The sequence below is a fragment of the Mesoflavibacter zeaxanthinifaciens subsp. sabulilitoris genome (assembly GCF_014191595.1).
GTDB lineage: Bacteria > Bacteroidota > Bacteroidia > Flavobacteriales > Flavobacteriaceae > Mesoflavibacter > Mesoflavibacter zeaxanthinifaciens.
On the sequence record NZ_JACHWV010000002.1, the window covers coordinates 115344 to 173014 of the forward strand.

61 protein-coding genes (2 of these 61 cut by a window edge) are annotated in these 57671 nt (G+C 29.8%); 54 read left to right on the forward strand and 7 right to left on the reverse strand.

Annotation, left to right across the window (positions count from 1 at the left end; translation table 11 throughout):
• The 25 genes from FHS04_RS03300 to FHS04_RS03420 form a co-directional block, all read left to right on the forward strand.
• Positions 1–408: the 3' portion of a DUF2061 domain-containing protein gene (locus FHS04_RS03300; protein WP_106680757.1), read on the forward strand. The gene continues 18 nt to the left of window position 1, outside the view; 408 of the gene's 426 nt are visible here — the last part of the coding sequence; the start codon falls outside the window, past its left edge; the stop codon is at positions 406–408.
• Between the two features lie 7 nt (positions 409–415).
• Complete coding sequence (gene cysC, locus FHS04_RS03305; RefSeq protein ID WP_027879317.1) at positions 416–1018, forward strand: adenylyl-sulfate kinase; 603 nt, start codon at positions 416–418, stop codon at positions 1016–1018.
• Positions 1011–1916, forward strand: a complete 906-nt coding sequence (gene cysD, locus FHS04_RS03310; RefSeq protein WP_027879316.1) for a sulfate adenylyltransferase subunit CysD — start codon at positions 1011–1013, stop codon at positions 1914–1916. The genes cysC and cysD overlap by 8 nt, the downstream gene beginning before the upstream one ends.
• A 70-nt stretch (positions 1917–1986) precedes the next feature.
• Entirely contained in the window at positions 1987–2340 is a 354-nt protein-coding gene (locus FHS04_RS03315) for a four helix bundle protein (protein ID WP_106680754.1), read from the forward strand.
• Positions 2341–2364: 24 nt separating this feature from the next.
• Complete coding sequence (gene cysN, locus FHS04_RS03320) at positions 2365–3618, forward strand: sulfate adenylyltransferase subunit CysN (protein ID WP_106680752.1); 1254 nt, start codon at positions 2365–2367, stop codon at positions 3616–3618.
• A gap of 15 nt (positions 3619–3633) precedes the next feature.
• Positions 3634–4917 (forward strand): nucleotide sugar dehydrogenase, encoded by a 1284-nt coding sequence (locus FHS04_RS03325; protein ID WP_106680749.1) that lies wholly within the window; start codon positions 3634–3636, stop codon positions 4915–4917.
• 721 nt (positions 4918–5638) lie between these two features.
• Positions 5639–6256, forward strand: coding sequence for an O-antigen ligase family protein (locus FHS04_RS14420; protein ID WP_396652493.1), 618 nt, complete (start codon positions 5639–5641; stop codon positions 6254–6256).
• Between the two features lie 15 nt (positions 6257–6271).
• Positions 6272–7429, forward strand: a complete 1158-nt coding sequence (locus tag FHS04_RS03335) for a hypothetical protein (protein ID WP_146131324.1) — start codon at positions 6272–6274, stop codon at positions 7427–7429.
• A gap of 205 nt (positions 7430–7634) precedes the next feature.
• On the forward strand, positions 7635–8873 hold the full coding sequence (locus tag FHS04_RS03340; protein ID WP_183408362.1) for a lipopolysaccharide biosynthesis protein: 1239 nt from the start codon (positions 7635–7637) through the stop codon (positions 8871–8873).
• The gene (locus tag FHS04_RS03345; RefSeq protein WP_106680740.1) at positions 8864–9832 is read left to right on the forward strand and encodes a glycosyltransferase; all 969 of its coding nucleotides are present in this window, start codon (positions 8864–8866) and stop codon (positions 9830–9832) included. Before FHS04_RS03340 ends, FHS04_RS03345 begins: the two co-directional genes overlap by 10 nt.
• Positions 9832–11199 (forward strand): phenylacetate--CoA ligase family protein, encoded by a 1368-nt coding sequence (locus FHS04_RS03350; protein ID WP_106680737.1) that lies wholly within the window; start codon positions 9832–9834, stop codon positions 11197–11199. The genes FHS04_RS03345 and FHS04_RS03350 overlap by 1 nt, the downstream gene beginning before the upstream one ends.
• A 54-nt stretch (positions 11200–11253) precedes the next feature.
• Positions 11254–11757: a hypothetical protein gene (locus FHS04_RS03355; protein WP_106680735.1), complete on the forward strand. Its 504-nt coding sequence runs from the start codon at positions 11254–11256 to the stop codon at positions 11755–11757.
• 1109 nt (positions 11758–12866) lie between these two features.
• Positions 12867–14021: a glycosyltransferase family 4 protein gene (locus FHS04_RS03360; protein ID WP_106680730.1), complete on the forward strand. Its 1155-nt coding sequence runs from the start codon at positions 12867–12869 to the stop codon at positions 14019–14021.
• On the forward strand, positions 14014–14619 hold the full coding sequence (locus FHS04_RS03365) for a sugar transferase (RefSeq protein ID WP_106680728.1): 606 nt from the start codon (positions 14014–14016) through the stop codon (positions 14617–14619). Before FHS04_RS03360 ends, FHS04_RS03365 begins: the two co-directional genes overlap by 8 nt.
• Positions 14620–14623: 4 nt before the next feature.
• A complete protein-coding gene (locus tag FHS04_RS03370) occupies positions 14624–15631 on the forward strand; it encodes a ketoacyl-ACP synthase III (RefSeq protein WP_106680726.1) in 1008 nt (335 codons plus the stop codon).
• A 2-nt stretch (positions 15632–15633) separates the two neighbouring features.
• A complete protein-coding gene (locus FHS04_RS03375) occupies positions 15634–15864 on the forward strand; it encodes an acyl carrier protein (protein WP_106680724.1) in 231 nt (76 codons plus the stop codon).
• A 1-nt stretch (position 15865) separates the two neighbouring features.
• The gene (locus FHS04_RS03380) at positions 15866–16888 is read left to right on the forward strand and encodes a 3-oxoacyl-ACP synthase III family protein (protein WP_106680722.1); all 1023 of its coding nucleotides are present in this window, start codon (positions 15866–15868) and stop codon (positions 16886–16888) included.
• 21 nt (positions 16889–16909) lie between these two features.
• Complete coding sequence (locus FHS04_RS03385; RefSeq protein WP_106680720.1) at positions 16910–17647, forward strand: SDR family NAD(P)-dependent oxidoreductase; 738 nt, start codon at positions 16910–16912, stop codon at positions 17645–17647.
• Entirely contained in the window at positions 17625–18275 is a 651-nt protein-coding gene (locus FHS04_RS03390; protein WP_106680718.1) for an acetyltransferase, read from the forward strand. Before FHS04_RS03385 ends, FHS04_RS03390 begins: the two co-directional genes overlap by 23 nt.
• Positions 18276–19412, forward strand: coding sequence for a DegT/DnrJ/EryC1/StrS family aminotransferase (locus FHS04_RS03395; RefSeq protein ID WP_106680716.1), 1137 nt, complete (start codon positions 18276–18278; stop codon positions 19410–19412).
• An 88-nt stretch (positions 19413–19500) separates the two neighbouring features.
• Positions 19501–21462: a nucleoside-diphosphate sugar epimerase/dehydratase gene (locus FHS04_RS03400; RefSeq protein WP_106680714.1), complete on the forward strand. Its 1962-nt coding sequence runs from the start codon at positions 19501–19503 to the stop codon at positions 21460–21462.
• Between the two features lie 6 nt (positions 21463–21468).
• Complete coding sequence (locus FHS04_RS03405; protein WP_106680711.1) at positions 21469–22767, forward strand: UDP-glucose dehydrogenase family protein; 1299 nt, start codon at positions 21469–21471, stop codon at positions 22765–22767.
• Positions 22768–23757, forward strand: coding sequence for a UDP-glucuronic acid decarboxylase family protein (locus FHS04_RS03410; protein ID WP_106680708.1), 990 nt, complete (start codon positions 22768–22770; stop codon positions 23755–23757). It begins immediately after the preceding gene.
• Between the two features lie 7 nt (positions 23758–23764).
• Positions 23765–25177, forward strand: coding sequence for an exopolysaccharide biosynthesis polyprenyl glycosylphosphotransferase (locus FHS04_RS03415; protein ID WP_027879297.1), 1413 nt, complete (start codon positions 23765–23767; stop codon positions 25175–25177).
• Positions 25177–25956 carry a glycosyltransferase family 2 protein gene (locus tag FHS04_RS03420; protein ID WP_106680706.1) on the forward strand — a complete coding sequence of 260 codons (780 nt, stop codon included), beginning with the start codon at positions 25177–25179 and terminating at the stop codon, positions 25954–25956. Before FHS04_RS03415 ends, FHS04_RS03420 begins: the two co-directional genes overlap by 1 nt.
• On the opposite strand, the gene FHS04_RS03425 is transcribed toward FHS04_RS03420, so the two are convergent.
• Positions 25940–27247 carry a phenylacetate--CoA ligase family protein gene (locus FHS04_RS03425; protein ID WP_106680704.1) on the reverse strand — a complete coding sequence of 436 codons (1308 nt, stop codon included), beginning with the start codon at positions 27245–27247 and terminating at the stop codon, positions 25940–25942. The two genes, FHS04_RS03420 and FHS04_RS03425, sit on opposite strands and share 17 nt — an antisense overlap.
• A 287-nt stretch (positions 27248–27534) precedes the next feature.
• On the opposite strand from FHS04_RS03425, the gene purD reads away from it, so the two are divergent.
• On the forward strand, positions 27535–28809 hold the full coding sequence (gene purD, locus FHS04_RS03430; RefSeq protein WP_106680702.1) for a phosphoribosylamine--glycine ligase: 1275 nt from the start codon (positions 27535–27537) through the stop codon (positions 28807–28809).
• On the opposite strand, the gene FHS04_RS03435 is transcribed toward purD, so the two are convergent.
• Complete coding sequence (locus FHS04_RS03435) at positions 28804–29031, reverse strand: DUF6341 family protein (protein WP_027879293.1); 228 nt, start codon at positions 29029–29031, stop codon at positions 28804–28806. The genes purD and FHS04_RS03435 overlap by 6 nt on opposite strands.
• A gap of 38 nt (positions 29032–29069) precedes the next feature.
• Between FHS04_RS03435 and FHS04_RS03440 the strand changes: the two genes are divergently transcribed.
• Positions 29070–29993, forward strand: coding sequence for a DUF6427 family protein (locus FHS04_RS03440; RefSeq protein ID WP_146131322.1), 924 nt, complete (start codon positions 29070–29072; stop codon positions 29991–29993).
• On the opposite strand, the gene upp is transcribed toward FHS04_RS03440, so the two are convergent.
• The gene (upp, locus tag FHS04_RS03445; RefSeq protein ID WP_106680698.1) at positions 29982–30641 is read right to left on the reverse strand and encodes a uracil phosphoribosyltransferase; all 660 of its coding nucleotides are present in this window, start codon (positions 30639–30641) and stop codon (positions 29982–29984) included. The two genes, FHS04_RS03440 and upp, sit on opposite strands and share 12 nt — an antisense overlap.
• 111 nt (positions 30642–30752) lie before the next feature.
• On the opposite strand from upp, the gene FHS04_RS03450 reads away from it, so the two are divergent.
• Together FHS04_RS03450 and FHS04_RS03455 are read left to right on the forward strand one after the other, a co-directional pair.
• On the forward strand, positions 30753–31361 hold the full coding sequence (locus FHS04_RS03450) for a DUF4254 domain-containing protein (RefSeq protein WP_027879290.1): 609 nt from the start codon (positions 30753–30755) through the stop codon (positions 31359–31361).
• Positions 31362–31384: 23 nt separating this feature from the next.
• Positions 31385–32401 carry a glycosyltransferase family 9 protein gene (locus FHS04_RS03455; protein WP_244906300.1) on the forward strand — a complete coding sequence of 339 codons (1017 nt, stop codon included), beginning with the start codon at positions 31385–31387 and terminating at the stop codon, positions 32399–32401.
• A gap of 187 nt (positions 32402–32588) precedes the next feature.
• On the opposite strand, the gene FHS04_RS03460 is transcribed toward FHS04_RS03455, so the two are convergent.
• Positions 32589–33647: a ferredoxin--NADP reductase gene (locus tag FHS04_RS03460; RefSeq protein ID WP_106680695.1), complete on the reverse strand. Its 1059-nt coding sequence runs from the start codon at positions 33645–33647 to the stop codon at positions 32589–32591.
• Positions 33648–33758: 111 nt separating this feature from the next.
• Between FHS04_RS03460 and FHS04_RS03465 the strand changes: the two genes are divergently transcribed.
• From FHS04_RS03465 to FHS04_RS03580, 24 genes are all read left to right on the forward strand, one after another.
• Positions 33759–34097, forward strand: coding sequence for a PadR family transcriptional regulator (locus tag FHS04_RS03465; RefSeq protein ID WP_027879287.1), 339 nt, complete (start codon positions 33759–33761; stop codon positions 34095–34097).
• Complete coding sequence (locus FHS04_RS03470) at positions 34097–34819, forward strand: hypothetical protein (RefSeq protein ID WP_106680693.1); 723 nt, start codon at positions 34097–34099, stop codon at positions 34817–34819. Before FHS04_RS03465 ends, FHS04_RS03470 begins: the two co-directional genes overlap by 1 nt.
• 3 nt (positions 34820–34822) lie before the next feature.
• Positions 34823–35512 carry a hypothetical protein gene (locus FHS04_RS03475; RefSeq protein WP_106680691.1) on the forward strand — a complete coding sequence of 230 codons (690 nt, stop codon included), beginning with the start codon at positions 34823–34825 and terminating at the stop codon, positions 35510–35512.
• Positions 35513–35566: 54 nt separating this feature from the next.
• Positions 35567–37042: a DUF5687 family protein gene (locus FHS04_RS03480; RefSeq protein ID WP_106680689.1), complete on the forward strand. Its 1476-nt coding sequence runs from the start codon at positions 35567–35569 to the stop codon at positions 37040–37042.
• 20 nt (positions 37043–37062) lie between these two features.
• Positions 37063–37770 carry an ABC transporter ATP-binding protein gene (locus tag FHS04_RS03485; protein WP_106680686.1) on the forward strand — a complete coding sequence of 236 codons (708 nt, stop codon included), beginning with the start codon at positions 37063–37065 and terminating at the stop codon, positions 37768–37770.
• Between the two features lie 137 nt (positions 37771–37907).
• Positions 37908–40460, forward strand: a complete 2553-nt coding sequence (gene porW, locus FHS04_RS03490) for a type IX secretion system periplasmic lipoprotein PorW/SprE (RefSeq protein ID WP_221184954.1) — start codon at positions 37908–37910, stop codon at positions 40458–40460.
• A gap of 12 nt (positions 40461–40472) precedes the next feature.
• Positions 40473–40862, forward strand: coding sequence for a bactofilin family protein (locus FHS04_RS03495; RefSeq protein ID WP_106680684.1), 390 nt, complete (start codon positions 40473–40475; stop codon positions 40860–40862).
• A complete protein-coding gene (locus FHS04_RS03500) occupies positions 40831–41058 on the forward strand; it encodes an AtpZ/AtpI family protein (protein WP_027879280.1) in 228 nt (75 codons plus the stop codon). The genes FHS04_RS03495 and FHS04_RS03500 overlap by 32 nt, the downstream gene beginning before the upstream one ends.
• Complete coding sequence (locus FHS04_RS03505) at positions 41058–41429, forward strand: DUF6168 family protein (RefSeq protein WP_106680681.1); 372 nt, start codon at positions 41058–41060, stop codon at positions 41427–41429. Before FHS04_RS03500 ends, FHS04_RS03505 begins: the two co-directional genes overlap by 1 nt.
• A gap of 129 nt (positions 41430–41558) precedes the next feature.
• Positions 41559–42683, forward strand: coding sequence for a F0F1 ATP synthase subunit A (gene atpB, locus FHS04_RS03510; protein WP_106680679.1), 1125 nt, complete (start codon positions 41559–41561; stop codon positions 42681–42683).
• Between the two features lie 37 nt (positions 42684–42720).
• Positions 42721–42909, forward strand: a complete 189-nt coding sequence (atpE, locus tag FHS04_RS03515; protein ID WP_004569351.1) for an ATP synthase F0 subunit C — start codon at positions 42721–42723, stop codon at positions 42907–42909.
• An 88-nt stretch (positions 42910–42997) separates the two neighbouring features.
• On the forward strand, positions 42998–43498 hold the full coding sequence (locus tag FHS04_RS03520) for a F0F1 ATP synthase subunit B (protein WP_027879277.1): 501 nt from the start codon (positions 42998–43000) through the stop codon (positions 43496–43498).
• A 7-nt stretch (positions 43499–43505) separates the two neighbouring features.
• Positions 43506–44042, forward strand: a complete 537-nt coding sequence (gene atpH, locus FHS04_RS03525) for an ATP synthase F1 subunit delta (protein ID WP_106680677.1) — start codon at positions 43506–43508, stop codon at positions 44040–44042.
• Between the two features lie 41 nt (positions 44043–44083).
• Positions 44084–45664 (forward strand): F0F1 ATP synthase subunit alpha, encoded by a 1581-nt coding sequence (atpA, locus tag FHS04_RS03530; RefSeq protein ID WP_027879275.1) that lies wholly within the window; start codon positions 44084–44086, stop codon positions 45662–45664.
• A 74-nt stretch (positions 45665–45738) separates the two neighbouring features.
• Complete coding sequence (atpG, locus tag FHS04_RS03535) at positions 45739–46599, forward strand: ATP synthase F1 subunit gamma (RefSeq protein WP_027879274.1); 861 nt, start codon at positions 45739–45741, stop codon at positions 46597–46599.
• A gap of 107 nt (positions 46600–46706) precedes the next feature.
• Positions 46707–47177: a hypothetical protein gene (locus FHS04_RS03540; RefSeq protein ID WP_106680674.1), complete on the forward strand. Its 471-nt coding sequence runs from the start codon at positions 46707–46709 to the stop codon at positions 47175–47177.
• Between the two features lie 19 nt (positions 47178–47196).
• On the forward strand, positions 47197–47655 hold the full coding sequence (locus tag FHS04_RS03545; protein WP_106680672.1) for a hypothetical protein: 459 nt from the start codon (positions 47197–47199) through the stop codon (positions 47653–47655).
• Between the two features lie 53 nt (positions 47656–47708).
• Positions 47709–49163: an oligosaccharide flippase family protein gene (locus FHS04_RS03550; RefSeq protein WP_106680670.1), complete on the forward strand. Its 1455-nt coding sequence runs from the start codon at positions 47709–47711 to the stop codon at positions 49161–49163.
• 6 nt (positions 49164–49169) lie between these two features.
• A complete protein-coding gene (gene dut / locus FHS04_RS03555) occupies positions 49170–49604 on the forward strand; it encodes a dUTP diphosphatase (protein WP_106680668.1) in 435 nt (144 codons plus the stop codon).
• Between the two features lie 60 nt (positions 49605–49664).
• Entirely contained in the window at positions 49665–49955 is a 291-nt protein-coding gene (locus tag FHS04_RS03560; protein WP_106680666.1) for a GIY-YIG nuclease family protein, read from the forward strand.
• Between the two features lie 77 nt (positions 49956–50032).
• Positions 50033–51052 (forward strand): sugar phosphate nucleotidyltransferase, encoded by a 1020-nt coding sequence (locus tag FHS04_RS03565; RefSeq protein ID WP_106680664.1) that lies wholly within the window; start codon positions 50033–50035, stop codon positions 51050–51052.
• 56 nt (positions 51053–51108) lie between these two features.
• A complete protein-coding gene (locus FHS04_RS03570; RefSeq protein WP_106680662.1) occupies positions 51109–52473 on the forward strand; it encodes a tetratricopeptide repeat protein in 1365 nt (454 codons plus the stop codon).
• Positions 52473–53246: a DUF4292 domain-containing protein gene (locus FHS04_RS03575; RefSeq protein ID WP_106680659.1), complete on the forward strand. Its 774-nt coding sequence runs from the start codon at positions 52473–52475 to the stop codon at positions 53244–53246. The genes FHS04_RS03570 and FHS04_RS03575 overlap by 1 nt, the downstream gene beginning before the upstream one ends.
• Before the next feature lie 2 nt (positions 53247–53248).
• Positions 53249–54472, forward strand: coding sequence for a murein hydrolase activator EnvC family protein (locus tag FHS04_RS03580; RefSeq protein WP_106680656.1), 1224 nt, complete (start codon positions 53249–53251; stop codon positions 54470–54472).
• On the opposite strand, the gene FHS04_RS03585 is transcribed toward FHS04_RS03580, so the two are convergent.
• Positions 54473–54982, reverse strand: a complete 510-nt coding sequence (locus FHS04_RS03585; protein WP_106680653.1) for an acyl-CoA thioesterase — start codon at positions 54980–54982, stop codon at positions 54473–54475.
• 126 nt (positions 54983–55108) lie between these two features.
• Positions 55109–56047: an HU domain-containing protein gene (locus tag FHS04_RS03590; RefSeq protein WP_106680650.1), complete on the reverse strand. Its 939-nt coding sequence runs from the start codon at positions 56045–56047 to the stop codon at positions 55109–55111.
• A 106-nt stretch (positions 56048–56153) separates the two neighbouring features.
• Between FHS04_RS03590 and dprA the strand changes: the two genes are divergently transcribed.
• A complete protein-coding gene (gene dprA, locus FHS04_RS03595; RefSeq protein WP_106680647.1) occupies positions 56154–57257 on the forward strand; it encodes a DNA-processing protein DprA in 1104 nt (367 codons plus the stop codon).
• Here the strand turns inward: dprA and trpS are convergent, their stop codons facing one another.
• A protein-coding gene (gene trpS, locus FHS04_RS03600; RefSeq protein WP_106680644.1) for a tryptophan--tRNA ligase crosses the window boundary here: on the reverse strand, positions 57258–57671 show its 3' end. The gene runs 555 nt beyond the window's last position; 414 of the gene's 969 nt are visible here — the last part of the coding sequence; its start codon lies beyond the right edge, outside the window; it ends in the stop codon at positions 57258–57260.

Sequence of the window (57671 nt, forward strand, 5' to 3'; positions counted from 1 at the left end):
AAGAGGCACCTTGCCAAAACCATTACTTGGCGTATTGTTGGTACAATAGATACCATTGTACTATCATGTATCATATCTGGTAATCCATTTACAGGATTAAAAATTGGATTTTCAGAAGTGATTACAAAAATGGTTTTGTATTACCTTCATGAAAGAACATGGTTTAAAATTAACTTATCAAAAGATGGTAAAGTTTTAGAAAGCAAAAAAAGACACATAGCAAAAACATTAACTTGGCGATTTATAGGCACTTTAGACACAATAATCTTAGCGTGGATTATATCTGGTGACCCATTAACAGGACTTAAAATAGGTTTTGCAGAAGTAATTACAAAAATGCTGTTATACTATTTACATGAAAGAACGTGGTATAAAATAAATTATGGATTAGATGAAAGAAGGAAATAAATTAGATATAAGTAAAAATATTATACAACACGATTATCAAGTAAGTCGTGAGGACAGAAAGTCTAAAAATAATCACAATTCATTTTTGATTTGGTTTACGGGTCTATCAGGATCTGGAAAATCGACAATAGCAAACCTTGTAGAACAGCAACTTTTTGAAAAAGGAATAAAAACCTACACACTTGATGGTGATAATATTAGAAAAGGAATTAATAATGATTTAACATTTTCACCTGAAGATAGAACTGAAAACATAAGAAGAATAGCCGAGATCTCTAACTTAATGATTGATGCAGGTTTAGTTGTCTTAGCTGCATTTGTTTCACCTTATAAAAAAGATAGAGAAAACGTCAAGAATATCGTTAAAAACAGTAATTTTGTCGAGGTTTTTATCAATACTAGTGTTGAAGAATGTGAACGTAGAGACGTAAAAGGGCTTTACAAAAAAGCACGTGCAGGAGAGATAAAAAACATGACAGGTATATCGGCGCCTTACGAAGCACCAGAACAACCTGATATAGAAATAAAAACAGAAGAAGTATCTGTAAAAGAGGCGGTTAATAAAATTATTGACCACATAACACCAAAATTAAAACTGGACAATGAGTAAGTATTACTTAAACTATTTAGATGAATTAGAAAGTGAAGCAATATTTGTTTTGCGAGAAGTTTGGGCACAGTTTGAAAATCCAGTCATTCTTTTCTCTGGTGGTAAAGATTCAATAGTCGTTACACATTTAGCTAGAAAAGCGTTTTACCCAAGCAAAATACCATTTTCTTTAATGCATGTAGATACAGGACATAATTTCCCTGAAACTATTCAATTTAGAGATAATTTAATTAAAGAATTAGGCGCTAATTTAATTGTTGGATCTGTTCAAGAGTCTATTGACCAAGGTAGAGTTGCTGAAGAAAAAGGAAAAAATGCAACTCGTAATGCACTTCAAATTACAACACTTTTAGATGCTATTGAAGCTAATAAAATAGATTGTGCGATTGGTGGAGGAAGACGTGATGAAGAAAAAGCAAGAGCAAAAGAACGTTTTTTCTCACATCGAGACGATTTTGGACAATGGGATCCAAAAAATCAACGACCAGAATTATGGAACATCTTTAACGGAAAGCATTTTGAGGGCGAGCACTTTAGAGCATTCCCTATAAGTAACTGGACAGAAATGGATGTGTGGAATTATATTAAAAGAGAAAACATCTCAATTCCATCACTATACTTTGCTCACGAAAGAGAAGTGGTTTGGAGAAGTAACTCTTGGATCCCAAAATCTGAATTTTTAATTTTAGATGAAGGTGAAGAAGTAGTAACTAAAAAAATACGTTTTAGGACTTTAGGAGACATTACAATAACAGGAGGAATAGAATCTGATGCAGATACTGTAGAGAAGATAGCTACAGAAGTAGCAGCAATGAGACAAACCGAAAGAGGTAACAGAAGTGACGATAAGCGTTCAGAATCTGCAATGGAAGATAGAAAAAGAGAAGGATATTTTTAGAGTTGAGATAATAGGAGATAGGCTATAAGCTTTAGGCGATAGGCTTTATGCGAAAAATAAATATTTAAATTTGAGAGATTTTAAAAAATATGAAGTGTGGCGATTAAGTCATAAGCTTACCTTAGAAGTTTATGACCTAACAAAATCATTTCCAACAAACGAAAAATATCAAATCATTTCTCAAATGCAAAGAGCAGCATATAGTTTACCTTCAAATTTTAGTGAAGGTTGTGGCAGGAAGTCAGATAAAGAGTTTTCACGATTTATCCAGATTTGCTTAGGATCAGCACACGAATTAGAATATTTTTTCATTTTATCAAAAGATTTAAACTATATATCAGAAGAAGTTTCGGATGAAATGAGTCAAAAAATAAATATCATAAAACGAAAACTATTTACTTTAGACAAACGGCTTAAAGCTTAGTACCTAAAGCCTAAAGCATAAATTATGTTAGACAATAATCAATTATTAAGATTTACAACAGCAGGAAGTGTAGACGACGGAAAAAGTACACTAATTGGTCGATTATTATACGATTCAAAATCTATTTTTGAAGATCAATTAGAAGCGATAGAAAGCACAAGTAAGAAAAAAGGACATGATGGTGTAGACTTAGCGTTATTTACAGATGGATTAAGAGATGAAAGAGAGCAAGGGATAACCATAGATGTGGCTTACAGGTATTTTACAACACCAAAACGTAAGTTTATCATAGCAGATACACCAGGACATATTCAATATACACGTAATATGGTTACAGGCGCATCAACAGCAAATGTGGCTATAATTTTAGTAGACGCAAGACATGGTGTTATTGAACAGACTAAAAGACACGCTTTTATAGCTTCGTTACTACAAATTCCACATATTATCGTATGTATCAATAAGATGGATTTAGTAGATTTTTCAGAAGATGCTTATAATAACATTGTTTCTCAGTTTGAGAGTATTTCATCTAAAATGCTAGTTAAGGATGTAAGGTTTATACCAATTTCAGCATTATTAGGAGATAATGTAGTTAACCGTTCAGAACATATGTCTTGGTATCAAGGTGCACCATTATTACATACTTTAGAGACGATGCATATTAGTAGCGATGTAAATAAAGTAGATGCACGTTTTCCTGTGCAAACCGTTTTAAGACCACAAAGTGAAGATTTTAGAGATTATCGTGGTTATGCAGGTCGTGTTGCTAGTGGTATTTTTAGAAAAGATGATGAGGTTACAGTAATGCCTTCTGGATTTACTTCAAAAATAAAAAGTATAGACACCTTTGAAGGAGAAGTTAGTGAAGCCTACGCACCAATGTCTGTATCAATAACATTAGAAGATGATATTGATATTAGCCGAGGTGATATGATTGTACGTTCTAACAACAAACCAGAAGCATCTCAAGATATCGAGGTGATGCTATGTTGGTTAAATAATAGTCCAGCAAAGCCTAGAGCAAAATATACTATAAAACATACGTCTAATGATCAAAAAGCAATGATCAAAGAAGTGGTTTATAAAATAGATATTAATACTTTAGAGCGTAATAGCGAGGATAAAGACTTAAAGATGAACGACATCTCTAAAGTAAAAATAAGAACAACAAAACCATTAATGATAGACTCATACAGAGAAAACAGGACAACAGGAAGTATTATCTTGGTAGATGATACTACTAATGAGACTGTAGCTGCTGGTATGGTTGTATAATTTAAAGCGAATAAAATGATTGAAAACAAAAACTATTCAATTGCAATAATAGGTTTAGGCTATGTTGGTTTACCTCTAGCAGTAGAGTTTGCAAAAAAACATAAAGTTACAGGCTTTGATATTAACACTTCTCGTGTAGATAAGTTAAACAGCGGTCATGACGATACTTTAGAAGTTAGTGACGAAAATTTAAAAGCTGTTTTAAATCAGAATGAAAATAAAGGTTTAAAACTAACAGATAAAGCTCAAGATATTTCTTCATGTAACGTTTACATAGTTACAGTTCCAACACCGGTAGATAAAAATAATAGACCTATTTTAACACCGCTTATCAAAGCTTCAGAAACTATAGGTAAAGTACTTAAACAAGGAGATATTGTTATTTACGAATCAACGGTTTACCCTGGAGTAACAGAAGACGAATGCGTTCCTGTTTTAGAGAAAACAAGTGGTTTAAAATTTAATCAAGATTTTTATTGTGGTTATTCTCCAGAACGTATTAATCCTGGTGATAAACAACATACAGTAGCTAATATTTTAAAAGTTACTTCAGGGTCTACACCAGAAATAGGGGAAGAAATAAATAATTTATACGCATCTATTATTACAGCAGGAACACATTTAGCACCAACTATTAAAGTTGCAGAAGCTGCAAAAGTAATAGAAAATGCGCAACGCGATATAAATATTGCTTTTGTAAATGAATTAGCTAAAATCTTCAATAAATTAGATATAGATACACATGCGGTGCTAGAAGCAGCTGCCACTAAATGGAATTTTTTACCATTTAAACCAGGTTTAGTAGGCGGACATTGCATAGGCGTAGATCCTTTTTATTTGGCACAAAAAGCACAAGAAGTAGGCTATCATCCCGAAATAATTTTAGCAGGAAGACGTTTAAATGATAGTATGGGAGAATATGTAGCAACTGAAGTCTTAAAATTAATGGTAAAAAACGACATTACTATTAAGGATGCTAAAGTGTTAATGTTAGGTATTACCTTTAAAGAAAACTGTCCAGATATTAGAAACACAAAAGCTATAGATGTTTATAAAGCACTAAAAGGCTTTAATATGGATGTGGATGTTTATGATCCTTGGGCAGATCAAGAAGAGGTTAAAGAAGAATATAACATTTCAACAATTCAAAAACTAGGAACAAACTATGATGCAATTGTACACGTTGTATCACATAAAGAATTTTTAGATTTAGATTTAAAAAAATTAAAATCTAATAAAGGAATTGTTTATGATGTTAAAGGGAATTTAGCAATAGATTTAATAGATAAAAGATTGTAAGAAATAAATAGAGCTTCTTTAATAGAAAATGAATATATTTTTATCTGTAAATAGACATTTAGTCATAAGTAATGGTTTATTAGTTTTATTAGTTCTTTTTCCTATTTTACCTTTTGCATTTAGTTCTATAATATCTGTTATTTTTGTTTTATCTGTAATAGTTCTAAATCATGGCGAATTAACAGCTAATTTTAGTAGTAATAAAAAGTCATTCTTAGTACACATATTATTTTATCTTTGTATGATTTTTTCTATAGTTTATACAGATAATTTATCTAAAGGTTTAGAAGAAGTTAAACGAGGTCTCCCTTTATTATTATTCCCTTTTGTTTTCTATTTTAATAAATGCCTTTTTAAGAAGTGGTTTTTATCTGTTTTAAAGGCTTTTGTTTTTGCTAACTTTATATATATAATTTACTTGTATAATTTTATTGTAGATAAGTTATCTCCTTATAAAGATTTTGGTTTTAGGCATGAAATATATCCTATAAAGTTTGTAAAGTCTTTTACAATTTCCTTTAATCAGATTTTACAAAAAGCAATACACGTTCAATACAAACCACCGTACCTTATGTTTCATAAAGCGTACTTATCAATGTTTGTTTTGTTTTCAATTTTTATTTTGATTTTTCTTGTTTCCAGAACTGAGAAAAGGTTTGCAAAAGTTTTATATATACTTATAGCTCTATTTTTTTGTTTTGTTTTATTTCATTGGTTTTCTATGCCTAATATTGCAGTGCTTTTAATCGCTTTACTTTTTCTTATAATTAAAAGATTAAGAAAATTTAAATTAAGACTGATTTTTTTGCTTTTCATTATTGTTTCTAGTTTTTTTTTAGCAAACAATTCTTTTGTGAAAAGCAAAATAGAATCTAATATCTTAATTAATTTAAATTATAAACAAGTTTCTAACTTTTTTAAAAACAGTTTAAACAACAACACTTTAAACATTAGCGGAAGAGCTGCAATAAATAATTGTAGTTTAATTTTAATTAAAGAACATCCTTTTTTTGGTTATGGAATAGGCTCTGTTAGCAATAAATTATTAGAATGCTATAAAGAAAACAATTATTTAAATGAGTATAATAATAAGTTAAATTCTCACAATAATTTTACACATATCTATTTATCTTCTGGGATAATTGCTTTTTTGTCTATACTCTATTTTTTCTTTTATTTTTTTAAGTTTTCTATAAAAAATAAAGATTATTTATACTTGTCATTTTTAGCGATAGTATTAGTTAACATGTTATTTGAGACAATTTTATACCGATCTCATGGTATTTTATTTTTTTCAATTTTTAGCCCGTTGTTATATGTTAATTCGCAAAAAAGCTAAATAATCTAAAGAGGTATGGAGTTAATATTAGATGGTTATAATTTTTTATTTCAGTTAGTTTTAATAACTACTATTTTTATATATGGATATAGAAATAAAAAACAATACTCTATCAGCAATATTAATTATCTATTCCTCTTTTTATTACATTTTTTTTGCTGTATAGTGAGTTGGTTTTTGTCAAAAGAATCTAGTGATGCTTTTACTTATTACACAGTGGTTAGCAATACTTCTAATTGGTTTAGTTTATTTGGTTTTGGTGCAGGTTTTATAAAATTTATAATATACCCATTAATTAATTACTTTAAATTAAACTTTTTATCACTATTTATAATATTTTCTTCTTTTTCGTTTTTTGGTTTTCTTATTTTAAATAAGTTATTTTCAAGATTAAATGGGGATGATCCAATGCAAATATTTAAATTAAATATTTCTACGATAATCTTATTTCTACCAGGTTTTCATCTTTGGGTTTCACCTATGGGTAAAGACAGCTTAATTTTTTATCTAACCATGGTAGTTTTTTACAGACTAATTTTTTATGATAATAAAAAACTACTTAGATTAATTTTCTTTTTAGTTTTAATATTATTCATTAGATTTTATGTGATTATTTATTTGTTATTAGGATTGGCGCTATATCATGCAGTACATTTATTATCAAAATTGAAGCATTTTTTATGGTTTACTTCTTTTATAATTATAAGCTTTGCAACATACTATATAGCAAAAGTTAAATTTAACTTTGAGTTGTTTATTTTTTTAGAAGAAAAACTATCATACATATCTGTTTACGCTACAAGAAAATTAGAAATGGGTTCCTATATCGATCCAAAAACACATAATCTTCCACAAAAGGTATTTATTTATTTATTCGGACCAGATATATTTACGGCTCAAAGTTATATGCAAAAATATGTAGCAATTGAGAATATAATCTTATTTATTGTTATTTTAAAAGGCCTTTTTACGTTTTCATTTAATAGAGTCTTTAAAAGTAAAATTATAAGTGTTTTATTTTTTTATAGCCTTATATTCTTAATTATAAATGCCTACTATATGTATAATTTAGGGCTTGCAAATAGACAAAAATATATGATAATACCAGCGTTATTAATTGTGATATTTTATTCTTATCATAAATCTCAGACAAACCAATCAAATGAGTTCTAATCAAGATACTATAAGTGATATTAATACTAAAACTAAAAGTGGTTTTTTGTGGATATTAGTAATTAATATTTTAGCAGCTCCTGTTCAATTTTTAATTAGTTTAACACTTGGTAGAATATCGCCTGAACTTTTAGGTAAATATGGTTTTTTAGAAATTCTTCTAAACCTTGTAATTACTATTGGGATGTTTGGTGGCCCTAATCTAATGATTAAATACATACCATCTTTAAAGGTAAAAGAAATCCCTTTTTTTATATCTAAATACATTAAGCAATCCTTATTATTATTATTAGGAGTTTTTTCTATAATTTGGTTTCTAGATGTATTTAAGTTGATTGACTTAGGTGGATTACTTGGGGATAATACTCCTCCTGTAAGTATGTATAAATGGATTGTTTTGTGGTCCGTTTTATACCTAACTTATTATATATTAAATAGTAGTCAAAGCGCAATATTACAGCTTAAAGATTTTGCGATTGCTTCCAAGTTATATTTTTTTCTATTATTTTTTTTCCTAATTATTTTTTATTATTTAGGAGTTAAAAGCTGGCATTTAATATTCTATAGTTCTACGGTAGCAATAGTTTTCTGTATTATATTTATTCTTAGTAAGAATTTTAAAAGTTTTTTAATTTTTAACACTAAAGAGTACAGTTTTCCTAGTGGTTTTTGGAGGTACTCGATAACAATGTATTTGTCAACCTTTCTAACTTTTTTGTATGAAAAATTAGATCAAATAATAATATTAATGGTTTTTGATTTAAAGTTTTTAGGGATTTACTTTGGTATAATGAAGGTGGCTTTTATTTCTAAGTTAATACCTCAAATTATCAATAGAGGATTAATTTCAAGTTTATCAAACCTAATTCATTTAAATGCAATTGATGAAATAAGAGTGTATTACAGAAAAATTATTAGTGCCAATTATTTAATTTGTACATTAATATCAATAGTATTAATAGTGTTTAGTAACTTTATTTTAGAGCTTTTCGGATCAGTATTTGCGGACTATAAATTAATCTTATTGTTATTTATTATTACAGCTTTTATCGACTTTTATGAAACTTTAAATACAAACATTTTAATTTTAAAAGGAGAAGATAAAAAGGTATTTATTAATACTGTTTTTAAAAATATTAGCTTTTTAGTAAGTGCTTATTTCTTATTACCAATATTTAATTTAGAAGGGTTAGTATTATCTAGAATTATTTCATTAATTATAGGTGTAATATATACAAGATATAATTTAAATAAAGTTAGTTATCACTTTAATTATTCAATTAAAACGCTTGTTTTAATAGTATTAATTATACTTTTATATATGATTAGTTCTTATTCAGTGACTTACAAAATAATTTTTTCTTTAACTTCTATAATAATAGTCACTTTGATGAATAAAAAAGATATAGTTAACATTTTAAAAAATATACCGATTTGGAAATAAGTGTTGTAATAATTGGACGTAATAGCGAGCATCTTTTAAGAAAAAATTATCTTGAAAGGCCTTACCCAGAATTGTCTTTTGCGAAAGAAATAATTTATGTGGATTCTGATTCTACAGACAACACACAAAAAATAGTAAATAAATTAGGTTGGAAATATATTGGTTTATCAAGTAAAGGAAGGTTATCTGCAGCAGCAGGAAGACACATTGGCACAATTGAAGCTAAAGGAAAATATATCCTTTATATGGATTCTGATATGGTCTTAAATTTACTGAATAACCAAACCGTAGAACAGTTAATAGCTAAGCATATAAAGGAAAACACTATAGGTATAAGTGGTTTAACTCTAGATGTTTTTGAAAATGGAAAAGAACGAATGCGATTAAAGAGGAACAAGGATGGTGATAAAACAGATACGTTTGGCGGTTTCGTATTGTTAAATAGAAAAAAAGTGCTTGAAGTTGGCAATTGGAATCCTAATGTAATAGCCAATGAAGAAAATGAACTATATTCTAGAATCATTAAAAATAAAGGTAAAGTTGTATTATCAAAAGAAATGCTAAATAAACATCATACAGATAACCCTAAATTATCCATACAACTATTAAATCTTTATCTTCCATTATCTCCAAAAGCAAAGCGGTTTTATGGGGCACCAGGTATGGGTTTAAAATCTTCAGTTAAACATGGTTCTGTATTTCAATATTTATATTATTTTAATAGTGAGACAATTTTAAGTTTTATTTTTTTTGTATTGTCAATTTTAACACTTTTGTCATCATTATCTGTTTGGTTTAAAGTTTTGACAATAGTATTGTTGTTAAGTTTTTTAATTTATTGGACATTAAGAAAAAGAAGTATTTTCTTTCTCTTACTATGTCCAGCATATTTTTTACAGTTAATAATAGGTTTTTTTAAATATGAAGAGAAAAAAGTAATCTATAAAACAATTAATTAATGGAAAAACTATTCTTTAAATCCCCTTTATTTTTACAAAATCTAATTATTTCTCTTTTTAATACATACTTATACAGTAAAAGATATGGAAGAAAATATAAAAAATATAAAAAACTATTTAAGAGTCAAGACGATTTAAGCTTCAATGAGCTTAAGAATATTCAAAATGAGAAATTCATAAAATTTATTAATGAAGCAAAATTTAAATCAACTTTTTATAAAAAGTTTTATAAAAATATAGATTTAAGTACTATAAAATCAATTTCAGATATACATAAACTTCCAATATTAAAAAAAGAAGATCTAAGAAAAAATATAAATGAAGTACATACTATAAAACCTAAAGATGGAATTATATCAAAAACAGGAGGAACAACAGGAAAACCATTAAAAGTCGTTTTTACGATTGATGATACTAATCGAAGATATGCATATTTAGACAATTTTAGAGGTCAATATGGTTATAAATTAGGAAAAAAAACAGCTTGGTTTAGTGGTAAAAATTTACTTTCAAAAAAAGACATAAAAAATAATAGGTTTTGGAAGTATGATTTTATAAATAAAGTGAGATATTATTCTACATTTCATATTAATGAAAATTATTTAAAATATTATTTAAACGACTTAATAAACTTCAAACCAGAATTTATTGTTGGTTTTCCATCGACATTGTTAGAAATTGCAAATTATGGTAAAAGAAACGGCATAGTATTTCCAAAAAACACTATAAAAGCAATATTTCCTACAGCAGAGACTGTATCTAAAGAAGTTAGACAAATTCTTTCAATATATTATAACACGATAGTAATTGATCAATATGCATCATCAGAAGGAGCTCCTTTTATTTTCCAATGTAAGGAAGGTAATTATCATTTAGATATAAGAACAGGTGTTTTTGAAGTTTTAGATCATGATAATAGAGAAGTAAATCAAGGAAGGTTAGTTGTAACATCTTTTACGACACATGGTACTCCTTTAATCAGATATGATATTGGAGATATGATAAAGAAATCTGATTCTCCAAAATGTAGTTGCAACAACGAAAACCCAAAGATAGATAAGGTAATCGGTAGATTAAATGATTATATTTTTTCTAAAGAAACAGGTAAAATCAATTTAGGTAATGTGTCAAATACTTTAAAAGGAGTAGAAGGTATTATAAAATTTCAGGTTGTACAAAAAAGTATAGAAGAAATTACAATTTTGATAGTAACAGACGAAACATTTGATAAAAAAAATGAAAAAATTTTCTTAAAAAACTGGAGAGATAGAGTTGGTCAAATAATGAAAATACATGTTAGGCGTGTAGATAAAATATTAGTAGAAAAGAGTGGTAAATTTAGAATAGTAAAAAATTTAATAAGTTAAATTACAAGTGTATTGACGCTCAACTTTTAATTATTATATTTGAAAAAAAACAGAATGAAAAAAATCATCTTAAGTCTATTAGTTTTAATTGTTTTTAATTGCAAAGACAAAAAAGAAGAACCTAAAAAAGTTAAACAAGAGGTTAATTATGACTTTATAGTCACCGCATCAATAAAAACAGATCAAGCAGACACCTTTCAATTTGTTTTAAAAGATATTGATAACGAGACTACAATAGATAAAACAGTTATACAAGTTTCAGAAAACTTTAAAGAAGTACAAGGAAAAGTTAAAGCAAGATATGATTTTGAATATCCAACAGTTCTTTACTTAGGACTAGGATATGTTAAACCTAAAAAAGTAATTATAGAACATTTTAAAATATCATATAAAGGCAAAGAACATGTATTTACTCCAAAAGATTTTAAAGAATATTTTACTGTAAATAGATTTGTGGAATTTGGAGAACAAGAAGGCGAATTAATCACAAAAAAAATCGACAATCAACATGTGCCAATTTTAGGGTTAAGTAGAAAGGGTATAGACTTGATAAAATAATTTCAGATATATTTTTTCAAAATAGTGTATGAATATAGTTTTTTGTCTATTAATTTTATCTATAGTAATTTATTTATTTATAAAAGAAACAAGTTTATTTGTCCGTTTAATTTACATCTATCATTATATTTTCTTTTATTTTAATTACAAATTAAATCTTATAGCAAAACAAGATAGTTATATCTTTTTTGAAAGAGCTAAAGAATCATCAGATATTATTGCTTTACTTAAACCAGGTAATTCTTTTATGTCCTTTTTGATATATCCGCTTACATCAATTAATATTAATTTTTTTACTCTATCTTTTTTGTTTTCAACAATAAGTTTAATTGGTTTTGTAATATTCTTTAGAGAGTTAAAATTTAAAAGTCTTCAATCTATTTTTTTTGCTAGTTTATTAATAATTCCTAGTTTACATTTTTGGTCGTCCGGTTTAAGTAAAGAGGCTTTAGTTGTTTTTTTTATGGCTTTGATTTTTAGTCAAATGAAGAAGATAAAACCTGTGTTTATTTGGTTAGTAATATCTTTAGTTTTTTTACTATTTATAAGACCTTATTTAAGTCTTATAATTCTTATGTCTCTTTTACTTACATTTTATTTATTTTCAAAAAAAACACGTTTATATAAAATAAAGCTAGCGCTATTTTCACTTGTTTTCTTTATTTGCTCCTTACCCATTTTAAAAACATTTTTAAAAATAGAAACAATATCAATTAAAGCAATAACAAATGTGTTTGCTAAAATTAACTCTTATAGTTTAGATCACGGTAACAGCAGCATACCTATAGAAACGACTAACTATTTAGAGCGGATGAATATGGTTTTGTTTAGACCATTGTTTTTAGACGCTAAATCTTCGTTGGTGTATTACATTATTTCATTTGAAAACTTATTTTTTTTAATAACAACAATTTTGTTTCTATATCTATTATTCAGAAAAAAAACGTATTTAAATCAAATTTCTTTTTTTTTACTAAGTACATCTTTACTAATAATTTTGTTTTTAAGTCTTTATATGTATAACTTAGGTCTAGCATCAAGGATGAAAGTTATGTTTATTCCTTATTTAGCATTAGGCATTTATTTATCTCAAAAAAAACAATTTTTTTATGAAAAAGAAGCTAATTAGAGTCACAACAATACCGCTTTCGTTAGAGAAGCTCTTAGGAGGACAAATGTCTTTTATGAAAAATTATTTTGAGGTGACAGCAGTTTCTTCTGATAAAAAAAAATTAGAAGAAGTAGGGGATAAAGAAAAGGTAAGTGTTTTTTATTTAGAGTTAACAAGAAAAATAACAATATTAAAAGATTTAAAAGCTGTTTTTAATTTTTATAAATTTCTAAAAAAAGAAAAACCCTTCATAGTTCATTCTCATACACCAAAAGCAGGTTTGGTTTCAATGCTTGCATCAAAGTTAGCAGGTGTGCCAAACAGATTACATACAGTTGCAGGGTTACCACTATTAGAGGCAACAGGTTTTAAAAGAATTATTTTAAATAAAGTAGAGTGGCTCACTTACAAATGTGCAACAAAGGTATATCCTAATTCCTTTGAGTTAAAAAAAATAATTAGTAAAGAAAATTTAGCAAAAGAAAAAAAGCTAAAAGTTATAGGTTATGGTAGCTCAAACGGAATAAACTTAGAATATTTTAATTCAAATAAATTTTTAAATAAAGATATTACATCAAAAAAAACTAAATTAAATATTAAACAAGAAGATTTTGTTTACATTTTTGTAGGTAGAATTGTTAAAGACAAGGGGATTAACGAATTGGTTGAAAGTTTTAAAAAAATAAATAAAAAATACAATAATACTAAACTTCTTTTAGTAGGACCATTTGAAAACGATTTAGATCCAATATCAGACAAAAACCAAAAAGAGATAAAACAAAATCCTAATATAATAGAAGTGGGTTACGTAGAAGACGTAAGACCATATTTTTTAATGGCTAATGTCTTAGTTTTTCCAAGTTATAGAGAAGGTTTTCCTAATGTAGTCATGCAAGCAGGTGCAATGGGACTGCCTTCAATTGTAAGTGATATAAACGGTTGTAATGAAATAATTAAAAATAATATCAATGGAATAATCGTACCAGTAAAAAATAATACTATTTTACAGCAAAGTATGGAAAAATTACTGTTAGAAAAAGGGCTTTATCTCAAATTAAAAGAAAATGCAAGAGTGCAGATTGAAAGTAAGTACGATCAAAAGTTTATTTGGAACGAAATTTTGGAAGAATATAAAAATTTAGATAATGTATAAATCTTTTTTTAAAAGAATTTTAGACTTTATAGCATCATTTATAGCTATTATTGTTTTTAGTCCAATATTTTTGTTGGTAGCATTACTATTATTGATAAATAATAAAGGCTCAGTGTTTTTCTTTCAAAAAAGACCAGGTAAAAACGAACAAATCTTTAAAGTAGTTAAGTTTAAAACAATGACCGATAAAAAAGATAAAAACGGTAATTTGCTTCCAGATGCAGATAGATTAACAAAGCTAGGTAAGTTTGTTAGAAAAACCTCTTTAGATGAGTTACCTCAACTTATAAATGTATTAAAAGGCGATATGAGTTTGATTGGTCCAAGACCATTATTGCCAGAATACTTACCTTTGTATAATAATACCCAAAAAAGGAGGCATTTAGTAAAGCCAGGCATTACAGGATGGGCGCAAGTAAATGGTCGTAATGCGATAAGTTGGAGTAAAAAGTTTGAATATGATGTTTGGTATGTAGATAATATATCTTTTAAGTTAGATATTAAGATTATATTAAAAACTATATTAAAGGTATTAATTAGCAAAGATATTAACACTTCAGGTCAAGCAACAACACTACCTTTTAAAGGAAATAATTAAGAAAATGGGAGCAGAAATTACCGCTATAGAGTATTATTACCCAAAAAAAACTTTGTCAAATTGTGATTTATCAAAAATTTTTAAAACTTATGATTACAATAAGTTTGAAAAAAAAGTTGGTATAAAAACAAGGTACATTGCAGACGATAACGAAACAGCATTAGATTTAGCATGTAAAGCAACACAAAAGCTACTGAACAAAAATAATGTTAAAGAACATATTGATTATATCTTATACTGTACACAAAGTCCAGAGTATATTTTACCTACAACAGCATGTATTATTCAAGACAGACTTGGATTAAATAAAAATATTGGAGCTTTTGATTTTAATTTAGGATGTTCAGGCTACACTTATGGTATAAGTTTTGCTAAGTCACTAATAGAGTCTAATCAGGCAAAAAAAGTATTATTGATAACCTCTGAGACTTATAGTAAATTTATACATCCAGAGGATAAAACAAATAGATTAATATTTGGAGATGCTGCAACAGCTACATTAATAGAAAAAAGCAAAGATGAAAATATTAAAGGTTTTTTGTTTGGAACAGATGGAAGTGGCTACGACAAATTAATAATTAAAAATGGAGGTGGAAAATATAAAAGAGAAGATTCCCCAAAATTAAAAGCATATGGAACAGATAATTTTTATACAGATAATCATATCTATATGAATGGACCAGAAATTTTTAATTTTACATCTAAAGTTATACCTACCTTTACAAATCAGATTTTAGAAAAAAATAATATAGAAAAACAAAAGATAAATCAATTTATATTTCATCAAGCTAACGCATATATGCTTAACTTTATGAGAAAAAGGCTAAAAGTAGACACAGATAGATTTTATATAGATTTAAAAGATGGAGGTAATACGGTTTCTAATACGATACCAATAGCATTAAAAAAATATTCTCAAACAATAGAAAACCCAGAAAGTATAGTCTTAGTTGGCTTTGGAGTAGGGCTATCATGGTCTGGAGGTTTAGTAAAAATTAATAAAAAACTATAAAAATGAATAAGCAAGAATTTTTAAAAGAGTTAGCAGAAGAGTTAGAACTAGAAACAGAGGTTACACTAGATACAAACTTTAAAGATTTAGACGAATGGGACTCTATGGGAGCAATGATACTAATAGGTTTTGTTTCAGATAATTTTGATGTTACACTAAATGCAGACGACATAAAAGAATTGACAACATTTCAGTCTATTATAGAGAAAATAGGTCAAGAAAAATTTGATTAAAATGACTCAAGAGTTTGATACTGTTATAATAGAAGCTATTTCGGCTTGTGTACCCAAAAACAAGGTTGATAATTTATATTTTGATGATATTTTAGATTCAAAAGAAATTAGAAAATTTGAAAAAACCACAGGTATAATTAATAGAAGATATGCAGATAAAGATATTACTGCTTCAGATTTAGGTTATAAAGCAGCAAAAAAAATTCTAGAAGACAAAAAATGTTCAGAAAGCGTTACTACTTTAATATTTTTAAGTCAAACACCTGATTATAAAATACCTTTTACTTCAAATATTCTTCAAGATAGATTAGGTTTATCAGAAACAACCCTTTGTTTAGATATCAATGCAGGTTGTGCAGGATTTGTACAAGGCCTAAGCGTAGCCTATTCAATAGCATCAAATTCTAGAGGTAAAGTACTTCTTGTAATTGCAGAAACATTATCTAAAATTTTAACAAAAGAAGATAGAAGTACTTCAATGTTATTTGGGGATGCAGCAACAGCAATTTTAATTTCAAAAGATACGAAACAAAAAGAAAAATCGTTTTTTAGTTTTCACTCTGACGGTAAAAATTCTGATGCAATTCAAATACCTGAAGGAGGATATCGCTATCCGTTTAATGAAAATTCTATAGATAATAAATCAATCTATTTAAAAATGGATGGCTCTAAAGTTTTTGATTTCACACTGCGCGAAATTCCTAAAAGTATTGAGTGTTTTTTTGAATCTTCTAAACTAAATAAAGAGAAAATTGACTATTTTCTTTTTCATCAATCAAATAAATTTATCATTAAGCAAATAGCATCAAAATTATCTTTAGATAAAGATAAAGTATTGCTAAATATTGATCGATTTGGAAATACAAGCGGCGTTTCTATACCGCTATTGATAGTTACAGAGTTAAAAAATCTTAATAAAGATTTAAGATTACTATGCACAGGATATGGTTCTGGTTTAAATTGGGGGAACACATCAATACTTATAAACGCTAAGACTAAAATATATACTTTGATAGAGTATTAGTCTAAATAAAATATATACATAATGGAACTTAAAGATAAAACCATATTAGTCACAGGAGCAACTTCTGGAATCGGAAATGCTATTTGTTTAGATTTAATATCTAAAAACGCTGTTGTAATTGGTTTAGGTAGAGATAAAAGTAAATTACATCAAAATTTAGTCGATCATAGTAAGTTTAGCTTCTACTCAATAGACTTAACTCAAATAGATCAGATAGAGTCATTATTAAACAACATAACCAAAAGTTTCAAATTGGACGGGTTAGTTCATTGCGCAGGAAAAGAAGAAACTGTACCGCTTTCTGTCTATAAACATGAAAAAATACATTCACTTTTTGAAATTAATATATTTTCTGGTATCGAATTTTTAAGGCTTTTCTCTAAAAAAAAATATACAAACAATAATTCTAGTATAATATTATTCTCTTCTGTTATGGGAGAATTAGGTCAGCCAGGTAAAGTTGGTTATTGCTCATCTAAAGCTGCTGTTTTAGGAGCAGTAAGAGCAGCTTCGTTAGAGTTAGCAAGAAGAAATATAAGAGCAAATTGCATATCACCAGGAGTAGTTGTTACTCCAATGACAGAACAACTTTTTTCTCAACTTTCAGAAGAAAATATTCAAGAAATTAAAAATATGCATCCTTTAGGTTTTGGTAAGGTAGATGATATAACACCTTTAGTATCTTTTTTATTATCTGATCAATCAAAATGGATAACAGGACAAAATATAAAAATTGATGGAGGATATTCAATACAATAAAAAGTTAGTAATAGTTGGTGCTGGCGGCTTTGGAAGAGAAATAGAAAGCTGGATAAGTAATTCCAATTTGAGTGATGAGTATGATATAATAGGTTATTTAGATGATAATTTGAATAAATTAGATGATTATAAAACAGATTTAAAAATAATCAATAATATCTCATTACAATCTTTAACAGAAGCAGGTAATATTGTTATAGCTATATCTGATAGTAATGTAAAGAAAAAAATTTTTGAATTACAAAAAGAAAATAAATCATTCAATATTTTAAGCTTTTTTCACTCAACTACAACTTTAGGAAAATACTCAACTATTGATACCGGTTGTGTAGCAACCATTAATACTATAATATCTTGTAACTGTTTAATAGGAAAAGGAGTTTTTATAAATTCAGGTTCTCAAATTGGTCATGATGTTAAAATAGGAGACTATTGTTCATTAATGGCAAATGTAGATATAGGAGGTGGCGCTATAATAGGTGATAATGTTTTTATTGGTACAGGAGCAGTTATTCTTCCAGGAGTAAAAATTTGTTCTAATGTAAGAATAGGTGCTGGGTCTGTAGTATTAAGAAATATTAAAAAAGAAGGAACTTACTTTGGTAACCCAGTAAAGAAAATTTTTTAAATGAAACCAAAAATATGGCTATCCTCACCGCATATGGGAGGAACAGAACAAAATTATGTACAAGAAGCATTTGACACCAATTGGATAGCTCCATTAGGACCTAATGTAACTGGTTTTGAAAATGATTTAGAAAATTACCTGAATAATGATAAGCATGTAGCTTGTCTATCATCTGGTACAGCAGCTATACATTTAGCTTTATTGCAATTAGGTGTTAAAAGAGATGATGAGGTAATTTGTCAAACATTTACCTTTTGTGGATCTGCAAACCCTATAACTTACTTGGGAGCAAAACCAATTTTTGTAGATAGTGAAGAACAGACTTGGAATATGTGTCCAAACTATTTAGAAGAAGCCATAAAAGACAGAATAGCTAAAGGAAAAACACCAAAAGCAATTATAATAGTTCACCTTTACGGTATGCCATCACAAATAGATCAATTATTAGAAGTTGCAAATAAATATAAAATCTCAATAATTGAAGATGCTGCAGAAGCTTTAGGCTCAACTTATAAAGGAAAAAAATGCGGTACGTTTGGAGCATATTCAATATTATCTTTTAACGGAAATAAAATTATTACTACTTCTGGTGGTGGCGCATTAGTTTGTAATACAGAACAAGAAAAGAAACAAACTATCTTTTTTGCAACACAAGCTAGAGACAATGCACCGCATTACGAGCACACAAAAATAGGTTACAACTACAGAATGAGTAATATTAGTGCAGGAATAGGAAGAGGTCAAATGGAAGTCTTAGACAAACATATTAACTTAAGAAGGGCTAATAATCAGTTTTATAATGACTTATTCAAAGACGTTAAGGGTATAGAGGTACAACAGCAACCAACCCAAGATTACTACTCTAATTTTTGGTTAAGTTGTATATTAATTCATGATGATGCGCCATTTACAAAAGCTCAATTTCAAGCAGCTATGGATGCAGAAAATATTGAAACAAGACCACTTTGGAAACCAATGCACCTTCAACCAGTTTTTAAAGGGTTACCTTATTATGGAAGCAATGTAAGCGAGACTCTTTTTAATAAAGGCGTTTGCTTACCAAGTGGATCAAACTTAACAAAGAATGAGCTTGACCGTATAAAAAATGTGGTAAATAGTTTATTAGCAAAAGGTTAATATCTTATTATAAAAGCGTTTTAAACTCAATAATTTCTATATTGTAGATATATTTAAGATATTTGTAAACTGTTTTTAAACAACCCAGATGCTTAATCAATTAAAACAAGCCTTCCGCCAAGTTATCGAATCTAGTCGTAAGAAGATAGATTTTAAAAATATTGGTTACCTACCAAGATGGGCTATATTATGTTTTGATACAATAACATTACTTATCTCTTTGTTTATAACAAGGTTAGTTGTAAGCAAAATACAAAAGACGATAATTGTAGATTTTGGTTTTTCTTCACAAGAGGTTGTCTTATTGTTAATTAATATACTATTCTTTATCCTATTTAGGACCTATGCAGGATTAATTAGACACTCTACATTTATAGATGCTGCTAAATTTTTAATAGCAACAGCAGCTACTTTACTTTCAGTATTGTTAATCCATTATGGATATTATTTGTTTACATCAGAAGAGATTTTCTTTATTCCACAATTATTTATTTATGCCGTTATTTCGTTTTGTGGTTTATTTTTGTTTAGAGTTTTAGTAAAACAAATTTTTGAAATATATCAAAGCTATAGTGATATTGATACAAAATTAAATGTATTAGTATACGGTACAGACGAAAATGCAATAGCAATTGCAAGTGCTTTAAAATCCGAAAAGCCGGCACGATATAATGTGTTAGGGTTTATTGATAAAGAAGGTAAAAATAAAAGTAAAGAAATATTAGGTTTACCAATTATACATATAAATCGCAAGACAGCTGTAATTTTAAGAATTTATAATGCACAAGCTTTAATCCTAGCAGATAACAGCCTTACAAAAGAAGAAAGTATTAAAATTGTTGATAGCTGTTTAGAGCACAATTATAAAGTGTTTAGAGCACCATTAATTTCTGATATAGAAAACAAAACAAATTTATCATCTCAAATACAAAAAATACAAATTGAAGATATTTTAGAGCGTGATCCTATTAAGCTAGATAATAAATTAGTTGCTAAAGAAATTTTTAATAAAACAATTTTAGTTACAGGTGGAGCAGGTTCAATTGGTAGCGAAATCGTTAGACAAGTAGCTAATTACAAACCTAAAAAACTATTAATTTTAGATCAAGCAGAATCGCCTCTATATAATATTCAATTAGAAATTAAAAATAACTTTCCAGAACTACAATACGAGGCTGTTATTGCAGATGTAAGAAAAGCAGATGTATTAGAAACAGTTTTTGAAAAATATAAACCTGATGTTGTATATCATGCAGCAGCCTATAAGCATGTCCCATTAATGGAATGTCATCCTTCAGAAGCTGTATTTGCTAATATCATTGGATCAAAAAATGTTGCTGATTTAGCCTGTAAGTATAAAGCAGAAAAGTTTGTAATGGTCTCAACAGATAAAGCGGTAAACCCAAGTAACGTTATGGGTGCATCTAAAAGAATTGCCGAGATCTATGTTCAAGCTCTTCAACAAAAGGTTAATAAAAAAAACAAAGCAACAACAAACTTTGTGACAACACGTTTTGGTAATGTTTTAGGGAGTAATGGGTCTGTTGTACCTTTATTTAAAAGGCAAATTGAAGAAGGTGGACCATTAACAATAACGCATCCAGACATCATTAGATACTTTATGACTATTCCAGAAGCTTGTCAGTTAGTTTTGGAAGCAGGAGCAATGGGCAATGGAGGCGAAATTTTTATATTTGATATGGGTAAGGCTGTAAAGATTATAGACCTAGCTAAAAAAATAATTAGACTAGCAGGATTTACACCTTATAAAGACATAGATATTAAAGTAGTAGGATTAAGACCAGGAGAAAAACTATATGAAGAATTGTTAAGCGACAAGTCTACAACACTGCCTACATATAATGAGAAAATAATGATTGCTAAAGTAGAGACATATTCTCATTTAGAAATCAACGAACACATTCAAGAACTGATAACGATTGCTAAAGAGGAAGATAAAAATGCAATCGTTAAAAAAATGAAAGATATAGTTCCAGAGTTTATTAGTATGAATTCCGACTATGAAATTTTTGATAAAAAAATAGTATAATTCCCAATGAAAATAGCCGTAATTGGTACAGGTTATGTAGGTTTAGTTACCGGAACATGCCTAGCAGAGACAGGAAATGAAGTTTTATGTATTGATATTGACCAAGAAAAGGTTAATAAAATGCAAAATGGAGAAGTTCCAATTTACGAACCACATTTAGATGTACTTTTCGAAAGAAACATTAAAGCAAATAGACTAAGGTTTTCAACTAGTCTAGAAGAAGGATTAGAGCATGGAGATATTATTTTTCTTGCTTTACCAACACCAGAAGATGAAGATGGATCTGCAGATCTAAAATATATTTTAGGTGTCGCAGACAATATTGGTAAACTAATCAAAGATTATAAAGTCATCGTAGACAAAAGTACGGTGCCTGTTGGTACTTCAGATAAAGTAAAAGCTGCTATTGCAAAACATGCAAAAGTAGAATTTGATGTAGTCTCAAATCCAGAGTTTTTAAGAGAAGGATTTGCTGTAGACGACTTTCTAAAACCAGAACGTATAGTAGTTGGATCTAGTAGTGAGCGTGCAACAAAACTTATGGAGAAACTATACAAACCATACGTTAGATCTGGTAATCCAATTATTATAATGGACGAAAAATCTGCCGAGCTTACTAAATACGCTTCAAATTCCTTTTTAGCAGCAAAAATAACGTTTATGAACGAGATAGCTAACTTCTGTGAAAAAGTTGGAGCAGATGTAGATAAGGTGCGTATAGGTATGGGTACAGACTCTCGTATAGGTAAGCGTTTCTTATTTCCGGGTATAGGTTATGGTGGATCTTGTTTTCCAAAAGATGTAAAAGCATTACATAAATCAGGACAAGAAAATAACTATAATTTTAAAATATTAGATGCAGTAATTAATGTCAATGTTAGACAAAAATTAGTATTAATTCCTAAAATAGAAAATCATTTTAATAACGATTTAAAAGGTAAAAACATTGCAGTTTGGGGATTAGCATTTAAACCAGAAACTGATGATATTCGTGAAGCGCCTTCATTGTATATGATTGAAGAATTATTGTCTCAAGGCGCTAACATTACAGCGTTTGATCCAGAAGCTATGTCTAATGTAAAACGTAAGCTAGGCACTAAAATTAATTTTGCTAATTCTATGTACGAAGCGTTAAAAGACGCAGATGCTTTAATAATCTCTACAGAATGGAGTATATTTAGAACTCCAGATTTTTCTAAAATGAAAGATCTAATGGTAGGTCATACCATTTTTGATGGACGTAATTTGTACGAAGTTAAAGATGTTGTAAACGAAGGTTTTAAATACATATCAATAGGCAGATAAATGAGTCAAAAAAGAGTTTTAATTACAGGTGCTGCAGGCTTTTTAGGTTCGCATTTATGCGATAAGTTTGTAAGTGAAGGTTATTTTGTTATCGGCATGGATAACTTTATTACTGGTGACTCTAAAAATATTGCACACCTTACAGGAAACTCTAATTTTAGATTTATAGAACATGATGTAACCAATTACATTAACATAGAAGGAGATTTAGATTATATACTTCATTTTGCATCACCAGCAAGTCCAATAGATTACTTAAAAATTCCTATTCAAACCTTAAAAGTTGGTAGTTTAGGTACGCATAATTGTTTAGGATTAGCACGTTCAAAAGGTGCTAGAATGCTTATTGCATCTACATCAGAAGTATACGGAGATCCTTTAGTTCATCCTCAAACAGAAGATTATTACGGTAATGTAAATACCATTGGACCAAGAGGTGTTTATGACGAAGCTAAGCGCTTTCAAGAAGCCATTACTATGGCGTATCATAGATTTCATGGCTTAGAGACAAGAATAGTTCGTATTTTTAATACTTATGGACCACGTATGCGACTTAATGATGGTCGTGTTATACCTGCATTTATGGGACAAGCCTTACGTGGCGAAGATTTAACCGTTTTTGGTGATGGGTCTCAAACGCGTTCGTTTTGTTACGTGTCAGATCAAGTAGATGGTATTTATAAGTTACTATTAAGTGATTACACAAATCCTATAAACATTGGTAATCCGCATGAAATTTCAATTAAAGATTTTGCAGAAGAAATCATCCAACTAACAGGTACAGATCAAAAAGTAATTTATCAAGATTTACCAATTGACGACCCTATGCAACGTCAACCAGACATTACAAGAGCTAAAGATATTTTAGGTTGGGAACCAAAAGTTGGCAGAGCAGAAGGCATGAAAAAAACTTTCGAATATTTTAAAAGTTTAACTGAAGAAGAGCTTTACAAAAGCGAACACAAAGACTTTACTAATTACCATAAATAAATAGTTTATGGAGTTTAAACGCGGTAGATATTCTTGGTTGTTAAGACCATTTTTGGTGCTTTTTGACATTTTTGTCATCAATCTTTTTGCGTTTTATATTTTCAATTTTAATGAAGAGAATTTATACTTTTTTTCTTCAGCGTTATTAAATAATAAGCATTTATTATACATCTTTTACTCAACTATCGCTTGGTTGATGTCTACATCATTAATCAACTTTTATAGAGTATATAGATATACCTCTGTTCTTAATATAATTTCACTTTTAATCAAGCAATTTTTTGTATTTGCTATCATTGTATTTGCTTTCATAGGGATATTTAGAAGTATAGATATCCAAGCTTTTACAACATTAAAATACCTTATTTACAGTTTTGCTTGCATAGCTTTTATTAAACTAATTAGTTTTTATGTTTTAAAGAGTTTTAGAAGCTATTTAAACGGAAACGTAAGACGTGTAATCATAGTCGGTAAAAGCGAAGGCGCATTAGAACTTAAACAACTTTTTGAAATAAAAAAAGAGTTAGGATACCAGCTAAAAGGAATGTTTGCTAACACTAAAAATGAAAACGAATTTACAGGTAACATAGAAGATAGTTTTCAGTTTTTAAATGAAAATTCTGGTATTGACGAGATTTATTGTTCGATTGACGAGCTTACAGAAAATCAAGTTAATAAATACGTTAAATACGCCAATTTGCACCATTGCAATATCAAGTTTATTCCCAAAACCAATAAATTAATAACAAAGCGATTAAAAACCGATTATTACAATTACCTACCTGTCTTATCTATGCAGGAAGTCGCTTTAAATAATAGTTTTAATAAATTGGTTAAGCGTACTTTTGATGTTTTGTTTTCGTTATTTGTAATTGTTTTTATTTTATCATGGTTAACGCCGCTATTATTCATTTTAATAAAACTAGAATCTAAAGGACCTTTATTCTATAAGCACAAACGTAACGGGATTAACTATAAAGAGTTTGATTGCTATAAGTTTAGATCCTTAAGAGAAACTAAAGAAGTTAAAGGAACTTACGTCACACAAGATGATAACAGATTAACTACAATTGGTAAATTTTTAAGGAAAACAAGCATAGACGAGATACCTCAATTTTATAACGTTTTAAAAGGAGATATGAGCGTTGTAGGACCAAGACCACATATGCTGTCTTACACAGAAGATTACTCGAAAAAAATAGATAAATATAACTTCATTTTTAGACACAATGTAAAACCAGGAGTAACCGGTTTAGCGCAAATAAAAGGGTATAGAGGAGAAGTTAAAAATGATGAAGACATTATAAACCGTGTTAAATACGATAACTTTTATATCGAAAATTGGTCATTAGTTTTAGATTTAAAAATCATTTTTCAGACTACAATTAATATCTTTAAGGGACAAAAACAAGCCTATTAATGCAACCTTTAGTGTCCATTATTACTCCAATGTATAATTCAGAAAAATTTATTCTGAAAACTATTAATAGCGTTGTAAATCAAACCTATTCTAATTGGGAATTGTTGCTTATAGACGATGGTTCAACAGATAATACCATCAAAATTGTAGAAGATTTTAAGCAGAAATATTCTAACATTACACTACTTCAAAATCCAACCAATTTAGGTGCTGCACAATCTAGAAACAAAGGAATACTAGAAGCAAAAGGTGATTACATAGCGTTTTTAGACGCAGATGATTTATGGAAACCCAATAAGCTAGACCTACAGATTCAATTTATGCAAACTCATAATTGCGACGTTAGTTTTTCTAGTTACGAGCAAATAGATGAAAACGGTAAACCGCTAAACAAATTAGTACAAGCCATACCAAAACTTACGTATAATAAATACCTAAAAACAAACTACATTGGCAACTTAACAGGAATGTACAATGCCAAAACTTTAGGCAAAATAACAAGTCCCGATTTAAGAAAAAGACAAGATTGGTTATTATGGTTAGCTGCAATTAAAAAGTCAAGTAAACCAGCTTTAGGTATTCAAGAATCTTTAGCGTATTATCGTGTTAGGCAAAATTCAATTTCTTCTAATAAAATAGAATTACTTAAATACAATTACCTAGTCTATAAAAAAGGCTTAGGATTTAGTACTATAAAATCGCTTTACAGAATGTTTATTTTTCTTTGGGAACATTTTATGGTAAAATCTAAGCTGATTGTTCCTACAGAGAAGAAATAAACTGCTTCAACTTACCACTGTTTTGACGTTGTAACACTTCTTTTTGCTCAAAAACTAGCTTAAGATTTGGTTCTAAGTATTTATCAACCGCGTTTTGTACTGCTTGTTTTTGCTCATTTGTTAGAGAGTTTTTAGCAACGTAACTAATTAAAAAAGAGTCCAATTTGGTTTGTTCGATAACAAATTCTTTAACGTTGGCTTTAGTATCCATCACAGTTTTAGTGACGTAATAAAAGGTCAATCCTGCTGAGGTTTTTCCACTAGGCAATTTAATAATATCACTAGTTCTCCCTGTTAATTGTTCTAAAATGGGTTGTTGTAACGTGCTAGCTTTAGATAAACGTCCAATGTCACCAAGTTTGTAACGTATAAATGGATGCGCACGATTAAACAAATCAGTAATTACTACTTTTCCTGTGTCTCCGTAAGGTAAAGGTTGGTTATTTTCGTCTAAAATTTCAACGTATAAATGGTTACTATTAACTAACCATTGCTTGTCTTTGTTTTGAAAAGCGATTAAACCTAATTCTGCAGCGCCATATTCGTTAACAATTGGAATATTAAATTGTCTTTCAAGCAATTGTTTGTCGGCTTCAAAAAGCATTTCAGAGGTTACAATACACACGTTTAATGTTGGGCAAACCTCTTTTAGAATGATGTTTTTTCGCTCTAAAAACTTAGCAAACTGTACAATACTACTGGTATAACCGTTAATGTAATCAAATTTTGTATGCTTAAACTTTTTCAAAACAGTTTCTAAAGCAGCATCACTCAAATCAAAAACTGAAAATCGAAAACGATTACCCAGCCAATCTTTTAAACGCTCTTTGTAATACCCTTTTTTATCTAGCGGAATGCCATAAAAACGCGCCTGTTTAGACGTATTTAAATCAATATCATACCAAGCATAACGTTGCATAAACGTAGCCCAAGTCATAGCATGCGCAAAATTGTCTTTAGCAAAGCTAAAAGGCGTACCCGAAGAGCCAGAAGTTTTATGTTGATGTACCGTTTTTTCGGTGTATTTGTTAGACAAACGATCTTTTAAAGGTTGCTGTAAATTAGCTTTGGTTAACACAGGTAATTCGTTCCAATTATTGGAGTTAATACCGTTGCATAACTCTTGATAAAATGGCGTGTTTTCTAAATGAAATTGCACAATACTGCGTAATTGTCTACTTAGAAAATTAGCATACGCTTTCTCGTCATAACTTTCAATTAAGCGCAAGGTTTTTTTAGCTTCCTTTATCGGGAAACCTTTAAGACGTAAAGACCATTCAAATCGTTTCAAAAGGTTGAATTTTATATTGTAAATATATTACACTTTATAATGAAATTCGTCAGTTTGAGTGAATTTTCACGATTAGAAAGAGTGAAAATTTGTATCGAAAACAAGAATTTTAACTAAAATAGATCTCGATACAATTTCTCATATTTCAAAATTACTCAAACAGACAATATTTGATAAATTTCAATTACAAATTGAAAGCGAATTTAAATATTAAAACTATCTGATTAAATCCTAACAGAATTCTTTTAAATAATTATTTTTGTGCCAAACAACACAACAATCAACTCATGAATATTTTAGTATTAGGTTCTGGCGGAAGAGAACATACAATAACTTGGAAATTAGCGCAAAGCGAAAAATGTGGTAACCTTTTTGTAGCACCAGGAAACTCTGGAACAGCAAAAATTGCTAAAAATGTACCAGTTTCGGTAACCGATTTTCCTGCAATAAAAGACGTAGTACTAAACAACAATATAGAAATGGTTATTGTTGGACCAGAAGATCCTTTAGTGCAAGGTGTTCATGACTACTTTTTAGCAGACGAAGAACTTAAAAACGTCGCTGTAATCGGACCTCAAAAAGCAGCAGCAACCTTAGAAGGTAGTAAAGAGTTTGCAAAAGAATTTTTATTTAGACACAATATTCCTACTGCAGCATACCAAAGTTTTAACGCGCAAAATGTAGAAGACGGTTATGCGTTTTTAGAGACTTTAAATCCGCCGTATGTATTAAAAGCAGACGGATTAGCAGCTGGTAAAGGTGTTGTAATTTTAAATGATTTAGAGGAAGCTAAAGCCGAACTAAAAAGGATGCTTGTAGACGCTAAATTCGGCGATGCGAGTACCAAAGTAGTTATCGAAGAGTTTTTAGACGGAATAGAATTAAGTTGTTTTGTGTTAACCGATGGTAAAAACTATAAAATACTTCCAACAGCAAAAGATTACAAGCGTATTGGCGAAGGTGATACAGGTTTAAACACTGGCGGAATGGGTGCAGTGTCTCCAGTACCATTCGCAGATCAAGCGTTTTTAGATAAAATTGAAAATCAAATTGTAAAACCAACTATTGAAGGTTTACAAAAAGATAATTTACCATACAAAGGGTTTGTGTTTATTGGCTTAATAAAAGTTGGTGACGATCCAAAAGTGATAGAGTATAACGTGCGTATGGGCGATCCAGAAACAGAAGTAGTTTTACCAAGACTTAAAAACGACTTTGTTGTTTTAATGGATGCTATAGCAAATCAAACATTAGATAAAGTTACTTTAGAAGTAGATCAAAGATCTGCAACAACAATCATGTTAGTGTCTGGAGGATATCCTGAAGCTTACGAAAAAGGAAAAGAAATTTTTGGAGTAGAAAAGCCTATGGATTCTATTTTATTCCATGCTGGTGCACAAGAAAAAGACGGTAAAATAGTAACGTCTGGCGGACGTGTTATGGCGGTTACAAGTTACGGAGAAACTTACCAAGAGGCCATAAAAAAATCTTACCAAACTATAGAAAATAATCTAAAGTTTGATAAGATGTATTATAGAAAAGATATTGGTTTCGACTTATAAATAAGAATGAGACGAAATACTTTTATCTTCTTCGTTGTTGTTATTAAACTTTTTTAATTGTCCCATCCAATAAACAAATGCAACAAAACCAATGATCATAAATAACCAGTTCATTATGTTTGCTGCCCACCAGTTTTCTAACTCTAATTCTCTTAAAGCGTCTAATGGAGCAAATAAAACGTTAACAAATAAATCTTGTATTGCGTAAAAAAAATCTTTCATGATTGTATATTTATACAGCAAAAATACAAAAAGAGTTAATGATTACAACAATTTTTAGTAAATCCAAACCAATTAATTTTTTAATAGTGTTTTGTGTGCTACTTGCTTCACTTTTAATATTAGAATTTAAGTATGCTCACAGTCTATCGGTAAATTATGGTTTAGGTACTAAAATAAGCATGTTTTTAATAGTGTTTTTTTCAGTATTATTGCTTCATTTTATTGTTGTAAAAAATGGTCTATCACAGCAAAGTAATATAGAACTTTTAGTGTTTGCTTTATTTGTTTTAGCAGTACCACAAACATTTATATCTTATAAAATTATAGTTTCTAATATGTTTATTTTGATGGCTTTACGCCGAATGATAAGCATTAGGTCTAAAAAAGAAATCATTAAAAAATTATTCGATTCTGGATTTTTAATAGGACTAGCTAGTGTCTTTTATTTTTGGTCCATATTATTCTTTCCGTTAATCATAATTTCACTATTGTTTTTTTCTGAATCTAAAGCAAAATATTATTTTATTCCGGTGTTAGGTTTAGCAACTTTAGTTGTCATTTTGACTGCAGTTTCAGTAATATTTTATGGTGATATTTTTTCAATTTTTCCTCAGAAAATAGCCTTCAGCTTTAATTATACAGCATACAATTCGTTTCAACTCATTGGTGCAATAACAATTTTATTGTCCTTTGGGTTATGGTCTTCTGTATTTTATTTAACAACTATTAAAAAGAAAATGAGAAGTTACAGACCATCATATAAAATTATGTTTGTTGCTTGTATGTTTGCGACTGCAATTGCTATAATTACTCCAAATAAAAACGGTAGTGAGATGATATTTTTATTCGCGCCTTTATCTGTAATTATAATGAATTACATAGAAACGATTACCGATAATTGGTTTAAAAACTCATTTTTAGCACTATTAATAATAGCACCAATTGTGCTGTTAGTTTTGTAGTTTTTCACCAAAAGCTAAGTCGCCAGCATCTCCTAAACCAGGTACAATATAGCCTTTATCATTTAATTTATCATCTACAGTAGCAATCCATAAATGGGCATCTTTAGGTAGATGTTTTTCTAAATACTCAACGCCTTCTTTAGCGCCAATAACAGCAAAAATATGTAAGTTTTTAGCAGTCCCAAAAGGTTGTAAAGCTTTGTAGGTAGCCACTAAAGATTGTCCAGTTGCTAGCATTGGATCTGCTAAAATCAATGTTTTGTTATTTAAGTCAGGACAGGCTAAATATTCAACAACAATTTCAAAAGTTTCAGGGTTTTCTTTGTGATGTCTGTAAGCAGAAATAAAAGCATTTTCTGCTGCATCAAAATAATTAAGTAATCCGTTATGTAAAGGTACGCCAGCACGTAAAACAGAGCATAAAACAATATTGTTGTCATGAGTTTTAACTTCCATTTCGGCTAAAGGTGTTGTTATTTTTTTAGAAGAAAACTCTAAGGTTTTGCTCATTTCATAACTTAAAATTTCACCTATACGTTCAATATTTCTTCTAAAACGCATACTGTCTTTTTGAACAGAAACGTCTCTAAGTTCGGCTATAAATTGATTTAGGATAGAGTTTTCTTCAGATAAATTATGAACAATCATGACTTAATTATTAATGTGAATTACAAATTTATTATTATTTGTAAAGCCTTTTAAGGTATGACTCATTTTTATTTTTAAAATGTGTAATTTTACAGTCTTAAATTACAAAATATGTTTACAGACAAAGCCAATAAAATTTTTCAAGACGTTATAGAGAAATACCACGTTATCAATACCGTAGATCAACCGTTTACAAACCCTTATGACAAAAAATCTAACCTTTTAGAACACTTATTATACCGTAAATGTTGGATTGATACCGTACAATGGCATTATGAAGATATTATTAGAGATCCACAAATAGATCCTGTCGCAGCTTTAAAATTAAAAAGACAAATTGATGCCTCTAACCAAGATAGAACCGATATGGTAGAGTATATTGATAGTTATTTTTTAGAAAAATATAAAGATGTTACACCTAAAGCAGATGCAACTATTAATACTGAAAGTCCAGCTTGGGGAATAGATAGGTTATCAATCTTAGCATTAAAGATCTATCACATGCATGAAGAAGCAACTCGTGAAGATGCTACGGATGCACACAAAGAAGCTTGCCAGAAAAAACTAGATGTATTATTAGAGCAACGTGTAGATTTAAGCACAGCAATAGATACACTTTTAGACGATATTTCTAAAGGTGATAAGTACATGAAAGTGTATAAGCAGATGAAAATGTATAATGATGATGAGCTTAATCCTGTGTTAAGAAATCAGAAATAATTTCAATTTAATTATAAGTTGAAATGCAAACAACACAACACATTTTAGTTATACGTCTCTCTGCAATGGGCGACGTTGCTATGACAGTTCCTGTGTTGAGAGCATTTACACAACAACATCCAAAGGTCAAGTTAACAGTGTTAACTAGACCTTTTTTTGCGCCTTTTTTTAAAGATTTAACCAATACTTCGGTTTTTATTTTTGACGAAAAGCAAAAGCATAAAGGTGTTTTTGGGTTGTATAAATTATACAAAGAACTAAAAGCGCTAAATATTGATGAAGTAGCCGATTTGCACAACGTTTTACGTACCAAAATTTTAAAGTTATTTTTTTTCGGAAAGACGTTTGTGCAAATTGATAAAGGTAGAGCAGAGAAGAAGGCACTTATAAATGGTGACAGTTTTAAACCCTTAAAAACAACCCATGAAAGATATGCCGACGTGTTTAGAAAATTAGGCTATTCTTTAGACTTATCAAACCCAAGGTTTCCTGAAAGAAAAACGCTTCCTAAGTTAATTGTAGAGCAAGTACAACCATCAAAAAAACAATGGATAGGTATTGCACCATTTGCTCAATATCCTTCAAAAATGTACCCTTTGTCACAAATGAAAAACGTTGTTAATGCTTTAGAAGAGCAATACAATATATTTTTATTTGGAGCTAAAGCAGAACAGCAGCAATTAAGTGAATTGTCAAGTTCAAAAAATGTTGTAAATGTTGCAGGTTTACTAAATTTTGAAGACGAATTAGATTTAATTTCTAATTTAGATTTAATGGTTGCTATGGATTCTGGTAATGCCCATTTAGCAGCCATGTTAGGTGTAAAGGTATTAACAATTTGGGGCGTAACTCATCCTTATGCTGGTTTTTCAGCGTTTAATCAACCGTTAGACTATCATTTATTACCAAATAGAAATACATTTATTAAAATACCTACTTCAATTTACGGTAATAAATATCCAGAAGACTATAAGGATGTTGCAGGAAGTATTGCTTCAGAAGAAGTTATAGAAAAAATTCAATCTATTTTAAAAGCATAAAAAAAAGCCTCAATTTCTTGAGGCTTTTTAGATTTTACTACTAATTCATATTAATATTATCCCTTAAACTAACACATTTGTAGCATTCTAATCTTTAGCTAATTTATAGTGATTTGTTTAAGAACTTTAAAATGATATCCAACGATTTGAATTGTTCGATAAAACACAATAAAAACCGACAAAGCGCTTAAATATCATCATAATCAACAATAATTTTTGAAGATACAGGATGTGCTTGGCATGTTAAGACTAATCCTTCGGCAACTTCATTATCGGTTAAAATATTGTTTTGTCTCATTGTAGCTTTACCTTCTTTGACTCTTGCTAAACAACTGCTACAAATACCACCTTGGCAAGAATAAGGAGCATCCAAATCCTGCTCTAAAGCAGCTTCTAAAACAGATTGTTGTTGTGACATTGTAAATGTTTTTTCTTCGTCATCAACAATTACGGTTATAGATGTTGTTCCGTCAGTGACTTCTTCTAAATCTTCTACAGAGACTGAAGAAGTTGTTGTAAATAATTCAAAAAAGACTTTACTATCTTCTATATTATTTTCTGCTAACACATCTTTTACGGTATTAATCATACCTTCTGGTCCGCAAAGGTAAAATGCGTCAATATTTACATCTTTGTATTTATTCTTAACAATAAAGTTGACTGTGCTTTTTTCAATACGACCAAATAGCGCATCTTTTTCTTGAGATTGACTGTATAAAAACTGGATAGTTAATCGGTCACTATATTTATTTTGTATATCTAAAAGGTCATTTAAAAAGATAGTGTCCTTTAATGTCTTGTTACCATAAACTAATACAAATTTACTGTTTGGCTCTTCTTCTAAAACTGTTTTTACAATACTTAAAACCGGTGTTATACCACTACCTGCAGCAAACGCAGCTATGGTTCTAGTTTTTGAAGTGTCAGGTGTAAAGGTAAAACGACCTTGTGGTTGCGCAACGTCTAAAGTATCGCCAACTTTTAAAACTTGATTAGCATATTTAGAAAATGTTCCGTTTTCTACTTCTTTAACCGCAACGGTTAGATTTCCGCTTGACGGAGAAGTGCACAAAGAGTAATCGCGTCTTACTTCTTTACCTTCAATATCAGTTTTTAAAGTAATGTATTGTCCTGCTTTAAATTTGTAATCTTCCTTTAAATGGTCTGGTACGGCAAAAGTTATAGATACACATTGATCTGTTTGACGTGTAATATCTTTAATATTTAGTGTATGAAATTGAGACATAGTTTTAAATTTTAATGCAAAAATAATGAAGCCTAAACGGAAAGTGGTCTGTTTTATAAAAAATTAATACCTAAGTTTATTATGCATAAGAAAATTATGTATATTTGAATTATGGCAAATTCTAAATTATATAAAGGTAGTTTAACTACAATTATTTTAAAGCTTTTAAATGAAAGTGATAAAATGTATGGATATGAAATTACCCAAAAAGTAAAAGAAATTACTAAAGGAGAACTTAAAATTACAGAAGGCGCATTATACCCTGCGCTTCATAAATTAGAAGCAGATGGTTTGTTGGAAGTTGAGATGAAAAAAGTTGATAATCGTTTACGTAAATATTATAAACTTACAGAAAAAGGAAACAAAGAAACCGTTAATAAATTAAACGAATTACAAGAGTATATAAAAACCATGCAGATTTTAGTTAATCCTAAATTTGGTTTAGAGTAATGAAGCTTACAAAAGAAGAAATACAATATATAGACAATTACTTAATCAAATCTAAGGTTAAGTATTGGGATGTACGTGTAGAACTATTAGATCATATTGCATCTGCAGTAGAAGAAAAAATAGAAGAAGAAGGAATTTCATTTAACGAAGCTTTATTAGAAGTGCATCAAAGTTTTGGAAATAGTACAGAGGTTTACGGGATTTATCATGGTAAACTTTTAAAAGAAGGATTGTATGCAGATAATAATGGCTTTAAAAAATTTGAAAGACAAAAACAGAAAAGTATAGGCCGAAAACTAAGAAAAGCACATTGGCAAGAATTAAAAAACTTAATGTTTACCCCTAAGTTTTTATTAGAGTATACAACTTTTGGCATTATTAGTTACTATGGTTTTAATTTTTATCCTAAAGTGTCAAGTACATTGGTTTTAGGGTTACTAATGTTACCATTATTTTTTAGCGCTTTACACTCAATAAAGGATAAGGTTTCAAAACGGTCTTTAAATATTACAATGTCTTCTGGTATTATAATGTTGGCATGGAGTTTATACAATATGGTTTTTCAGTTGTTTGTAATGCTTAATAAAGACCAAGATAATAAACCATATTATATATTATTTATAACAGCAATATTACTTTACCCTATCATGAGGTCTAGTACAAACACTTACTTTAAATATTATAATAAATACAGAAATATTTTTTCTAAATTAACTAATTAGATTTTGAAAGTAACACCATCACAATTACAAGATTTATACGCCTTTACAAGAAATCATTATGTATATCATTACGATTTACAAACCGAGCTTGTAGACCATTTAGCTAATGATATAGAATCTATTTGGCAAGAAAACCCTAAGCTGTCTTTTGAAGAAGCAAGAGATCAATCTTTTAAAAAGTTTGGTGTTTTTGGTTTTATGGATGTGGTAGAGCAACGCCAAAAAGCAATGAATAAACGTTATTACAAATATTTATTATCAGAACTTAAACAATGGTTTTCTATCCCAAAAATAATAATAACCGCAACTTTATTTGTTACCTTTTTTACACTACTTCAAACAAGTTATGCTAAATATTTTTTCTTTATAATATTTGGTGTATTAGCAATTTGGACATTATTTAGAAGTATACAGCTTAATAGAGAGTTTAGAAAAAGAAAAGAAATATCTAGTAAAAAATGGTTGTTAGAAGAGCTTATTTTTAAACAAGCAGGAAGTATTGGTATAATTTTTTTATCTCAATTTTATAATATCTCAATGTGGAGTGATGTTTTTATATCTAATACCAAATTAGTTTTATTAACTGCAGCAATTTTTACACTCTTATATTTAGTTAATTATATAAGCTTTAGAGTTATACCAAACAAAGCAGAAGACTTGTTAAATACAACCTATCCAGAATACAGCTTGTAACAAATTAGCAACTTTAACTACTAACATATTAAACCAAACCAAAAACACTAATCTATGATCGGTAAATTTATAAGTTTAGAGTGGAAAGCTTTTATAAGATCTTCCAGCTTTGGCAGTAATCTAGCAATTAAAATTATTATGGGTTTTTTAGGCTTGATAATGGTTTTATATTTTTTATTAATCGGAGTTGGAGCCTATTTTTTGATCAAAGAAGAACTAAATTTAGATCCCTTTGTAACGATCAATCAATACCTTATTTTTTACCTTTTAATTGATTTAGTAGTTAGGTATTTTTTACAAAAAATGCCGATTATTAAAATAAAACCATTGCTACATCTACCCATAAAGAAAAATAAGATTATCAACTTTGGGATTGCTAAAAGCATGTTTTCTTTTTTTAATATTATTCATGCTTTTTTCTTTATTCCATTTTCTGTTGTTTTGATTGTAAAAGGAAACTATCCTGTAATTAATATTTTAGGTTGGCACCTTACTATTTTAGCATTAATCTATTCAAACAATTTTATTAATATTTTTGTTAATAGTAAAGATATTGTTTTCTATGCCATTTTAGCAGTTATATTAGCCTTTTTAGGCTTATTATATTTTGATGTTTTTGATGTTACACAATATACAGCCGGCTTTTTTAAATGGTTTTATGACCTTCCTTATCTAGCGTTATTACCATTAATTTTTGCTTTTATATTATACAAACTTGCGTTTAATTATTTTAGAGCTCATTTTTATTTGGATGCAGGTCTGGCTAAAGAAGTTAAAATTGCAGAAAACGATAATCTTACTTACCTAAACCGTTTTGGTAGTATGGCAACATTCTTAAAAAACGACATTAGATTAATTAAAAGAAACAAGCGCTCTAAAACTACAGTGTTAATGAGTGTGCTTTTCATTTTTTATGGACTCTTATTTTTTACAGGATCTATAGAAGCCTATAAAGGACCCTTTTGGCGTATTTTTGCCGGTATTTTTGTCTCTGGCGGTTTTTTATTCAGTTTTGGCCAATTTGTACCAAGTTGGGATAGTGCTTATTATCCTTTAATGATGAGCCAGAATATAAAGTATAAAGATTATTTAGAGTCTAAATGGTATTTAATGGTCATTGCAACAGTAATATCTACAGTGTTAGCAACGTTTTATTTGTTTTGGGGCTGGCAAGCTTATGCTGCTGTAGTTGTTGGTGCAATTTATAATATTGGCTTAAATTCTCATGTGGTACTTTGGGGCGGAGCATACATAAAAACGCCAATAGATTTGACCTCTAATAAAAAAGCATTTGGTGACAAAAAATCTTTTAATGCAAAAACACTTTTATTAATTGTTCCTAAGTTATTATTACCTATGGCTATCTATGCACTTGGGCACTTTTTACATGGTGAACTTTTAGGGTTTATGTTAGTGGCTTTGTGTGGTCTTTTAGGATTTTTATTTAAAAACAAGGTGTTTAAAATTATAGAGAAGATTTACAAAGCAGAAAAATATAAAACCATTGCTGCCTACAAAGAAAATAATTAACTAGAAATTCACTTTTAATCATGATAAAGACAACAAACCTTTCAAAAAAATATAGCAGTAAAGAAGTTTTAAATATTTCAACTTTAGAAATTCCAAAAGGACAAAGTTTTGGATTAGTAGGAAATAACGGAGCAGGAAAAACCACCTATTTTAGTTTACTTCTTGATTTAATACAACCAACAACTGGTCAAATAGAAAATAACGGAGTAATCGTTAATAAAAGTGAAGACTGGAAACCGTTTACCTCTGCATTTATAGACGAAAGCTTCTTAATTGGCTACCTAACACCAGAAGAATATTTTTATTTTATTGGTGATTTACGCGGACAAAACAAACAAGACGTAGACAATTTATTAGCGCAGTTTGAAGACTTTTTTCATGGTGAAATATTAAATCAGAAAAAATATTTACGCGATTTAAGTAAAGGAAACCAGAAAAAAGCAGGAATTGTCGCAGCATTAATTGGTAATCCAGAAGTAATTATTCTTGATGAGCCTTTTGCAAACTTAGACCCAACAACGCAAATTAGGTTAAAACAAATCATAAAAGATTTAGCCGAAAAACAAGGTGTTACTGTTTTAGTGTCAAGTCACGATTTATTACACGTTACTGATGTTTGCGAGCGTATTGTGGTTTTAGATAAAGGTCAAGTTGTAAAAGATATTAAAACTAGCGAGGCGACTTTAAAAGAATTAGAAGCGCATTTTTCGGGCATATCAGAAGTGTAATATTTTATAGTTTTTTCTCTGTAAATTGATATGCGTTAAGTTATTTAAAAAAAGATGCTTATTTTTACGCTCTTACATGCAAAAAATATAATAAAATTGCATGTAAACAGTTATGTATTACACAAAATACAACCGCATTGAAATTAGCATTTAAAATAAGTTTAGCCTTTACGGTTATAGTACTAACAATTACAAGTTGCTCTCGTAAAAACGATAGTTTTATAAGTCGTAATTTTCACGCAGTAACTGCAGAATATAACACATTATTTAATGGTTACAATGCGTTAGAGCAAGGACGTAACAGTCTAAACGCTACTTATTTTGATAATTATTGGGCCATACTTCCTGTAGAGCGTATGCAAATCAGAGAAGAAGTTATTTTACCAGGACAATCCAAAAACTCTGATTTTACAAAAGCTGAAGAAAAAGCTGTCAAAGCCGTTCAAAAACACGGTATGAATATTCAGGGTAAAGAGCATAATCCACAAATAGACGAAGCTTATTTACTATTAGGTCAAGCACGTTATTTTGACCAACGTTTTGTACCAGCATTAAACGCCTTTAATAAGATTTTATCAAGTTATGGCGATTCTGATAAAATAAATACAGCAAAGGTATGGCGAGAAAAAACCAATATGCGATTAGAAAATAACGAAATTGCTATTGAAAACCTTAAACGCCTTTTAGAGCAAGAAGATTTACAAGACCAACAACTTGCAGATGCCACATCTACTTTGGCACAAGCTTACATTAATTTAGAGCAATTAGATAGTGCTATTGTGCATATAAAAACAGCATCTAAAGCCACAAAAAAGAATGAAGAAAAAGGTCGTTTCAACTTTATAAAAGGTCAGCTTTACAATGCTTTAGAAGATAAAGACAGTGCAAACATAGCTTTTGATGAGGTTATAGATTTAAACCGAAAAATACCACGCCAATATCTTATTGCTGCAGAAGTAGAAAAATCTAAAAATTTCGATTATGAAAACGGTAATAAAATCGAATTTTTAGAACACTTAACCAAACTTGAAGAAAATCGAGAAAACCGTCCGTTTTTAGATAAAATTTATCACCAAATAGCCGAGTTTCATTTAGAAAATAAATTCGATTCTTTAGCAATAGCTTACTACAATAAATCACTTCGCACCAATTCTAAAGACAAAATTTTAGTTGCCAAAAACTACGAAACTTTAGGTAATTACTATTTTGACAATACAGAGTATAAACTAGCAGGCGCCTACTATGACAGTACATTAATCAATATGGTAGAAAACAGTAAACCATACCGTGTGATTAAAAAGAAAAACGAAAATTTAGAAGATGTTATCTTTTACGAAGGTGTTGCAGAAGCTAACGACAGTATTTTAAAGTTAGTCGCCATGCCAATAGCAGAAAGAGAACAGTATTTTAAAGATTATACAGATAAATTAAAAGCTATAGCCGAAGAAGAGCAAGAGCGTTTAGAAACTCAAAAACGTATAAAGGATTTTCAGCAAAACACAACTAACAAAAAAAGTGGTTTTGGTCCACCACGTGGTGCTTCGCCAGCAGGTAACGCATCAAGTTTCTATTTTTACAATCAAGAAACTGTCGCTTACGGTAAAAACCAATTTGAACAACTTTGGGGAGAAAGAAGTAATGAAGATAATTGGCGTTGGTCAAGTAATGGTAGAAGTGGATTTGCTTCTCAAGATGCAATTGCTTCTGCAATAGAAAATAATTCTGAAAACGAGAAATTCTCTCCAGATTATTACTTAAAACAATTACCAAGCACAGATAAAGACATTGATAGTTTAATGAAAGAAAGAAATTATGCATACTATCAATTAGGGTTAATTTATAAAGAGAAATTTAAAGAATACGAGCTTTCAAAAACAAAATTCACAACCTTATTAAAAAGTGCACCAGAAGAACGTTTAATATTACCTTCAAAATATAATCTGTATAAAATCTATGAAATTTTAGGACAAACAAATGAAGCTGAAATTACTAAGCAAGATATAATAAGTAATTATCCAGATTCTAGATATGCTTTTATTTTACAGAATCCAAATCAAGCTGTTGCAGACAATGAAGGAAGCCCAGAAAATCTTTACGAGCAAACCTATAAAAAACTTGAAGAGCAACAATATCAATCTGTTATAGAAGATAGTGACCAATATATAAACTACTTTGACGGCGATCCAATTGTGCCAAAATTTGAATTGCTAAAAGCAACAGCAAACGGTAGATTAAATGGTTACACAGCTTACATGGATGCCTTAAACCAAATAGCATTAGATTATGCTAACACAGAAGAAGGTATAAAAGCACAAAATCTAATTAATAGTTTACAGTCTTTAAGTAAACAAATATTTGTGCCAAATGATGTATCTAAAAACTTTAAAGTAGTCTATCAATTTGATAAAAAACAAGAAGTAGAGCTAAAAGAGTTTAAAGAAACACTAGATAAAGTTATAGAAAAGATATCTTACTACGATTTATCAACCTCTGTAGATGTTTATAGTAAAGATAAAACATTTTTAGTAGTACATGGTATAAAAAGTATAGATGGCGCAAAAGGGTTTGCTAATATTGTAGAAGAAAAGGATAAAAAGAAAATAGATAGACCATTTTTTGGAATTTCGCAAGAAAATTACCAGATTATCCAAATACATAAAAACTTAGACACTTATATAGCAAATCAATAATCTCCCTTAATTATGAAGAAAAACAAAAATCAAGAACATATTTCTATCCAAAATATAATAGCAAAAGGAACTAAAATTGTAGGTGATTTTTTTAGTGAAGGCGACTTACGTGTAGATGGAATTATTGAAGGAAATATACAAACACCAGGTAAGGTTGTAGTAGGTAAAGATGGTCAAATATCAGGTAAGTTATCATGTAGCAATGCTTATTTTGAAGGAAAACTAAACGGTACAATAGAATTAACAGGTACATTAACATTAAAATCTACAGCACATATAGAAGGAGATGTTGTTACCGAAAAATTAGCAGTAGAGCCAGGAGCAACATTTAATGTAACTTGTGAGATGAAATCTTCTGTAAAAGATATAAATGGCAAATCAAAACAACAAAAAACAGCCTAATAAATACATAAAGTTTACTTCTATTGCTTTACAAATGGGATTAACCATTTACTTAGGAAGCAAGCTTGGCGAGTGGCTTGACCAAAAATACAACACAACCAATCAAATCTATTATAAGGTAGTAACATTAATTGCAGTTGCTGTTGCAATGTTTTCGGTTATCTATCAAGTTATAAAAATTACAAACAAAAAATAATGCTAAAACGTATTATAATATCTGTAGCTATAATAATAGCTGCTTTTTTTATTAGTTACGGACTAAATAAATCACTAGTAGATATTCAGCTTCAGTACTCATTATTTAGTGTCTATCTTTTTCATGCACTATCTGCAATAATAGTATATTTAATAATAGAATTTCTTTTTACCAAACTACCAAATCAAGTAGGTTACGCCTATTTAATGCTAATGTGTTTTAAAATAGGAGCATTTGTGTTAATTTTTCAAAAATCAGTCTTTGCGGTAGAATTAGAAGCGCTACAAGAAAGAATAAGTTTGGTGGTTCCTTTATTTATTTTTTTAATTATTGAAGCATTATTAGTAGGTAAACTACTAACTAATAAATAAGGCTTATATAATCAGCTATTTAACTCAAAAAAAAAAGCTGTTTTTTAAAATAAAAAAAAGCTTTAAATTTTTAAATAAATGCTTACATTTGCACGAAATTTAAAGGCAAAACTTTAATTAGGCGAAAAAATGATGATTGCAAAAAGATCTATCAAATTAATTATAGCATTATTCTGTGTATTAATAACTTCTGTTTCATTAGCAGATACAAACCAGTCTCATCAAGAAGACCACAACGGTAATACAATTGATACACCTTCAGAAATTAAAGAGTATATTCAACATCACTTAAAAGATTCTCACGATTTTCATTTGTTTACTAATAATAAAACAGGAAAACATTGGAGTATGCCATTACCTGTAATTGTTTGGACAAGTAATGGGTTAAAGACGTTTATGTCTTCAGAGTTTCATCATGACGATAACGGTGAAGTAATCGTAGAAAAAGGAGATACTAGATTGGTGAAATTACACAGTAAAATATACGAGTTAGACAATGGTGCAACAACTGTTGCTTTTGATGATGCACATCACCCAACAAATGCACACAAAGTTTTAGATTTTTCTATAACTAAAAGTGTGTTTGGTATGTTGCTAGCTGGATTATTAATGATTTTAGGTTTTGGTAGTTTAGCAAAAGGCTACAAAAAAGGAAAAAACATCCCAACTGGTATAGGTCGTGTATTAGAACCATTAGTAATCTATGTAAGAGACGATATCGCTAAGCCAAATATTGGAGAGAAAAAGTACCGTAAATTTATGGGCTTCTTATTAACAGTGTTCTTCTTTATCTGGATATTAAACTTATTAGGATTAACGCCATTAGGATTTAACGTAACAGGACAAATTGCTGTAACAGTATGTTTAGCAATATTTACAGCAGTAATCTATTTATTTAGTGGTAGCAAAGATTTCTGGATGCATACATTATGGATGCCAGGAGTACCAGTAATATTAAGACCAGTATTAGCAGTAATAGAATTAGTAGGATTTGTGTTAATTAAACCATTCTCTTTATTAGTTCGTTTGTTTGCAAACATGACAGCAGGACACTTTGTTGTAATGAGTCTTATAGCATTAATGATAACAATGAAAGAAGCATTTGGACCAGTAGCATCTACAGGTATGTCTTTAGTGTTAGCATTATTTATCTCGGTTATCGAAATATTGGTAGCCTTTTTACAAGCATTTATTTTTACGATGTTATCATCGTTATTTATAGGTATGGCGGTTGAAGAGCATGACCATCATTAATAAGAATTTGTTTAATTAATATTTAAAATCAATTAGTATGTACAATTTAATTGGAGCAGGATTAATCGTAATCGGTGGAGGAATCGGTTTAGGTCAAATCGGTGGAAAAGCAATGGAAGGTATTGCTCGTCAACCAGAAGCAGCTGGAAAAATCCAAACTGCGATGATCATCATCGGTGCCTTATTAGAAGGTTTAGCATTCGGTGCATTAATCTTAGGAAAATAATCCTAAAACAAAACAAGACAACTTCTGCAACGGTTGGTTGCAGAAGCTGTTTTAAATTAAACAAACACAAAGAAGTAATCAATATCAAATGGAAACTTTATTAAACGATTTTTCAGTAGGTTTATTTATAATGCAAGCTGTAATCTTAGTAATACTTATAGTATTAATGAGAAAATTTGCTTGGAAACCAATCTTAGATGCATTACAATCTCGTGAAGATGGTATCCAAAACGCATTAGAAGCAGCAGAGAATGCAAAAGTAGAAATGCAAAATCTTCAAGCAGACAACGATAAGTTATTAAAAGAAGCTCGTGCAGAACGTGAAGCAATGTTAAAAGAAGCACGCGAGTTAAAAACAAAAATGATTGAAGACGCTAAAACAGAAGCACAAGAGCAAGCTAATACAATTATAGAGCAAGCTCAAGCAGCAATAGAAAGCGAAAAGAAATCTGCTATGGCTGAGCTAAAAGGTCAAGTAGCAGGATTATCTTTAGAGATAGCAGAAAAAGTTGTACGTCAAGAATTATCTAACAAAGACAAACAAATAGAATTAGTTGAGTCTATGTTAGGAGACGCAAAATTAAACTAGTCAAAAAATGGCAGGAGAAAGAGCAGCAATACGTTACGCAAAAGCAGTACTAAGTTTAGCTACAGAAAGTAATACAGCAGATGCTGTAAATACAGATATGGAGCTAATAAAAAATACTGTTGCTGAGAGTAAAGATTTAAAAGATATGCTTTACAGTCCTGTAATACGTTCATCTGTAAAAAAATCGGCATTGTTAGAAGTTTTTAAAAATACTAACAAAGCAACAGTTAATTTAATAGATGTACTTATTGCTAACAAGCGTATATCTCTATTACCAGAAGTGGCTTCAAGTTTTATAACCCTTTTTGAGCAACAAAAAGGCAGCCAAGTAGCACAAGTAACAACAGCAGTACCTTTAACAAAAGAGTTAGAAAATAAAGTACAAGCAAAAGTAAAAGAGCTTACAGGTAAAGAAGCAGCAATAACAAATATAGTAGATGAAAACATTTTAGGAGGTTTCATCTTAAGAGTTGGAGATACACAATACAACGCAAGTATTGCTAACCAACTAAACAAATTAAAAAGAGAATTTACAATAAATTAAATATAGTTAGATTTAAATCTAACATCTAATATCTAAATAAGATGGCAGAAGTAAAACCAGCTGAAGTATCAGCAATCTTAAAACAACAACTATCTGGTTTTGAAGCAAGTGCTTCATTAGACGAAGTTGGAACAGTATTAACAGTAGGAGATGGTATTGTACGTGCTTACGGATTATCAAATGCTCAATACGGAGAGTTAGTAGAATTTGAAGGAGGATTAGAAGGTATTGTACTAAACCTTGAAGAAGACAACGTAGGTATTGTATTATTAGGAGGATCAACTGGAGTAAAAGAAGGTTCTACAGTAAAACGTACTAACCGTATTGCTTCTGTTAAAGTAGGTGAAGGTATTGTTGGTCGTGTAGTAGATACATTAGGAAATCCAATTGATGGTAAAGGACCTATCGCTGGTGATACTTACGAAATGCCATTAGAGCGTAAAGCGCCTGGTGTTATTTACCGTCAACCAGTAAACGAGCCATTACAAACAGGTATTAAATCTGTAGATGCCATGATTCCTGTAGGACGTGGGCAGCGTGAGCTTGTAATTGGTGACCGTCAAACTGGTAAAACAACAGTTTGTATTGATACCATCTTAAATCAAAAAGAATTTTACGATGCAGGAGAGCCTGTATATTGTATATATGTAGCAGTAGGACAAAAAGCGTCTACAGTTGCAAACATTGCTAAAACTTTAGAAGAAAAAGGAGCTTTAGCTTATACTACTATTGTAGCTGCAAATGCATCAGATCCTGCTGCAATGCAAGTTTACGCGCCATTTACAGGTGCTGCAATAGGTGAGTATTTTAGAGATACTGGTAGACCAGCTTTAATTGTATTTGATGATTTATCAAAACAAGCAGTTGCTTACCGTGAGGTATCTTTATTATTACGTCGTCCACCAGGACGTGAGGCGTATCCAGGAGACGTTTTCTACCTTCACTCAAGATTATTAGAGCGTGCTGCAAAAGTAATTGCAGATGATGATATTGCTAAAAACATGAACGATTTACCAGAATCGTTAAAACCAGTAGTAAAAGGTGGTGGATCTTTAACAGCTTTACCAATTATCGAAACACAAGCTGGAGACGTTTCTGCATATATTCCAACTAACGTAATTTCTATTACGGACGGTCAGATTTTCTTAGAGTCAGATTTATTTAACTCTGGTGTACGTCCAGCAATTAACGTAGGTATCTCGGTATCTCGTGTAGGTGGATCTGCGCAAATTAAGTCAATGAAGAAAGTAGCTGGTACATTAAAGTTAGACCAAGCACAGTTCCGTGAGCTTGAGGCATTTGCTAAGTTTGGTTCAGACCTTGATGCTGCAACGTTAAATGTAATTGAAAAAGGTAAGCGTAACGTAGAAATCTTAAAGCAAGCACAAAACGATCCTTATACAGTAGAAGACCAAGTAGCAATTATCTACGCTGGTTCTAAAAACTTATTAAGAGATGTACCTGTAGAAAAAGTGAAAGAATTTGAAAGAGATTACATCGAGTTCTTAAATGCTAAACACAGAGATGTTTTAGATACTTTAAAAGCAGGAAAATTAACTGACGAGGTTACAGATACATTATCTGCAGTAGCAAAAGACCTTTCAGCTAAATATAAAGCATAATAATAGATTTTAGTATTGAGTAGTGAGATAGAAAGTTTTCTCACTACTGAATACTCAATACTAATTACTAAAAAATGGCAAATCTTAAAGAAATACGTAATAGGATATCTTCGGTATCTTCAACAATGCAAATAACCAGTGCTATGAAAATGGTATCTGCTGCAAAGTTAAAGAAAGCCCAAGACGCTATTACAGCAATGCGTCCTTATGCAGACAAGTTAACAGAGCTTTTACAAAGCTTAAGTGCAACTTTAGAAGCAGATGCAGGAAGTAAATTTGCAGACCAACGTGAAGTAAACAGAGTATTAATAGTTTCAATATCTTCAAATAGAGGATTATGTGGTGCTTTTAACTCTAACATTATCAAACAAACAAACAATTTGATAGATAATGTTTACGCAGGTAAAGAAGTATCTGTTTTAGCAATAGGAAAAAAGATTAATGACGCTTTTGGAAAAAAAGGAATTGTTATTGCTAACAAAAGTGATATTTATGACGATCTAACTTTTGATAACGTTGCAGAAATAGCACAAATGCTAATGGATAAGTTTGTTACAGGCGAGTTTGATAAAATTGAAATCGTTTACAACAAATTTAAGAATGCAGCAACACAAATAGTAATGACAGAACAGTTTTTACCTATTGTTCCAATACAACAGGATGAAAACGTTAATTTAGATTACATTTTTGAGCCTTCTAAAGCCGAAATAGTAGAAGAGTTAATCCCTAAATCTTTAAAAACTCAGCTTTATAAAGGTGTAAGAGATAGCTTTGCTAGTGAGCATGGAGCACGTATGACAGCAATGCATAAAGCAACAGATAATGCTACAGAGTTAAGAGATCAATTAAAATTAACTTACAACAAAGCACGTCAAGCAGCAATTACTAATGAAATATTAGAAATTGTTGGTGGTGCAGAAGCATTAAATAATTAATAGTGCTAAACTCAAAGCAATTATAAAAAATAAAAAGCCTTATCAATTTTGATAAGGCTTTTTTTATGGAATACAATTTGATTGTTATATTTATAAAAACTAAGCTCATGATTAACTTTTTTAAATACATCACGTTTACATTTATAGTATTTGCATTTTTTTTACAATGCTCTAGTGTCCAAAAACTTCAAGATAGTGTAAGTTTTAAAATAGAACAACCTTATTATCAAAACTGGGTTGCAGGAGTTAAAAATGGCGGATCAGGTATTAATATATTTATTCCTGTAACTAACTTAAAGACTAATATAGCACTAGACAGTTTATATTTTAGAGGGCATAAAGTTTTATTAGAAACTAAACCAAATAATCCAAATCTGTTTATAGGACGTATTTTAACTGAAGCTAATCAAAATGAAGATTTCTCTCCTAAAACAGAAGCAGAAATTCCTTTCGATTTAAAAGAAAATGAAGCCGTTATCATTTATACCGAAAACGATAAAAAGAAGTATTATAAAATTGATAATATAAAAGAAAAACAAACCGAGTATTTTCCGAGTACGCCACCAAAACAAAATTAATTATTAACCTACTTACATTATGAAAGCCCTTAAATCAATAACACTAATTGCGTTATTTATTTGTATTTGTAATTGTTCACCTTCTAAATATGCATTACAAAAACAAGCACCAATTCAATTAACTAAAACGTATTTACAGCATTGGACAACAGGTGTAGCTATTGGTAGCTCTGGTGTCAACCTTTATTTTTCTAACCTTTATCCAAACCATTCAAGTATTAAAATGGATAGTGTGTACTTTAGAAAAATGAAAGGAAAACTAACACCTTTAAAAGGTCAATATTTTTCTCGATTAACTAAAAGATTAACTAATGAAGAAGGTAACGCTCTAACAACTAAAGGTTTTTTTCCTTTTCAATTAGAAAATAGAGAATGTGTAATTAGTTATATAGAAAATGGTACAACAAAGTATTATAAGGTTTCAAATATAGAAGAAAAAGAAGGTGTTTACTATCCAGAAGGACCACCAATTAATTAATGTTTTTATTACTGTAACAAATTCAATACATTTAGGTCAAAATAAACAACCTTTTGAGCGGATTTAAATCTCTTTTTAAGCAAACATTTATTTATGGTTTAGCAACAGTTTTACCCAGAATGTTAAGCTTTATACTTGTGCCATTATATACAGATCCTTCAGTGTTATCAAGAGCTGAATATGGCGAAGTATCTTTTATTTTTGCTTATTTCGTTTTATTTAATGTGGTTTTAGCCTACGGTATGGAAACCGCGTTTTTTAGATTTTTTAATAAAGAAGAAAATCAAAAAAATGTTTTAAATACATCAGCAACATCTTTAACAGTAAGTAGTTTAGCTGTTCTAGGTATTGCTTTTCTTTTCAGAAATCAAATTTCATCTTTAATTGAAATTGACTTACAATACTTAAACTTAGTCTTTTTAATATTGCTTTTAGACGCATTAGTAATTATACCATTTGCTTGGTTAAGAGCTACAAGTCAACCTACAAAATATGCTATAATTAAGATTTTAAACGTAGCTGTAAACTTAGGATTAAATGTATTTTTATTAGTTTACTTAAAAGATTTAGCCGAAACTAACTCAATTTTCAATTCTATTTATAAACCAAAATTTGAAATCAATTATATTTTCATTTCTAACGTCATTGCAAGCGCATTAACGTTGGTTTGGTTATTACCTTTTTATAGAAAAGTGAAGTTTAAAATAGATATTAAACTTTGGAAAAAGATGATGAACTATGCTTTACCTGTGCTTATTGCAGGCGTTGCGTATTCTATAAATGAAACCTTTGACCGAATTCTTTTAAAAGAATTATTGCCAGAAAATATAGCAGATGACCAAATAGGTATGTATTCTGCATGTTATAAACTAGCCTTGTTTATGACACTTTTTGCAACAGCTTTTAGGTTAGGTATAGAGCCTTACTTTTTTAGCCATTCAAAAACTAAAGATCCACAAAAAAATTATGCCAAAATATTAGAGTTTTTTATTGCATTTGGGGCAATTATCTTAGTAACGGTAGTTGTTTTTGCAGATATAATAAAACCTATAATTATCAGAAGTGAAGCTTATTATGACGCCATGTGGATAGTGCCTTTTATCCTATTAGCAAACTTTTGTCTTGGTATTTATCATAACCTATCCGTTTGGTACAAAATTACAGACAGGACTAAATATGGCGCCTATATTTCGGTTTTTGGTGCAGTAATTACATTGTTAATCAATTACATTTTAATACCTAAAATAGGATTTAAAGGATCTGCAATAGCAACACTTTGCGCTTATAGTTTAATGATGTTTTTATCTTATTTCTTCGGAAGAAAATACTATCCAATTCCTTACAATTTAAAGAAAATAGTCATTTATTTATTGGTGTCGATTAGTTTCTCTTTCATCTATTTTTATAATTTTAGAGGTAATTATTTTATTGGTTTTACTGCAATAATTGTACTTTTAGGCATAGTTTATCAACTTGAAAAAAATGAAATTAAAAAATTACTCAAATAACATTTCATGCAAATAAAAATCATTAATAAATCTAATCACGCTTTACCACACTATGAGACCATAGCATCTGCAGGAATGGATTTAAGAGCAAATATAGATGAGGCAATAACCTTAAAACCTTTGGATCGTACTATAGTTAAAACAGGTTTATTTATTGAGTTACCAATAGGTTTTGAAGCGCAAGTAAGACCAAGAAGTGGTTTAGCAGCAAAAAAAGGAATAACTGTCTTAAACGCACCAGGAACTGTAGATGCAGACTATAGAGGAGAAATAGGTGTTATCCTTGTCAACCTTTCTAACGAAGATTTTACGATAGAAAACGGCGAGCGTATTGCACAGTTAGTAATTGCAAAACACGAACGTGCCGAATGGATTGAAGTAGAAACACTTTCTGAAACGTCTCGTGGAGAAGGCGGTTTTGGAAGTACAGGTGTTAAATAATTCCTGCGAAAGCAGGAATCTCTAAGCAAGTAAAAATGAAACTTTGGTACGTCTATAATTATGACAAATAAACCTAATGGAGTTTTATACATAGGTGTAACCAACAATATAGGCGAAAGAATTAAGGAGCATAAGTTAAAAGTATACCCTAAATCATTTACAGCTAGATACAATTGTGATAAATTAGTTTATTTTGAAGAATATGATAATGGATTAATTGCTGAAAAAAGAGAAAAGCAATTTAAAAAATGGAAAAGAAACTGGAAAATTGAGTTAATAGAAGAAATGAATCCTAACTGGACAGATTTGAGTCTGAATTGGAATCTTAACTTTAATAAAATAAGAGAATAAATTCCTGAAAAAAGAAATCTAAAACCCAAAAAATAAGTTTAATTAAAAAAGATACCTGCTTTCGCAGGCATAAAAAAATGAAAATAATAGTACCTATGGCGGGAAGAGGATCTCGTCTAAGACCACATAGTTTAACAGTCCCAAAACCATTAATTCCTGTTGCAGGACAACCAATTGTACATAGATTAGTAAAAGATATCGCAAAGGTCTTAAAACAGCCAATTACCGAAGTTGCTTTTGTTTTAGGTGATCCAGCTTGGTTTGGAGACGATGTGGTAGACAGTTTAACAGATTTAGCGACAAGTTTAGGTGCAAAAGCCTCAATCTATCGTCAAGATCAACCTTTAGGAACAGGTCATGCTATCATGTGTGCAAAGGACAGTTTATCAGGACCAGCAGTAATCGCTTATGCAGATACTTTAATACGTGCAGATTTTAATTTAGATCCAGAAGCAGACTCAGTAATTTGGGTAAAGCAAGTAGATCAACCAGAAGCTTACGGCGTTGTTAAATTAAATGACAAAAAGGAAATTATAGAGCTTGTAGAAAAACCACAACAATTTGTTAGCGATTTGGCAGTTATAGGTATTTACTATTTTAAAGAAGTAAGCCAATTAAAAGATCAACTTCAAAAAGTATTAGATAATAATATTATTAATGGTGGCGAATATCAAATTAACGACGGAATTAAAGGCATGATGGCAGACGGAAAAGTCTTTAAAACAGGCGAAGTTAGTGAGTGGATGGACTGCGGAAACAAAACCATAACATTAGACACAAACCAACGTATGTTAGGCTTTTTACAAGCAGATGGAGAAGAGCAATTAGTTTCAGACTCTGTAAAAAATGAAAATTCAACAATTATAGAACCTTGTTATATTGGAGAAAACGTAGTGCTTAAAAACGCAACAGTTGGACCATATGTTTCTGTAGGTAATAATTGTGTTATCGAAAACTCAACCGTTAAAAATAGTTTAATACAAAACCAAACTAGTATAAAAAATGCTAATTTAGACGAAGCTATGATTGGTAACCACGTTAAGTACGACGGTAAGTTTACCAAAATTAGCATTGGCGATTATTCTGTTTTGGAATAATTATTGACCTAATTAAAATAAATAGTCACTTAAACCTTAAGCAAAAGGTTATTTAGATGAAAAAAACGCTTTACATCTTATATTTCCTTTTCGGAATGTTATCCATTCCGCAGATTAACTATGCCCAAGTAGATTTTAATAAAACACCAAATGACGACTTAGGAAATTTTGAAGACGAATTTCAAAATAATTTCTACGAAGCCATGAAACAACACGGTATAGAAAATTATGACCGTGCTGTAGATAACTTAAAACGTTGCTTAGAATTAGACGATTCTCATGTGGTTATTTATTATCAATTAGGAAAAAACTACAACAAGCTTAAAAATTTTGGAGAAGCCGAAGATGCCTTAAAAGATGCGTTAAGAATAGAGCCTGATAACGAATGGGTTTTAGACGAGCTGTATCATGTTTACATTCAGCAAAAAGAATATAACAAAGCCATAAAAACCGTAAGGCAATTAGTAAAATACCATCCAGATTATAAAGAGGATTTAGCAAACATTTATGTGCAAACAGGAAATTTTAAAGACGCTTTAAAAATTCTTGACGAATTAGATGAAGAATACGGTATTACAGACGATAGAGACTTACTGCGTAACCGCATTTACAACGCAACAGGTAGAAAAAAAGATCAAATTGAAAATCTTGAAGAACGCGTAGATAAAAATCCAGAATCTGAAGAAACTTACTTAAGATTAATCTATCGTTACAGCGAAAATAACGACAAGAAAAAAGCGTTTGAAACAGCAAAAAAGCTATTAGAAATTAATCCAAAAAACCAACTTGTTCATCTAGCATTATATAAATTTTATTTAGATGAAGGTAGCCACGATAAAGCAATTAATTCTATGAAAATTGCTTTACAAAGCTCAAAAATTAATCCCGAATCTAAAATAAAAGTACTAGCAGATTTTGTAAAATTTGTCAGTAAAAATCAACAATACGAGCAAGACTTAGTAGATGTAACTTCAATGCTAACAAAAATTGAATCTAGTGGTAAAACGTTGGTAGAGTTAGCTCAATATTATTTACTTAAAGGCGAAAAACAAAAAGCAATAAGTTTTTACGAACAAGCACTTCAAAAAGAAGAAGAAAACTTTGGGATATTAAGAAATATAATACTTCTTCACATAGATTTAAAACAATTTAAACAAGCAGCAGATCGTAGCCAAGAAGGTATAGAAATTTTCCCATCGCAACCAGTTTTATATCTTACTCATGGCGTGTCATTAAACTATTTAAACAGACCTAAAGAAGCTATAGAAAGCTTAGAAATGGGCTTAGATTACATTATTGATGACAAACCAATGGAAGCCGATTTTTATAATCAATTAGCCAAAGCTTATACTGCAACAAACAATTTAAATAAAGCAAAAACGTTTAGTGATAAAGCAAAAAAATTACAATTATCTAATTAATGACTATTAAAACTCAATTTTCTCTATATACAATACTATTTTTATTTGTATTTGTTGGTTGTAAATCAGCCAAAACTATTGTTGCTAATGGCGAACTAAACAATAGATTAACAGCAAAACAATTAATTAAACAAACCGAAAAAGTAGAATCAGATTTTAAGACTTTAGTAGGTAAAATGAAAATTGAATACATAGAAAAGAATAAATCTGAAGGAACAACCGTTAGTCTTCGTATAGAAAAAGATAAAACCATTTGGATGAGTAAATTAGGGTTAGTAAAAGCACTAATAACACCAACAAGAGTCGCATTTTATAACAAACTAGATAACACTTATTTTGATGGCGATTTTACGTATTTAAGTAATCTTTTAGGGACAGAATTAGATTTTCAAAAAGTACAAAATATGCTATTAGGTCAGTCTATGTTTTCACTAAATGATAAAGATTATGAGATTGATATTTTTGACAAATCTTACCAATTAAAACCAAAAAAACAACGCGATTTATTCGAGCTTTTTTTAATGTTCAACCCAAGTCATTTTAAAATGGATTCTCAGCAAATTGCACAACCTAAAGAACGTAGAATTTTACAAATAGACTATTTATCTTATCAAAAAGTAGACAACCTAACTTTACCTTCAGAAACAAAGATTTTTGCTATAGAAAATGAAGATCAACTAGTGATTAATTTAGAATTAAAATCTGTAGATTTGAATGAAGATGTACGTTTTCCGTTTAGCATTCCTTCAGGATATAAAAAAATAGAATTATAACCATGAAATTCAATCAGTTTCTAACCCTTTCATTAATGTTTTTGTTGCTTGGCATCACTTCCGCGCAAGCGCAAAACAATAAAAAAAATCAGCTTGAAGCAAGACGAATAGAGCTTAGAAACGAAATTAAAAAAATAAACAATCTTCTTTTTTCTAACCAAAACAAAAAGAAGGATCAAACCGCTTTAATAGAAGACTTAAACTATAAGTTAAGTGTGACTAATAACTTAATTAAAGTCACCAATCAACAAGCTAATTTATTAACTAGATCTATAAATAATAATCAAAAAGAAATTTCGCAATTGCGTGACGAGCTCACCATTTTAAAAGAAAATTACGCAAAAACGATTCAAAAAAGTTATAAAAACAAAAGCGAACAAAGCCGTGTAATGTTTTTATTGTCTTCAGATAATTTTAGACAAGCTTATAAGCGTTTACAGTACATGAACCAATATGCAAAGGTGCAGAAACAACAAGCTGAAGACATAAAAGTAAAAGCAAAAAAGCTTCAAGATTTAAACTTAGATTTAGTTAAGCAAAAAGAAGAAAAGGATAAGTTAATTGCAGAAAATAAGGTCATTCAAAATCAATTAGAAGCCGATAGAAAGCAACATCAATCTATAATGGCAGAGATTAAAAAAGACTTAAATAAGTATGCTGTTCAAATAAAAGAAAAGCAGCGTGAAGCTGCTAAAATAGATGAAGAAATAGACCGAATTATTAAAGCCGAAATAGCAAAATCTAATAAAAAAGCAGGCAAAACGTCTACTTACAAATCTGGTTTTGCATTAACAGCCGAAGCAAAATTAATAGCAGCAGACTTTATAAGTAACAAAGGAAAATTACCTTGGCCAGTAGAAAAGGGAATTGTAAAACTACGTTACGGAAAACAAAGATCTCCTATAAATCCTAGTGTCGAAATACAAAGTAGCGGTGTAAGAATAGCTACCGAAAAAGATGCTAAAGTTAGAGCTGTTTTTAAAGGTAAAGTCTTAGCTGTAATGGTGCAAAAAAAGAGTAATCCTGTGGTTTTAATCCAACATGGTAATTACATTACAGCTTATGGTAATTTAAAAACAGTTTACGTTAAAAAAGGCGAACAGATTTCTACAAAACAAGAGATTGGCGAAGTTTTTACAGACAGCGATGGTCAAACCTTATTAAAGTTTAGCGTTTATAAAAATAATGCATCACAAAACCCTGCAGAATGGGTTTATAAAATGTAATTACTCAAATAAAGCTTTAAGTTCTGTAGCGTCTTGAGGTTCCATTTTCCCTGCTAAAACTAAACTTAATTGCTTACGTCTTAAAGCAGCAGCATAACGTTCTTTTTCAAGATCGGTTTCTGGTACAAGTTCTGGTACTTTTACAGGTCTTCCTGTTTCGTCAACAGCAACAAAGGTATAAATAGCTTCATTAGCTTTTGTGCGTTCTCCAGACTCACGATCTTCAATCCAAACATCAATAAATATTTCCATAGAGCTTTTAAAGGCTCTAGATACTTTAGCTTCTACAGTTACAACACTACCTAAAGGCACAGCTCTGTTAAATGCTACATGATTAACAGAAGCAGTTACTACAATACGTCTACTATGGCGTCTTGCACTAATACTTGCTGCACGATCCATACGTGCTAGTAACTCGCCACCAAAAAGGTTGTTTAACGGATTAGTTTCGCTTGGTAATACTAAATCGGTTAATGTTGTTTTAGAACTTTCGGCAGTTTTTGGTGTCATAGAATTTATTTTTTTGCAAAGGTAAGACGATTTACATTTTTAGTTTAGCTTTTTACAAATAATTATGAAAACAAAAAGCCTCACAATTATAATTGTGAGGCTTTTAATATTTGGTTTAAACATTACTTAGTCTAACTTTTTTATAAGCAACCAAGCGTCTTTATTACTTTCTTTTCTTATTGAATTTAAAGCGTTAAAAGCGTCTTCTCTAGACGTATAACTACCGTAAGCAACTTGGTGTAATCCGTATTTATTTGTACCAATTTTTCTTGCTTTAAAACCTAAAGCTCTTAACTGTTCTACTTTTTTATCAGAGTTTTCTTCTAATCTAAAAGCTCCAGCAATCACATGATAATTACCTATTTGTTTGTTTACATTTAATGTTACAGCAGGTAAAGGATTACTTATTACAAATGTAGCTTCTTGTATTTGACTTTCTAATTGTGCATCTGCTTCTTCTTGGGCTATTTGGTTATGGTTTTCTATGTTTTTGTAATATTTAGTTACTCCAAAACCGCTTAAACCTAATGCAAGAATAGCAACTGCAGCGTATTTAAGATAAGATTTACTTTTACGTTTTTCTTGTGTAATTGCAATAGTTGGGACTTCTTTTTCAATTGTTTCAACCTCTTTTTTGTATTCTTCTCTTGTTACAGAAGGACTTACAAATTGAGATAAACCAAACGCATCCGTTAAATAATTAAGGTGATAAGATGGTGTAAACTGTATTTTACCTTCATTATTTAACTTTAAATCGCCAATATTTTCAAAGGTTAAAGTTTCTCCTTCGGTTAAATAAGATTTTAACGATTTAACACGCATTGCTATATTTTGCGTAGCAACTTCAAAAGGAATCTTTTCTACATCTGCAATATAACGTGCTAAAAGACCATCGTTATTTTGTATTTGTTCATTAAAAGATAATACTTTTTTTGGCGGATAAAACGCGTTGGTAGAATCGTGTACTGTAGCCGATTTACGTTGCGTTAAAAAAGCACCAAACTCTGGTACAGTCACACAATCGTAACGGTATAACAAATCGCTTATGTAGGTTTCTAATTGCATAAAAACAAAGTTATAAATTTTTAAAAGCGAATAAAATTTAGACCCTATTATTTATTAACAGCAATAAATTTCTTTTCTTGTAGCTTAAAAATCAGATTAATATAAAATGAAAGATAGCCAATTACTGCATATTTTAGCCTTACAACACGTATCAAAAATTGGAGATACTACTGCAAAAAAGCTAATTAATCACTGCGGAAGTGCAGAAGCTGTCTTTAAAGAAAAAAGAAGTAATCTTTTAAAAATTGATGGTATTGGTGAAGTTTTATTGAGTGAATTGCATAAATCAAATCATCTTGAAGCTGCAGAAAATGAACTAAAATACATAAGAGATGAAGGTATAAATTGTCATTATTTTTTAGATGATACGTATCCAGAAAAATTAAAACATTGTTTAGATGGACCTATTTTATTGTTTTCTTCAGGAAATATCAACTTAAATAACCAACACATTATTAGCATAGTTGGTACTAGAAAAATTACAACATCTGGTATAGCTTTTTGCGAAAAATTAATTGAAGATTTAGCAGTATATAAGCCTATAATTATTTCTGGTTTTGCTTATGGTACAGATATAACTGCACATAAAGCAGCAATAAAAAACAAATTGCAAACCATTGGTTGTTTAGCGCATGGATTAAACCAAATTTATCCTAAAGTGCATAAAAAATATGTGGCTGAAGTAGAAAATAATGGCGGTTTTTATACTGATTTTTGGAGTAGTGATACTTTTGATCGTAACAACTTTTTAAAAAGAAATCGTGTTATTGCAGGTTTAAGTCAAGCAACCATTGTTATAGAATCTGCAGAAAAAGGCGGTAGCCTTGTAACTGCAGATATTGCAAATTCATATAATCGAGATGTGTTTGCAGTGCCTGGACGTACTACAGATAGTCAAAGCATTGGTTGTAATAATCTAATAAAGCAACAAAAAGCACATTTACTATCTACACCATACGATATTCCTTATATGCTTAATTGGGAATTAGAAGCGTTAAAAAAGCCACCAATACAAAAACAGTTATTTGTAGAGTTAGATGCAGATGAAAAAATAGTATATAACTACCTAAAAGATAACGATAAAGAGCTTTTAGATGTTATTGCTATAAACTGCAAATTACCAACTTACAAAATGGCAAGTATTTTACTTAATATGGAGTTAAAAGGTGTAGTTAGACCGTTACCAGGAAAATTGTTTGAGCTTATTTAATTAATATCCAACCTTTTCTCTTACTCTAGCTAATACTTTATCTGCTACTTTTTTGGCTTTTTCTGCACCAATAGCTAACGCTTCGTCTATTTTATCTAAGTTTTGCATGTAATAGTTGTAGCGTTCTCTTTGAGCTTCAAAAGTGGTTAAGATTAACTCGTAAAGCGCTTGCTTAGCATGACCATAACCGTAATTACCATTTTCGTAATTGGCTTTCATTGTTGCAATTTGTTCTTCGTTAGCTAATAAGCTGTAAATAGCAAAACAGTTACACGTACTCCAGTCTTTAGGCTCTTCTAACGGCGTGCTATCTGTTTCAATACTCATTATTTTTTTACGAAGTTGTTTTTCTGGTAAAAAGATGTTGATGTAGTTATCTCTACTTTTGCTCATTTTTTCGCCATCTGTACCTGG

Bases quoted from the DNA above. Each gene is read 5' to 3' on its own strand.
- FHS04_RS03395 (WP_106680716.1), top strand. From the start codon at position 18,276: ATGAAACCAAAAATATGGCTATCCTCACCGCATATGGGAGGAACAGAA.
- cysD (WP_027879316.1), top strand. From the start codon at position 1,011: ATGAGTAAGTATTACTTAAACTATTTAGATGAATTAGAAAGTGAAGCA.
- FHS04_RS03390 (WP_106680718.1), top strand. From the start codon at position 17,625: ATGGAGGATATTCAATACAATAAAAAGTTAGTAATAGTTGGTGCTGGC.
- FHS04_RS03565 (WP_106680664.1), top strand. From the start codon at position 50,033: ATGAAAATAATAGTACCTATGGCGGGAAGAGGATCTCGTCTAAGACCA.
- FHS04_RS03405 (WP_106680711.1), top strand. From the start codon at position 21,469: ATGAAAATAGCCGTAATTGGTACAGGTTATGTAGGTTTAGTTACCGGA.
- FHS04_RS03450 (WP_027879290.1), top strand. From the start codon at position 30,753: ATGTTTACAGACAAAGCCAATAAAATTTTTCAAGACGTTATAGAGAAA.
- FHS04_RS03570 (WP_106680662.1), top strand. From the start codon at position 51,109: ATGAAAAAAACGCTTTACATCTTATATTTCCTTTTCGGAATGTTATCC.
- FHS04_RS03435 (WP_027879293.1), bottom strand. From the start codon at position 29,031: ATGAAAGATTTTTTTTACGCAATACAAGATTTATTTGTTAACGTTTTA.
- FHS04_RS03350 (WP_106680737.1), top strand. From the start codon at position 9,832: ATGGAAAAACTATTCTTTAAATCCCCTTTATTTTTACAAAATCTAATT.
- atpG (WP_027879274.1), top strand. From the start codon at position 45,739: ATGGCAAATCTTAAAGAAATACGTAATAGGATATCTTCGGTATCTTCA.
- FHS04_RS03470 (WP_106680693.1), top strand. From the start codon at position 34,097: ATGAAGCTTACAAAAGAAGAAATACAATATATAGACAATTACTTAATC.
- FHS04_RS14420 (WP_396652493.1), top strand. From the start codon at position 5,639: ATGCCTAATATTGCAGTGCTTTTAATCGCTTTACTTTTTCTTATAATT.
- FHS04_RS03465 (WP_027879287.1), top strand. From the start codon at position 33,759: ATGGCAAATTCTAAATTATATAAAGGTAGTTTAACTACAATTATTTTA.
- atpE (WP_004569351.1), top strand. From the start codon at position 42,721: ATGTACAATTTAATTGGAGCAGGATTAATCGTAATCGGTGGAGGAATC.
- FHS04_RS03335 (WP_146131324.1), top strand. From the start codon at position 6,272: ATGGAGTTAATATTAGATGGTTATAATTTTTTATTTCAGTTAGTTTTA.
- FHS04_RS03575 (WP_106680659.1), top strand. From the start codon at position 52,473: ATGACTATTAAAACTCAATTTTCTCTATATACAATACTATTTTTATTT.
- atpH (WP_106680677.1), top strand. From the start codon at position 43,506: ATGGCAGGAGAAAGAGCAGCAATACGTTACGCAAAAGCAGTACTAAGT.
- upp (WP_106680698.1), bottom strand. From the start codon at position 30,641: ATGATTGTTCATAATTTATCTGAAGAAAACTCTATCCTAAATCAATTT.
- FHS04_RS03415 (WP_027879297.1), top strand. From the start codon at position 23,765: ATGGAGTTTAAACGCGGTAGATATTCTTGGTTGTTAAGACCATTTTTG.
- FHS04_RS03485 (WP_106680686.1), top strand. From the start codon at position 37,063: ATGATAAAGACAACAAACCTTTCAAAAAAATATAGCAGTAAAGAAGTT.
- FHS04_RS03585 (WP_106680653.1), bottom strand. From the start codon at position 54,982: ATGACACCAAAAACTGCCGAAAGTTCTAAAACAACATTAACCGATTTA.
- FHS04_RS03545 (WP_106680672.1), top strand. From the start codon at position 47,197: ATGAAAGCCCTTAAATCAATAACACTAATTGCGTTATTTATTTGTATT.
- dprA (WP_106680647.1), top strand. From the start codon at position 56,154: ATGAAAGATAGCCAATTACTGCATATTTTAGCCTTACAACACGTATCA.
- FHS04_RS03560 (WP_106680666.1), top strand. From the start codon at position 49,665: ATGACAAATAAACCTAATGGAGTTTTATACATAGGTGTAACCAACAAT.
- FHS04_RS03365 (WP_106680728.1), top strand. From the start codon at position 14,014: ATGTATAAATCTTTTTTTAAAAGAATTTTAGACTTTATAGCATCATTT.
- dut (WP_106680668.1), top strand. From the start codon at position 49,170: ATGCAAATAAAAATCATTAATAAATCTAATCACGCTTTACCACACTAT.
- FHS04_RS03355 (WP_106680735.1), top strand. From the start codon at position 11,254: ATGAAAAAAATCATCTTAAGTCTATTAGTTTTAATTGTTTTTAATTGC.
- FHS04_RS03455 (WP_244906300.1), top strand. From the start codon at position 31,385: ATGCAAACAACACAACACATTTTAGTTATACGTCTCTCTGCAATGGGC.
- FHS04_RS03370 (WP_106680726.1), top strand. From the start codon at position 14,624: ATGGGAGCAGAAATTACCGCTATAGAGTATTATTACCCAAAAAAAACT.
- FHS04_RS03340 (WP_183408362.1), top strand. From the start codon at position 7,635: ATGATTAAATACATACCATCTTTAAAGGTAAAAGAAATCCCTTTTTTT.
- FHS04_RS03460 (WP_106680695.1), bottom strand. From the start codon at position 33,647: ATGTCTCAATTTCATACACTAAATATTAAAGATATTACACGTCAAACA.
- FHS04_RS03420 (WP_106680706.1), top strand. From the start codon at position 25,177: ATGCAACCTTTAGTGTCCATTATTACTCCAATGTATAATTCAGAAAAA.
- atpA (WP_027879275.1), top strand. From the start codon at position 44,084: ATGGCAGAAGTAAAACCAGCTGAAGTATCAGCAATCTTAAAACAACAA.
- FHS04_RS03385 (WP_106680720.1), top strand. From the start codon at position 16,910: ATGGAACTTAAAGATAAAACCATATTAGTCACAGGAGCAACTTCTGGA.
- FHS04_RS03520 (WP_027879277.1), top strand. From the start codon at position 42,998: ATGGAAACTTTATTAAACGATTTTTCAGTAGGTTTATTTATAATGCAA.
- FHS04_RS03325 (WP_106680749.1), top strand. From the start codon at position 3,634: ATGATTGAAAACAAAAACTATTCAATTGCAATAATAGGTTTAGGCTAT.
- FHS04_RS03400 (WP_106680714.1), top strand. From the start codon at position 19,501: ATGCTTAATCAATTAAAACAAGCCTTCCGCCAAGTTATCGAATCTAGT.
- FHS04_RS03505 (WP_106680681.1), top strand. From the start codon at position 41,058: ATGCTAAAACGTATTATAATATCTGTAGCTATAATAATAGCTGCTTTT.
- FHS04_RS03590 (WP_106680650.1), bottom strand. From the start codon at position 56,047: ATGCAATTAGAAACCTACATAAGCGATTTGTTATACCGTTACGATTGT.
- cysN (WP_106680752.1), top strand. From the start codon at position 2,365: ATGTTAGACAATAATCAATTATTAAGATTTACAACAGCAGGAAGTGTA.
- FHS04_RS03380 (WP_106680722.1), top strand. From the start codon at position 15,866: ATGACTCAAGAGTTTGATACTGTTATAATAGAAGCTATTTCGGCTTGT.
- FHS04_RS03360 (WP_106680730.1), top strand. From the start codon at position 12,867: ATGAAAAAGAAGCTAATTAGAGTCACAACAATACCGCTTTCGTTAGAG.
- FHS04_RS03580 (WP_106680656.1), top strand. From the start codon at position 53,249: ATGAAATTCAATCAGTTTCTAACCCTTTCATTAATGTTTTTGTTGCTT.
- FHS04_RS03500 (WP_027879280.1), top strand. From the start codon at position 40,831: ATGGCAAATCAAAACAACAAAAAACAGCCTAATAAATACATAAAGTTT.
- atpB (WP_106680679.1), top strand. From the start codon at position 41,559: ATGATGATTGCAAAAAGATCTATCAAATTAATTATAGCATTATTCTGT.
- FHS04_RS03480 (WP_106680689.1), top strand. From the start codon at position 35,567: ATGATCGGTAAATTTATAAGTTTAGAGTGGAAAGCTTTTATAAGATCT.
- FHS04_RS03410 (WP_106680708.1), top strand. From the start codon at position 22,768: ATGAGTCAAAAAAGAGTTTTAATTACAGGTGCTGCAGGCTTTTTAGGT.
- FHS04_RS03495 (WP_106680684.1), top strand. From the start codon at position 40,473: ATGAAGAAAAACAAAAATCAAGAACATATTTCTATCCAAAATATAATA.
- FHS04_RS03540 (WP_106680674.1), top strand. From the start codon at position 46,707: ATGATTAACTTTTTTAAATACATCACGTTTACATTTATAGTATTTGCA.
- purD (WP_106680702.1), top strand. From the start codon at position 27,535: ATGAATATTTTAGTATTAGGTTCTGGCGGAAGAGAACATACAATAACT.
- FHS04_RS03440 (WP_146131322.1), top strand. From the start codon at position 29,070: ATGATTACAACAATTTTTAGTAAATCCAAACCAATTAATTTTTTAATA.
- FHS04_RS03375 (WP_106680724.1), top strand. From the start codon at position 15,634: ATGAATAAGCAAGAATTTTTAAAAGAGTTAGCAGAAGAGTTAGAACTA.